This is a genomic window from Mesoplasma photuris ATCC 49581 (assembly GCF_000702725.1).
Classification (GTDB): domain Bacteria; phylum Bacillota_I; class Bacilli_A; order Mycoplasmatales; family Mycoplasmataceae; genus Tullyiplasma; species Tullyiplasma photuris.
In genome coordinates this window covers 1-57,671 of record NZ_JNJI01000004.1, presented here as the reverse complement: position 1 = coordinate 57,671, position 57,671 = coordinate 1, and the positions used below count along the sequence as shown (strand labels likewise).

44 protein-coding genes, 1 tRNA gene and 1 riboswitch (1 of these 46 running past the window's edge) are annotated in these 57,671 nt (G+C 27.1%); of the genes, 44 read left to right on the top strand and 1 reads right to left on the bottom strand.

Annotated elements, in window-relative coordinates; translation table 4 throughout:
* The 29 genes from T347_RS0102490 to T347_RS0102350 all read left to right on the top strand — a co-directional run.
* Nucleotides 1-518: the 3' portion of a DNA-processing protein DprA gene (locus T347_RS0102490; RefSeq protein ID WP_031542961.1), read on the top strand. It extends 235 nt beyond the left edge of the window; only the last 518 of its 753 coding nucleotides appear in the window; the start codon falls outside the window, past its left edge; it ends in the stop codon at nt 516-518.
* 75 nt (nt 519-593) lie between these two features.
* Nucleotides 594-2,453: an ABC transporter ATP-binding protein gene (locus tag T347_RS0102485; RefSeq protein ID WP_031542960.1), complete on the top strand. Its 1,860-nt coding sequence runs from the start codon at nt 594-596 to the stop codon at nt 2,451-2,453.
* A 17-nt stretch (nt 2,454-2,470) separates the two neighbouring features.
* Entirely contained in the window at nt 2,471-4,318 is a 1,848-nt protein-coding gene (locus tag T347_RS0102480) for an ABC transporter ATP-binding protein (protein ID WP_031542959.1), read from the top strand.
* 8 nt (nt 4,319-4,326) lie between these two features.
* Nucleotides 4,327-5,640 (top strand): methylenetetrahydrofolate--tRNA-(uracil(54)-C(5))-methyltransferase (FADH(2)-oxidizing) TrmFO, encoded by a 1,314-nt coding sequence (trmFO, locus tag T347_RS0102475; protein ID WP_031542958.1) that lies wholly within the window; start codon nt 4,327-4,329, stop codon nt 5,638-5,640.
* An 8-nt stretch (nt 5,641-5,648) separates the two neighbouring features.
* Nucleotides 5,649-7,244, top strand: a complete 1,596-nt coding sequence (locus tag T347_RS0102470) for a hypothetical protein (protein WP_031542957.1) — start codon at nt 5,649-5,651, stop codon at nt 7,242-7,244.
* 67 nt (nt 7,245-7,311) lie between these two features.
* Nucleotides 7,312-7,388 (top strand) — tRNA-Arg (locus T347_RS0102465).
* Between the two features lie 53 nt (nt 7,389-7,441).
* Entirely contained in the window at nt 7,442-8,188 is a 747-nt protein-coding gene (locus T347_RS0102460; protein ID WP_031542956.1) for a DUF3196 family protein, read from the top strand.
* Nucleotides 8,188-8,493 (top strand): hypothetical protein, encoded by a 306-nt coding sequence (locus tag T347_RS0102455; protein WP_031542955.1) that lies wholly within the window; start codon nt 8,188-8,190, stop codon nt 8,491-8,493. Before T347_RS0102460 ends, T347_RS0102455 begins: the two co-directional genes overlap by 1 nt.
* 1 nt (nt 8,494) lies before the next feature.
* A complete protein-coding gene (locus T347_RS0102450; RefSeq protein WP_031542954.1) occupies nt 8,495-10,009 on the top strand; it encodes an APC family permease in 1,515 nt (504 codons plus the stop codon).
* Between the two features lie 2 nt (nt 10,010-10,011).
* Complete coding sequence (obgE, locus tag T347_RS0102445; protein ID WP_031542953.1) at nt 10,012-11,310, top strand: GTPase ObgE; 1,299 nt, start codon at nt 10,012-10,014, stop codon at nt 11,308-11,310.
* A gap of 1 nt (nt 11,311) precedes the next feature.
* The gene (gene nadE / locus T347_RS0102440) at nt 11,312-12,037 is read left to right on the top strand and encodes an NAD(+) synthase (protein ID WP_031542952.1); all 726 of its coding nucleotides are present in this window, start codon (nt 11,312-11,314) and stop codon (nt 12,035-12,037) included.
* Between the two features lie 71 nt (nt 12,038-12,108).
* Nucleotides 12,109-12,411: a TIGR04561 family membrane protein gene (locus T347_RS0102435; protein WP_169734482.1), complete on the top strand. Its 303-nt coding sequence runs from the start codon at nt 12,109-12,111 to the stop codon at nt 12,409-12,411.
* On the top strand, nt 12,401-13,264 hold the full coding sequence (locus tag T347_RS0102430; RefSeq protein WP_051636037.1) for an MSC_0882 family membrane protein: 864 nt from the start codon (nt 12,401-12,403) through the stop codon (nt 13,262-13,264). The genes T347_RS0102435 and T347_RS0102430 overlap by 11 nt, the downstream gene beginning before the upstream one ends.
* A 119-nt stretch (nt 13,265-13,383) precedes the next feature.
* Nucleotides 13,384-14,412 carry a heat-inducible transcriptional repressor HrcA gene (gene hrcA, locus T347_RS0102425; protein WP_031542949.1) on the top strand — a complete coding sequence of 343 codons (1,029 nt, stop codon included), beginning with the start codon at nt 13,384-13,386 and terminating at the stop codon, nt 14,410-14,412.
* Complete coding sequence (locus T347_RS0102420) at nt 14,405-14,935, top strand: nucleotide exchange factor GrpE (protein ID WP_031542948.1); 531 nt, start codon at nt 14,405-14,407, stop codon at nt 14,933-14,935. Before hrcA ends, T347_RS0102420 begins: the two co-directional genes overlap by 8 nt.
* Before the next feature lie 19 nt (nt 14,936-14,954).
* Nucleotides 14,955-16,718 carry a molecular chaperone DnaK gene (gene dnaK, locus T347_RS0102415; RefSeq protein WP_031542947.1) on the top strand — a complete coding sequence of 588 codons (1,764 nt, stop codon included), beginning with the start codon at nt 14,955-14,957 and terminating at the stop codon, nt 16,716-16,718.
* A 47-nt stretch (nt 16,719-16,765) separates the two neighbouring features.
* Entirely contained in the window at nt 16,766-17,884 is a 1,119-nt protein-coding gene (gene dnaJ, locus T347_RS0102410) for a molecular chaperone DnaJ (RefSeq protein WP_031542946.1), read from the top strand.
* A gap of 19 nt (nt 17,885-17,903) precedes the next feature.
* Nucleotides 17,904-17,999, top strand: a riboswitch (purine riboswitch).
* Nucleotides 18,000-18,068: 69 nt separating this feature from the next.
* Complete coding sequence (locus tag T347_RS0102405; RefSeq protein WP_051636036.1) at nt 18,069-19,622, top strand: NCS2 family permease; 1,554 nt, start codon at nt 18,069-18,071, stop codon at nt 19,620-19,622.
* A gap of 158 nt (nt 19,623-19,780) precedes the next feature.
* The gene (locus tag T347_RS0102400) at nt 19,781-20,194 is read left to right on the top strand and encodes a hypothetical protein (protein ID WP_031542942.1); all 414 of its coding nucleotides are present in this window, start codon (nt 19,781-19,783) and stop codon (nt 20,192-20,194) included.
* A 154-nt stretch (nt 20,195-20,348) separates the two neighbouring features.
* Nucleotides 20,349-21,500 (top strand): tRNA 2-thiouridine(34) synthase MnmA, encoded by a 1,152-nt coding sequence (gene mnmA, locus T347_RS0102395; protein ID WP_342665915.1) that lies wholly within the window; start codon nt 20,349-20,351, stop codon nt 21,498-21,500.
* A gap of 55 nt (nt 21,501-21,555) precedes the next feature.
* Entirely contained in the window at nt 21,556-22,173 is a 618-nt protein-coding gene (locus T347_RS0102390; protein ID WP_031542937.1) for a hypothetical protein, read from the top strand.
* A 93-nt stretch (nt 22,174-22,266) separates the two neighbouring features.
* On the top strand, nt 22,267-24,381 hold the full coding sequence (locus T347_RS0102385) for a DUF2779 domain-containing protein (RefSeq protein WP_051636035.1): 2,115 nt from the start codon (nt 22,267-22,269) through the stop codon (nt 24,379-24,381).
* Nucleotides 24,374-25,336, top strand: a complete 963-nt coding sequence (gene fmt, locus T347_RS0102380; RefSeq protein WP_031542933.1) for a methionyl-tRNA formyltransferase — start codon at nt 24,374-24,376, stop codon at nt 25,334-25,336. The genes T347_RS0102385 and fmt overlap by 8 nt, the downstream gene beginning before the upstream one ends.
* Nucleotides 25,336-25,842 (top strand): ECF transporter S component family protein, encoded by a 507-nt coding sequence (locus T347_RS0102375; RefSeq protein WP_031542931.1) that lies wholly within the window; start codon nt 25,336-25,338, stop codon nt 25,840-25,842. The genes fmt and T347_RS0102375 overlap by 1 nt, the downstream gene beginning before the upstream one ends.
* A gap of 58 nt (nt 25,843-25,900) precedes the next feature.
* Entirely contained in the window at nt 25,901-26,458 is a 558-nt protein-coding gene (gene efp / locus T347_RS0102370) for an elongation factor P (protein WP_031542929.1), read from the top strand.
* Nucleotides 26,459-26,481: 23 nt separating this feature from the next.
* Nucleotides 26,482-26,775 (top strand): MMB_0454 family protein, encoded by a 294-nt coding sequence (locus tag T347_RS0102365; protein ID WP_031542927.1) that lies wholly within the window; start codon nt 26,482-26,484, stop codon nt 26,773-26,775.
* Nucleotides 26,776-26,797: 22 nt separating this feature from the next.
* Nucleotides 26,798-28,081 carry a trigger factor gene (gene tig, locus T347_RS0102360; protein WP_031542925.1) on the top strand — a complete coding sequence of 428 codons (1,284 nt, stop codon included), beginning with the start codon at nt 26,798-26,800 and terminating at the stop codon, nt 28,079-28,081.
* Nucleotides 28,082-28,182: 101 nt separating this feature from the next.
* The gene (gene lon, locus T347_RS0102355) at nt 28,183-30,507 is read left to right on the top strand and encodes an endopeptidase La (RefSeq protein ID WP_031542923.1); all 2,325 of its coding nucleotides are present in this window, start codon (nt 28,183-28,185) and stop codon (nt 30,505-30,507) included.
* Between the two features lie 48 nt (nt 30,508-30,555).
* Nucleotides 30,556-31,794, top strand: coding sequence for a replication-associated recombination protein A (locus T347_RS0102350; RefSeq protein WP_031542920.1), 1,239 nt, complete (start codon nt 30,556-30,558; stop codon nt 31,792-31,794).
* A gap of 13 nt (nt 31,795-31,807) precedes the next feature.
* Here the strand turns inward: T347_RS0102350 and T347_RS0102345 are convergent, their stop codons facing one another.
* Nucleotides 31,808-34,081 carry an MOLPALP family lipoprotein gene (locus tag T347_RS0102345; RefSeq protein ID WP_031542918.1) on the bottom strand — a complete coding sequence of 758 codons (2,274 nt, stop codon included), beginning with the start codon at nt 34,079-34,081 and terminating at the stop codon, nt 31,808-31,810.
* Between the two features lie 148 nt (nt 34,082-34,229).
* Between T347_RS0102345 and T347_RS0102340 the strand changes: the two genes are divergently transcribed.
* From T347_RS0102340 to T347_RS0102270, 15 genes are all read left to right on the top strand, one after another.
* Complete coding sequence (locus T347_RS0102340) at nt 34,230-39,395, top strand: ABC transporter permease (protein WP_031542917.1); 5,166 nt, start codon at nt 34,230-34,232, stop codon at nt 39,393-39,395.
* A gap of 52 nt (nt 39,396-39,447) precedes the next feature.
* Nucleotides 39,448-39,999 (top strand): DJ-1 family glyoxalase III, encoded by a 552-nt coding sequence (locus T347_RS0102335; protein ID WP_051636034.1) that lies wholly within the window; start codon nt 39,448-39,450, stop codon nt 39,997-39,999.
* 16 nt (nt 40,000-40,015) lie between these two features.
* Complete coding sequence (locus T347_RS0102330; RefSeq protein WP_031542913.1) at nt 40,016-41,161, top strand: cysteine peptidase family C39 domain-containing protein; 1,146 nt, start codon at nt 40,016-40,018, stop codon at nt 41,159-41,161.
* Between the two features lie 2 nt (nt 41,162-41,163).
* A complete protein-coding gene (gene ybeY, locus T347_RS0102325; protein WP_031542911.1) occupies nt 41,164-41,664 on the top strand; it encodes an rRNA maturation RNase YbeY in 501 nt (166 codons plus the stop codon).
* Nucleotide 41,665: 1 nt separating this feature from the next.
* Nucleotides 41,666-42,571: a GTPase Era gene (gene era / locus T347_RS0102320; protein ID WP_031542908.1), complete on the top strand. Its 906-nt coding sequence runs from the start codon at nt 41,666-41,668 to the stop codon at nt 42,569-42,571.
* 1 nt (nt 42,572) lies between these two features.
* Nucleotides 42,573-43,379 (top strand): DNA repair protein RecO, encoded by an 807-nt coding sequence (recO, locus tag T347_RS0102315; RefSeq protein ID WP_169734480.1) that lies wholly within the window; start codon nt 42,573-42,575, stop codon nt 43,377-43,379.
* Between the two features lie 74 nt (nt 43,380-43,453).
* Complete coding sequence (locus T347_RS0102310) at nt 43,454-44,824, top strand: glycine--tRNA ligase (RefSeq protein WP_031542905.1); 1,371 nt, start codon at nt 43,454-43,456, stop codon at nt 44,822-44,824.
* A 23-nt stretch (nt 44,825-44,847) separates the two neighbouring features.
* Entirely contained in the window at nt 44,848-46,590 is a 1,743-nt protein-coding gene (gene dnaG / locus T347_RS0102305; RefSeq protein WP_031542903.1) for a DNA primase, read from the top strand.
* A complete protein-coding gene (locus T347_RS0102300; RefSeq protein ID WP_084323939.1) occupies nt 46,583-48,544 on the top strand; it encodes a sigma-70 family RNA polymerase sigma factor in 1,962 nt (653 codons plus the stop codon). Before dnaG ends, T347_RS0102300 begins: the two co-directional genes overlap by 8 nt.
* A gap of 1 nt (nt 48,545) precedes the next feature.
* Entirely contained in the window at nt 48,546-49,214 is a 669-nt protein-coding gene (locus T347_RS0102295) for a tRNA (adenine(22)-N(1))-methyltransferase (RefSeq protein WP_031542899.1), read from the top strand.
* Complete coding sequence (locus T347_RS0102290) at nt 49,201-49,995, top strand: Nif3-like dinuclear metal center hexameric protein (protein WP_031542897.1); 795 nt, start codon at nt 49,201-49,203, stop codon at nt 49,993-49,995. Before T347_RS0102295 ends, T347_RS0102290 begins: the two co-directional genes overlap by 14 nt.
* Nucleotide 49,996: 1 nt before the next feature.
* The gene (locus T347_RS0102285) at nt 49,997-51,373 is read left to right on the top strand and encodes a DEAD/DEAH box helicase (protein WP_031542895.1); all 1,377 of its coding nucleotides are present in this window, start codon (nt 49,997-49,999) and stop codon (nt 51,371-51,373) included.
* Between the two features lie 60 nt (nt 51,374-51,433).
* Nucleotides 51,434-52,972, top strand: coding sequence for a YitT family ABC transporter (locus T347_RS0102280; protein WP_031542892.1), 1,539 nt, complete (start codon nt 51,434-51,436; stop codon nt 52,970-52,972).
* Nucleotides 52,973-53,058: 86 nt separating this feature from the next.
* Nucleotides 53,059-56,949: a protein translocase SecDF, variant type gene (locus tag T347_RS0102275; RefSeq protein ID WP_031542890.1), complete on the top strand. Its 3,891-nt coding sequence runs from the start codon at nt 53,059-53,061 to the stop codon at nt 56,947-56,949.
* Nucleotides 56,950-56,957: 8 nt separating this feature from the next.
* Nucleotides 56,958-57,470, top strand: a complete 513-nt coding sequence (locus tag T347_RS0102270; protein ID WP_031542888.1) for an adenine phosphoribosyltransferase — start codon at nt 56,958-56,960, stop codon at nt 57,468-57,470.
* Nucleotides 57,471-57,671: the final 201 nt, after the last annotated feature.

Genomic DNA, 57,671 nt, shown 5'->3' with positions numbered 1-57,671 from the left:
AAAGAATTGTTGGATTATTTACAAGTGGAGATTTATCTCCGAATGGTGAAAGAAACTTCAATATTTCTGTTAAAGGACTAACTGAAGAAAGAAAAATAATTGCAATCAAAGAAGATGATCTAAATACTTATAAAACAAACACACTTGTCAAAGAAAATGCGCAAGTAGTTGTAATATTAAAAAATACACTAAAAAATTTTCAAAATAACAAAAATGAAATATATAGAGAATTACAAAAAATAGATTTTTTATTAATTACCGAATTTGGTAATGAAATTGAAAAAGATAATACACAATATCAAAATCGATTAATCTCTGGATTAATCACTGTAGCCCTTTTCGTACAATTATCATCATTATCTAAAACTAAAGAATTAATTGATTTTGTTTTGAATGATGGAAAAGAACTTCTCGCCTTTCCTTATGATAATTTCGATAAATCAAACAAAACAAATAAACTAATCAAGCAAGGCGCTAAATTAGTGGAAAATATAGATGATATAATTAACAATTTATAGATAATACAATAGGCTTATGCCTATTTTTTATTTGTTTTAATATGATAAAATATAATGAACGGATAAGGAGGAAATATGACAAAAGAAAATACAAAACCAAAAGCAGACCATGAAATTGAAAAACAACTTTCAAAAGCAGGGAAAAGTTCATTTTTTAAATTAGTAGCTCACTATATGTTAAAAAATAAATGATGAACAATTTCTGTTATTTTAAGTGTTGTTACTTTAGCAATTTCTACTGCTTTAGTTCCAAAAATAACAGAACAGTTAATGTTATCTATTAAAGATATAGATGGAAACTGAGGATTAGCTAGCTCAAATTTACAAGATAAATGATGAGGTGTTAGCTGACAAGGAAATGTTGGTATTCAAATTGGATTGCTAGTTATTATGGGTATATCTACTTATACATCACAATGATTGGCAGGGCAACTTGGTAAAAAAATCGAAGTAGATTTGAGAAATGATATTGTTAAAAAACTTATTGAGTTAGATATGTCATATTACTCAGATAAAAAAATCGGAGATATTTTAACTAAAGTTGTTTCTGATACTAAAATTATTGGAGAGCAAACAGGAATTATTCCGATTTCTTTCCTACAAGCAACATTAACTTTAATCGCATCAATTATTGTTTTAGCAACAATTGATTATAAATTGACAGGAATTGCAATTTTAATGTTTGTAATTTTACTAATTTTATTTGGTTTAGCTTATTTACCTATTAAAAAATTATTGTATGTTTTAAGAGCTAGAATTACAAGAATCAATGGAGATGTAATTGATAGAATTAACACTGTTAAATTAATTAAAGCTACAGGAACTGAAAAATATGAATCAGCTAGATTTGTTGATCTACATAAAGGTTATTATGATCAATACAAAAAAATGAACCTTTCACAAGCTACAATGTTGGCAATTCTATTCTTAGGAGTTAACTCTATTCAAGCTGTGATGGTTGTTGTGGCAGTTTCAATTTATGATGACGCTGCTTTATTAGTAGCAATCCTTCCTTCAATCATTACATCTGTTGGAATGATGATAGGACCAATTATGGCATTTATGAGAATGATTATGGGTTTAATGCAAGCAGCTACTGCTTCTCAAAGAATTCAAGAAATTTTAGATGAGAAAAAAGTTATTGATAATCACTTCGAAACAAAAGAAGGTATTCACATTCACAAAATTACAGGTGATATTCACTTCAAAAATATAAATTTTGCTTATCCTGAAAAACCAGGAAAAGTAATATTACCAAACTTTGATTTCACTTTAGAAGAAGGTAAATCATATGCCTTTGTTGGTGAAACTGGTGCTGGTAAATCTACTATTTCAAAATTGTTATTAAGATTCTACGATCCTACTGAAGGTCAAGTTTTAATTAATGACACAATTAATTTAAAAGACGTTTACTTATCAAGTTATTTAAACCATGTTGGTTATGTTGAACAAGAACCATCAATCTTATTAGGTGATATTTTTGATAACGTTCGTTATGGAAGATTTGATGCATCTGATTGAGATGTTGTTGAAGCATGTAAAAAAGCTGAATTACATGACTTGATCATGACTTGACCAGAAGGTTATAAAACAATTCTTGGAGAACGTGGATTTATGTTATCTGGTGGTCAAAAACAACGTTTAGTAATCGCTAGAATGTTCTTAAAAGATCCACAAATTTTAATTCTTGATGAAGCAACGTCTGCTTTAGATAATTTAGTGGAAAAAGAAATTCAAATTAAATTAGATGAATTGATGAAAGGTAGAACAACTATCTCAATCGCTCATAGATTATCAACAATTAAAAATGTTGATCAAATCATAGTTCTTGGTCCTGGAAAAGGAATTGTTCAAACCGGAACATTTGATGAACTTAAAGAAACACCTGGTCATTTCAAAAAATTATATGATGCAGGTAAAAGTAATAAAGAATAATATAGGAGGTTCTTATTATGAAAAAAAATAAAACAAAATATGAACAACCTAGTGTTTTTAAAAAAGGTTTTGATTCTGAATATGCATTTTCATTAAAGAAAATGGGTCATTTCATGAAAATCATTATTGAAACAGCTAAGGATAATATTTTATTATTTGCAACATTAATTATTGTGACAATACTTGATGCGATTGTAATTGTATTATTACCACTAGTTTCTAATCAAATGGTTAAGACAATTACAGAACCAGAAATTATGACATATTTATTTGGTTTACAAATGACATGAGAAACATGATTATATACATTAGTAGGAATGTTATTTGCAATATTTGTTTTAGAGTGATTTACAAACTTCACAACAGGAATGTTTTCTGCAAAAATCGAAGTAATGCAAAGAAATAAAATATTAATTTCATTAGTTAACCAAGATGTGGATTTCTTCTTTGATAATGTTTCGGGTAATATTTTCACAAGACTTGTTGCAGATACACAAGGTTTATCAATGGGAATTCAACAATTCTTATTAAATATAATTTGGTGTGGATCAGCTGTTGTATCATCAATAGTTGTGATGTTTGCTAATCATCAATTTTTAATTGGTGGAATTTTATTGGCATATCTAGTTGTAGTAATTTTAATTGCTATGATTATTTTTGTATTTTTCAGAAGAACATTAATTTTAGCTTATGATATGAAGCGTGAAATTGATGCTGATATGACAGATAGAATTAATAATATTTCTTTAATTAAAGCATCTGGTTTAGAAGAATATGAAATTAATCGTTTATTTGAAAAAAATGATAAATATGCACATTCAATAGATAGAACTATTAAATGAAACTCTACATTAAACTTATGAATTAATATCACGACATCATTCTTTTCAACTTTAGTAATTATTATTTCTGCAATTATGTATGCAAACAATAAACCTGCAGTTTATCAAGACCTACCATTAATTCTTTTAATTGTAGCTCAAGCTGTGGTTGCAATCATTATATTAGTTCCGACTTTAAGAGCTGCTACAATGGCTTCAAATGCGTCAAACAGAATTGCCCAATTAACTGAGCCTGTACCTTTTATTGTTAAAAGTGAAAATCCTAAAACTATTGAAGGAATTGACAGTGTTGAATTCCGCGATATTTCATTTGCATATCCTAAAAAAATTGACAAAGTTATTCTTCCGAATTTAAATATTACATTTGAAAAAGGTAAATCATATGCTTTCGTTGGTGAAACAGGATCTGGTAAATCAACTATTGCAAGATTACTATTAAGATTCTATGATCCAATAAAAGGACAAGTAATAATTAATGATAAATTTGATTTGATTGATTTAGATTTACCAAATTATTTATCTAATGTTGGTTATGTTGAACAAGAACCACAAATTTTCTTCGGAGATTTTATAGAAAATATTAAATATGTTAAATTTGATGCAACTGATGAAGAAGTGATTGAGGCATGTAAAAAAGCCAAATTACATGATTTCATTTTAACTTTACCAGAAGGTTACCAAACTATATTAGGTCAACGTGGTTTCTTACTATCAGGTGGTCAAAAACAACGTTTAGTTATTGCTAGAGTATTTTTAAAAAATCCTGATTTAATTATTCTTGATGAAGCTACATCAGCTCTTGACAATATTGTTGAAAAAGAAATTCAAGCTCAATTAGATGAACTTATTAGAGGGAAAACATCAATCACTATTGCACACCGTCTTTCAACAATTAAAAATGTTGATGAAATTATTGTTTTAGGTGGAAACGGTGGAGGAATTGTTCAAAGAGGAAGTTTCGAAGAACTTAAATCTACACCAGGACATTTCAAAAAACTATATGAAGCTGGATTAATGAAATAGGAGTGAATATGAAAATTAACATCATCGGTGCTGGTCTTGCTGGAAGCGAAGCTGCATATCAACTTTCTAAAAGAGGACATGAAGTAAATATTTATGAAGTTAAAAGACTTAAAAGAAATCCAGTTCAAGTTACTAATAATTTTGGAGAATTGGTTTGCTCTAATTCTTTAAGAAGTGATGATTTATTGAATGCTGTTGGTACATTAAAAGAAGAAATGCGTATGTTAGATTCTTTAATTATTAAAGCTGCTGAATTTGCAAGAGTTCCAGCAGGTGGATCATTAGCTGTTGATAGAGAAATATTTTCAAATTATATTACTAAAGTTTTAGAAGAAAATGAATTAATCAATATTTTCGATCAAGAAATTGATGAAATTGAAAAAGACGCTATTACTTTAATTGCGTCAGGACCATTAACAACAGAATCATTGCAAAATAAAATCAATTCACTTTTAGGAAGTGATGATTTTTACTTTTTTGATGCTGTGGCACCAATTATTAAAAAAGAATCTATTAATATGGAGATTGCTTTTAGAAAAAATCGTTATGAAAAAGGCGAAACAGAAGACTATATAAATTGTCCGATGAATAAAGAGCAATATGATTTATTTTATAATGAGTTAATTAATGCTGAAACATCGATTGCTCACTTAGAAGATGATCAAACGTTAAAATATTTTGAAGGATGTATGCCTGTTGAAGGTATGGCTAAACGTGGTGAAAAAACACTATTATTTGGTCCAATGAAACCACAAGGTTTAAGAAACTTAGATGGAACAAATAATTATGCTGTTGTACAATTACGTCAAGATGATGCTATTGATTCTTTATATAATATTGTTGGTTTTCAAACCAACCTAAAATGACCTGAACAAAAGAGAGTTTTTTCTTTAATTCCAGGTCTAGAAAATGCTGAGTTTGTTAGATATGGTGTAATGCATAAAAATAATTTTATCAATTCACCTAGAGTATTGAATGAGTTTATGCAGTTAGAAAAAAACGAAAACATTTTCTTTGCAGGACAAATAACTGGAGTTGAAGGTTATGTTGAGTCAACAGCTTCTGGTATTTTAGCAGCAATAAATATAGATAAAAAAATTAAAAATAAAGAAATGATTTCGCCTCCACCTTCAACGGTGTTGGGATCTTTAATTCACTATATAAATAATGCTTCTGCAACCAATTTTCAACCAATGAAAGCTAATTGAGGAATTGTTTCGGAAATATCAGGAATTGATAAGAAAAACGGTAAAAACGCTAAAAAAGAGGCTTATTCTAATCGTGCGTTAGAAGACATGAAAAAATTTATTACTAAACTTTAGGAGGAAATATGTTAAATAGACATGAATCGGTTTTTTGAACAAACTATAACGAATATAGCAAAACAACACAAAATCCAATTTTTAAAAAAATTTCTTCTGATTTAAAAACAAAGATAAATGAAATTTTTCATGTTTCTTATTATGGTATTTTTCAATATCAATTATCAAAAGGAATTTCATTAAGTTCAATCGCGCCTGCTAAAATTTTAGAAATCACAGAATATATTTCTAAAAATTATTCATTATTATTTCAATTTGCATATCAAAGTAAAGAAGTTAAATCAAAATTTTTAGATATGACTCAAGATGATAAACAATTTATTTTTGAAGCAATTGATAAAATTGTGATTCCATATATTGCAGAAAATGATTTTAAAAATGTCTATAATTTTCTTAAAAAAAATTCTGCGCCATATACATTGTTAATGAATTTAGCTTTCAAACATGAATTTGATGTAAATTATATTAATGAAAATGATTCAAATAGAATTTATCATGGAATTGCATATCCTGTTTTAGTGACTATGCTAATGATTGATGTAACAGAGCCATCTAAAATGATGGAAAAAATAACTAAAATATATAGCATTGAAAATATTTCTAAAGCACTAAAAAGTGGTAGATCATTATCGAAAGAAGAAATTGAATATATTAAATCTGACATCGATACCTTAAATTGCGAAGAAGACTTTCACTCATTAATTTTGAATTTTAGTTATGAAAAATGAAATGAAACAGATTTAAATACGCGTTATCGATTAGTATTTCAATTATCTAAATATACAGCACTATTTTTAAAAGATAATATGAAAAAAATTTCTGTCTTGAGAGATGGTGAAGAAATTTTTGAACTGATCCATAATTATTTACCCATTTTAATGTTAAAAGTATATGATTTAAATTTAGATAACACAGTTAATGAATTTGAAACAGAAGAAGGAATTTCTGATTTTTTAATGACATATAATTGTCGTGATTTTGATGTTGAAAAAACATTAAACCATATAAAATCTATGAAAAATTCAAACAAAATCACCATTACTGAAGATAAACTAAAAACCTTTGTTAGATTATCTAAATACTCTACTTCGTATTTAGAATTAGTTCATAAATTAAAAAGAGGTAATGGTATTTTAGGTAATTATTTAATTGAAAATAAGAAAATCGGAATCGTTAACACACTTAAATTTTATGTTGAAGATGAAGATAAGAAGTATGTTTTAAATTATAAAAATGTTCGTTTTAACTTTATCAAATTAGATTCCAAGGATTTAGAAAGATTAGAAACACCTGCTAATAAATTCGTTGAATTAGCTAATGATAAATCTGAAATAAATATTATGTTAAGAATAATTTCTTTAATTTTAACAATTGAACCCAAGTCAGCTAAAATGTTCGGTTATTCATGAGAAAATATGGTCAAATATTATTTAGTAGCATTTGGTCCATATAAAAAATCAAAACATGTTTATGATCGTTCTGATTTAAAACTAATCGAAAATAAAGTCAATAAATTGTTAACACAATACAAGACACTTAAGCAAAAAGAAAAAGTGATAGATTCACTGTATTTAATTTCTAAATTATCTTCATTTAAAAATTAAAAAAAATATTAAAAATACTATGAATTACATATAAAAAATATTATAATTTACTATGTAATTTATATTTGCCCATGTAGCTCAGTTGGATAGAGCACGCGCCTTCTAAGCGTGAGGTCGGAAGTTCGAGCCTTCTCGTGGGCACCACTTAAAAATGACAATCATGCTAAGCATGATTTTTTTATATAAAAGGAGTAAAAATGAACTATTATGATGAAATTATTTTAGAGATTAAGAACTTAATTGAAACTAAAGATTATCAACAAGCAATGGAAATAATAGATTTGGAACTAAAAATACCTTATGTTCCTGCAGATAGTGAATTAGAACTTCTAAAATTAAAAAGAGAAATATTAGATATTCAAGTCGATACTTATAAAAATAGTGGTGCCAAAGCTTTTTCAATTGAAGAAATTCAAGCTATGTTAAAAAATTTTAAAGATCCAATTGAGCAAATGATTGCAATTCAAAATTTATCAACAATAAATATAAGAAATATAATTTTAGATGTTGAAAAATTTTTAATTGATGAAAATAATTCACCTGAAAGTAAAACTTTTATGTTGATGAATTTGAATGCTCAAGAATTAGATAAAGAATTTAAAGTTATTAAACATAAAGAATTTTTAATTAATCCAATTAATATTGATATGGAAAAAATCGAAAATACTATGCAAGAAGTTAAAAATTTATTAAGTAATACTCTTGGGCAAGACAATCCTTCATTTTTTGAAATGTGTAATGAAGTGTTATTTACTTATTTCTTAATAACTTATCCAGAATTTGAAATTGATAATATAAATAATTTTGCAGCAGCATTAACAAAAATTGTTTATGATGCATCTGGGGTTGATATTTCAGATGATGAACTTAATAAATGATTTTTAATAGATGATGCACAGATTGAAAATATAATTAAAAGAATAAGAGAAAGTGGAGCGATTTAATGAAACAAATAGAAATTGATGAAAAAGACTATGTTGTTTGAAACGATTATAATGACTTAATGGTTCAAGCTTTTGGCATTGGTTGTTCATTATGTGGTTCTAGTGATATCTTTTTTGTTTTAAAAAATCATCCTAAACCTATTGGTAATTTATTAAAAGAATTATCTAATCAACTTTCAGATGAAGAAGTTGAAAAATATATTCAAAAACCTTTAGAAGATTGACAAATTTTTGATGATAAAAATGCAGATCAAGAAAGACCTACTTTTTTGTGCGATGAATGCTTCAATAGCATAGGAGAATAACATGAAGAAGAATCTTAAATTATTTGAATTCTTAACGATATTTACCACAGTTATTGGTGGATTGGTTGGAGTTGGTATTTTTGTAAAAAATGATAATAATCCTGGAAATGTTTTGGGAATTACTGAAAATCCATTTTTAGCAATCATTCTTTGAGTGGTAATGGGTACTATTGTTGTTTCATCGATTATTGTTTTTATTGAAATCGCTAGTTCAACCGCTTCAAAAGGGAACGGAACAGTAACGTATTGGTTAAGAAACTTTACAACAAGACGTATAGGATCAATCGCGTCTGTATTCTACGTATTTATCTATTTACCAGTTAATTATGGTTTTTTTGCCTTATTGGTTGGTAAATATGTAATGCAAGCAGGTGGTGCTGATTTAGAACAATATCAAGAACTATTAATATTTTTAATTTCTGGTGTATTTTTAATTACATTTAACTCAATGATTAACTCATTAACTAGAAGAGCTGGTAAAATGATTCAAATTGTTGGTACTTTTATTAAATTCATCCCATTATTTTTAGTATTAATTGCTTTATTTATTCCTGATAAAACATGAGGAGTTATTTTCAATGGTGAAGGATACATACCACTTGGAAATGGAGAAACTGGTGAAGTAAATTGAAATACCGACTGATCAAGTATTAGTGGTGCTAAAATATTTGCGGGATTCTCACCAATATTTTTCGCTTTTACAACTTTTGTTTATGCAGCAAATATGCAAGCAGAAACAAAAAATAAAAAAGTGGTAATGGTTGCTGTTATTATTGGAGTTGTTTTTACAGCTATTTTCTATATCATAATTTCAATCGCTTTATTTTTTGGTTCAAAAGATGGATCAGTTGTTGGTTTTTTTGAGTACATGTTTTCGGGATTTAAAGATATCGAAACAATGAGTGAAGCAACTAGAAATGCTGCACACTTAACATCTAATATAATGCTAGTATTTGTTTCTTTCCTAGGTCTTAACGCATTTACCTTATTAGGTCCTAATTTTATTGAAACAGATATCAATGAAGGGATTATGTTTTTTAATAATAAAAAAGTTAGTCAAGCTAAAGCAGGTTTATTACAAATGGGAGCAGGGATAATTTTATATGTTCCTTTAGTTACAGCATCAGTATTAACAAATGAAGAAAATCCAACTTACTTATTTGATCAAATGAGTAACGTAATTGCGATGATGGACTTTTTACTTTATTTAGTTTTAATTATTTGTGCGTCTATAAATAGAAAAACTAAAAAAGTCGAGGTTAAACGAATTAATAGTTGGTTATTCTGAATCAGTGCAATTTATTCAATTATTGGTTTAACTGCAGTTTGTGGTTATACTTTTATCAATTCATTTATAGAGAGTCCTACTCTAGCAATCACATTTGGTTTAATTTTAGTATTTATAGCGGTTGGTTGATCAATTAATGAATATCTATTTACAAAAAAACCATTTGTTAAAATAGATAGTAATAACACCAAAAACAAAGTAAAATTAAATAACAAAGAGGAGGGATAGAAATGAAATTTATCGATACAGCTAAATTTACAATTAGAGCCGGTAAAGGTGGAGATGGAGCAGTTAGTTTCCACCACGCCCTTTTCGTTCCTAATGGTGGACCAAATGGTGGTGACGGAGGTAACGGTGGAGATGTTATCTTTGAAGCTGACGGAGGAAAGCACTCATTATTAGATTTAAAATTGCAAAAAATATATGCAGGAGAAGATGGCTATAAAGGTGATATCAAAGATATGCATGGAGCTGCTGGTCAAGAAAAAGTTGTTAGAGTTCCAGTAGGAACATTAATTATTGATATAAAAACCGGAGACATACTTGCAGACCTGGATGAAGATAAGAAAAGAGTGGTTGTTGCAAAAGGTGGTAAAGGTGGTAAAGGTAATGCCAGATTTGCTAATTCAAGAAACAAAGCTCCAACTATTTTTGAAGCTGGTGAATTAGGTCAACAATTCGAAGTTAAAGCTGAATTAAAAGTTTTAGCAGATGTTGGTTTTGTTGGATTACCTAATGCTGGTAAATCAACTTTGTTAAGAGCTATTTCAAATTCAAAACCAGAAGTTGCAGATTATGCATTTACAACTTTGAATCCTCAACTAGGTGTTGCTAAAGCACCTGATGGATCAACTTTTGTTGTTGCTGATTTACCTGGTTTAATTGAAGGAGCATCACTTGGTAAAGGTCTTGGTCATCAATTTTTAAGACATATCGAAAGATGTCGAGTTATTTGTCATGTTATTGACATGAGTGGTAATTATGGTCAAGAAGACGTTATTAAAAACTACGAATTAATTAGAAAAGAACTAAAAGAATATAATTTAAAACTAGATGATAGACCAGAAATTATTGTAATCAATAAAATGGATCTTGATGAAGCTCAATTGAATATGATGGATGAAAGAATTATTAATTACTTTAAAGATAAAAAGGTGATTCAAGTTTCTGGATTACATAAAGACAATACTCAAGAATTGTTGCTAAGAATTGCAAAAGAATTAGAAACAGCTAAATATGTTCCACTATGAGAAATGGATGGAGAAATCGATTTAGATGTAAAATTATATACTTTAGAAGAACCAAAAGAAGATATCCAAATCTTCAACAAAGGAAATGGTTTGTGAGAAGTATCTGGAGATACAGTTTTCAAACTTTACCACAAACTACCGATTTACACTAATGATAACTTATTGCTATTTAATGAGAAAATGAAAAAACTTGGTGTTTATGAAATGTTAAGAGCAAAAGGAATTCAAAAAGGGGATACTGTTAAAGTATTTGACTATGAATTAGAATGAATGGATTAATATGAAATTAGAAAAATATTTAGACTATTTAGTAGAGTTTATTCAAGAATCTGTTAATAATGCGAATGCTAAAGGTGTAATTGTAGGTATTAGTGGTGGAATTGATTCAGCTGTAGTTGCTAATTTAGCTAAAAAAGCTTTTCCAGAGAACTATATGACTGTTTGAATGCCAATCAATTCTAGTAAAGAAGATTTTGATTGTGCTATGGAATTAGTTGAAACTAATCAATTGAACACAATGACAATAGATTTGGTTGATACTTTTGAAACAATTAAAAAACAATTTAATCAAATTGAACCATCAAATCTAGCTTTAGCTAATACTAAAGCTAGATTGAGAATGACTTCATTATATACAATTGCTCAAACAATGGGTTATTTAGTTTTAGGTACAGATAATTTAGATGAATGACATATTGGTTATTTTACAAAATTTGGCGATGGTGGAGTCGATTTGGTCCCAATCATTCATTTACTAAAAGGTGAAGTAAGACAAGCAGCTAAACTTATGGGAGTGCCTGTTTCAATCATAAATAGAGCACCAACAGCCGGTTTATGAGAAGATCAGACAGATGAAAAAGAAATTGGTTTTTCTTATGAAAGAATTGACAATTATTTAATTGGAAAAGATAATGATCCTAAATTAAAAGAAAGAATTGATCAATTACATAAAATAAGTGAGCATAAAAGAAATATTGCAACTGCTCCAAAACCATTTAAAAGATAAAAGAATCTTTAAAAGATTCTTTTTTTATAAAAATGTTAAAATATAATTAATAAAAGTAGGTGTTTAAAATGATGTTATCTTGATTTTGAGATCCCGCAAGTGGAATTGAAATATTTTCAAAGCAAATTCCTTTTGCGATAATATTTTATTTCTTTATTGCATTAGGTGGATTAGCTTTATTAAGTTATTTATTAAATATTATTTTTAGAAAAAATGTTTTTAAAAAGATAAATGCAGAAGAAGATTTAGAATTATTCAAAATGACTGAAATTGAACAAGCAAAATCAGAAATTGATAAAGAAATTGAAATGTTGGTAACTGTTAAAAAACAAGCTACATTAGATCAAAGAAAGGAAAAGCGCAATGGAAAATAACTATGAATTAAATCCAACTCATGATCAAACTGAATTGAATTCTGCTCAAGTTGGTTTTGCTAAAAATCAAAGATTAGCAAAACCTAATTTTGATAAAAAAGAGTTAGACAGTGTTAAAATTCCTCGTGAAATTGCTAAAGAAATTAAATTAGAAAAATTTAGAATTTTTGGAATATCTTTAGTTGCCTTTATTTGTTTGTCAGTTTCTTTATTTTTTGTAATTCTTTCTTATACTGCAAAAGATGGTAAAAACTTTTTAAATATCGATCCTAAATATGTACCATCACCAATCGGAATGTTTTTCTTAATGGGATTTGGAATTGTAATTTTGGCGTTAGCGATGATTGATTTTTCCCATATTGTTAAAGATGTTAAAAAATATAAATCTGATTTAATCATGGGAGTTGAAACAATTCCTTATTTCATTAGAAGAAACTATAAATCATTAATTACAAGACCAATTTATACAAATTGGACAGCATTCTTCATTTATATTTTTGGTGGAGCATCAATCGGGATCACATATGCAATAAATACATTAAACATCAATGATACTAATGTTTTGTTTGGAAAACTAAATACTGAAATAATCATCATGATTGCTATTGAAATAATTACTTTAATAATGCATGTGGGAAGTTTGATTTTGGTTAGATACAGAAAAGGTAATATTAATACTTATTATGGTTATGAACCAATTGAAATTGAAGAAGCAAAAGATTTAAGAAAAAGAGCAAGCAGAACATGCATAATTTTATTCTTTGGATTTTTAGCAATTGTATTATTTTTTATTATAATTCCTTATATGATAGTGAGAAAGAAAAAAGGGAAATCAATCATTCCTTTCATTTAAGCCTAAGGGCTTTTTTTTATTTTAGCACTCACCTATTGACTTTGCTAAAACTGGGGTTATAATAATAAAGAATCACATGATTCAAACTATAAGATATTAATTCAAGCGAGGTGAAATTTGTGTTAACAGAAAGACAAGCCAAAATCTTGAAAGCGATTGTTCAAGAATATATCAATTCAAAACAACCTGTTGGTTCTAAAAAAATTATGGAATTACTTGATATTAAGGCCTCATCAGCCACTATCCGTAATGAATCAGTTGTATTGGAGGAGAAGGGTTTTTTAGAAAAACAACATACCTCATCTGGGAGAATACCATCAACAATTGGTTATCGATTTTATGTAGATAATTTGATGGAACTTCACGAGGAAAAAGAACTTAAAAAATACTTAAAAAATTTATTATTAAATCGTGGTTATACTGTTGATAATATTATTGAAAAAGCAAGTGAAATCATTTCTGAAATGACAAATATGACAGCAATTGTTGCACGAAAAGACAACACAACTGATATTAAATTAGTAAAAATTGATTTAGTACCAATTTCAGATTCTATGGCTTCAGTTATATTTGTTTTATCAAATGCAACAGTTCATCAAAAAGTATTTAATTTAAGCAATGTTTCATTAAATGATCTGGGTATTTCAATCAAATTATTTTCAGATAACTTGATTAATACTAATATTCAAGAAATTAAAAATGTTACAAACAAAATTAAACCAGAATTAAAAAATAAAGTAATAAAATATGAATTTGTATTAGAGAGTTTTATTGAAACTATTTTGCAAGGAAATGATTCTAAAAAAGATATTGTAGGAATGCAATATATGTTAGAAAACCCTGAATTTAATGATACAAATAAAATTAAAAATATTATTCATTTATTACAATCTGTTTCTCCATTTGATTGATATGAAGCTTCATATTCAAACCAAAAAAATTTAAATATGATCAATACCAAAATTGGAAATGAAATTTCAAAAGATATTGATGATATAGCGATTGTTGGAACAGAATTTAAAACAACTGATGGTAAAGTTACTAGTTTAACACTTGTTGGTCCCAAAAGAGTGGATTATTTACAAGCGAATCAATTGGTTAATATCTTAATAGAAATAATTAATAGAGAGGGAGAAAAAGATGAATAAAGAAATCAAAAAAATCTTAGATAAAAATATCGAAGATAAAGATACAAATAAAAAAGTGGCTGATTATATTAAAGAATTAGAAAAAACAGCTACCGAACTATCTGAATCATTAGAAGAAGCTAAATTAATGAAAATTGCAGAAGTTCAAAACTTGACTCGTCGTTATAATGATGAGAGAAGAAGTTTAAAACAATATGGAGCAAAAGGCTTGGCAGAAGGAATTATCACTCCACTCGATTTATTAAAAAAAGTTGTTGCAATGCCCAATGAAAGTCCAGAAGTTAAAAACTATTTAATGGGATTTGAAATGATCATTAAACAACTAGAACATGTATTAGAAGAAAATGGAATATCTGAAATATCAGTTAAAGTCGGAGATGAATTTAATGCAGATATTCATAATGCAAATGAAGCTATTGAAGGAACTGATTTTAAAGAAAATCAAATCGTAGAAGTTATTTCAAACGGTTATAAACTTTATGATCAAGTATTAGTACACGCAATTGTAAAAGTAGCAAAATAGAAAAAAGGAGAACAAAAATATGGCAAAAGAAAAAATTATAGGTATCGATTTAGGAACAACTAACTCTGTTGTTTCAGTTATTGAAGGTGGTGTACCAATCATCTTAGAAAACCCAGAAGGACAAAGAACTACAGCATCAGTTGTAGCATTTAAAAATGAAGATATTATTGTTGGGGGAGCAGCTAAAAGACAAGCTGTTACAAACCCAAACGTAGTAATTTCAGTTAAATCAAAAATGGGAACAAACGAAAAATTAAATTTAAATGGTAAACAATATACACCAGAACAAATTTCAGCAGAAATTTTAAGATATATGAAAAAATATGCAGAAGATAAATTAGGAGAAAAAATTACAAAAGCTGTAATTACAGTTCCTGCTTACTTCAATGATGCACAAAGAAAAGCTACAAAAGATGCTGGTAAAATTGCTGGTTTAGAAGTAGAAAGAATTATTAATGAACCAACAGCTGCAGCTTTAGCATATGGTTTAGATAAACAAGATAAAGAGCAAAAAGTTTTAGTTTACGATTTAGGTGGAGGAACTTTTGACGTTTCTATTCTTGAATTAGCTGATGGTACTTATGAAGTTCTATCAACATCTGGAGATAATAAACTTGGTGGAGATGACTTTGATAAAAAAGTTATCGATTGATTGGTTTCTAAAATTAAATCAGAATCAGGTGTGGATTTAGCAAATGATAAAATGGCTTTACAAAGATTAAAAGATGAAGCTGAAAAAGCAAAAATTAACTTATCATCTCAACTTGAAGTTGAAATTAATTTACCATTCATCGCTATGAATGCAAGTGGTCCAGTATCATTCGCAACAACTTTAACACGTGCTGAATTTGATAAAATGACAAAAGATTTAGTCGAAAGAACTTCAAAACCAGTTAAAGATGCTTTAGCAGCAGCTAAACTTTCAGCAAGCGACATTGATGAAATCTTATTAGTTGGAGGATCAACAAGAATTCCTGCAGTTCAAGAAATGGTAAAATCAATTTTAACAAAAGAACCTAATAGAACAATTAACCCAGATGAAGTGGTAGCTATGGGAGCTGCAATTCAAGGGGGAGTATTGGCTGGTGATGTAACAGATGTTTTATTACTAGACGTAACTCCACTATCATTAGGAATTGAAACAATGGGTGGTATATTTACTAAATTAATTGATAGAAATACAACAATTCCAACTGAAAAATCTCAAGTTTTTTCAACTGCAGTTGATAATCAACCTGCTGTAGATATCAATATTTTACAAGGAGAAAGACCCATGGCTAAAGATAATAAATCTTTAGGACAATTCCAGTTAACAGGTATTAAACCAGCTCCAAAAGGTCAACCTCAAATCGAAGTTACATTTAAAATCGATGTTAATGGTATTGTAAGTGTTTCTGCAAAAGATAAACAAACAAATGAAGAAAAATCAATTACAATTTCTAATTCAGGGGCATTAAGTGATGCAGAAATTGAAAAAATGATTAAAGAAGCAGAAGAAAATGCTGCAGCTGACGAAATTAAACGTAAAAATATTGAATTAAAAAACAAAGCAGAAAGTTATATCAATATTTTAGAATCATCTATGGCAGAAGCTGGTGAATCAATGACACCAGAGCAAAAAGAGCAATCAGAAAAAATGATTTCTGAAATTAAAGAGTTAATTCAAAAAGAAGATTACCAAGCATTGGAATCTAAAATGACTGAACTTGAACAAGCAATGCAAGCAGCAGCTGAATTTGCACAAAATAAAGATCAACAAAATCAAGGTGAAAATAATCAGTAATAAATAAATACTAACGCAAGTTAGTTTTATTTATTTAGAAAGGCGATATGAGCAATAAGAGAGACTATTATGAAGTTTTAGGAGTTTCTAAAACTGCAACAGAACAAGAAATTAAAAAAGCATACCGCAGCTTAGCAAAAAAGTATCACCCTGATGTAAATAAAGCAGCTGATGCAGAAACAAAATTTAAAGAAATAAATGAAGCTGCAAGTATTTTAATGGATGCTGACAAACGCTCTAGATATGATCAATTTGGTCATGCAGGAATGGAAGGTTCTGGTCAAGGAGCTGGTGGATTTGGTGGCTTTGAAGATTTCTTTTCAAACATGGGTGGACAACAAGGAAATTCATTCTTTGGTGATATGTTTGGTGATATGTTTGGTGGAAATCGTGGTAGACAAAGAAATATCAATGGTGAAGATGTTGTTATTGAAATGACATTAAGTTTTAAAGAACTTATTTATGGTGTTGATCGTGAAATTAAGCTAAATTTATTATCTAAATGTGATACTTGTGATGGAATTGGAGCGAAAAATCCTAACGATGTAAAAACTTGTTCACAATGTGGAGGACATGGTTTTGTTAATGTTACTCAACAAATGGGTCCATTAAGTTTTCAATCACAACAACAATGTTCTAAATGTAGAGGTTTAGGTAAAGAAATTTTAAATAAATGTATTACATGTAATGGACGCGGAACACACATCAAATCAAAAACAATCGATGTACCAATTCCTCATGGATTAAGACCAAATCAACAACTTGTTTTACAAGGTTATGGTCATGCATCAACTCTTGGTGGTAACCCAGGTAATGTTTATGTAAATATTAAATTAGCTCAATCAAAAGTATTCTCACTTTCTGGATCTTCAGATTTGTTAATGAAATATAATATTTCTTATTTAGATGCTATTTTAGGAAATGATATTTTAATCGAAACTTTTGAAGGATTGGTAAAAATGAAAGTTCCTAAAGGTATAAATTCGGGAGAAAAAATCAGAATACCAAATAAAGGTTTATACAAAGACAGTAGATCTTCTAGACGTGGGGATTTAATTGTTGAAATAAACATTTCAGTACCAACATCTATTTCTAAAAAAGAGAGAAAATTGTTAGAAGAAATTGAATTAGAAACAGATTTTAAAATTAAAAATAGTTTAGAATAATTTTCCTATATAATGAAAATATAAATTAAATAGGAAAACTTATATAATCCTGCATAATGGGCAGGAGTCTCTACAGTGCACCATATGTACTATTATGAGTTATAAATAGAGCTTGCTCTTGTGTTTTCAGTCGCACGAGTAAGCTCTTTTCTGTTTTTTTATTAATTTATAAGAAAGGTTATAAATGGAAAAAGAACAAAATACTTCTATTGAAGAAAATTTATTGTTTGAAGAATTTGGTAACGAGACGCCTCAAATGACTGCTGAAAGAAATGCAAAGAACTTTGTATTCAGCAATAACAAAGCTATCGCTGCCATGGAGAGATACTTCAAATTTGACACACTTGGTGCAATTTGAAAAAAAGAAATTTTAGGTGGTTTAGCAACATTCCTAGCTTTGATTTACATTTTATCTGTAAACCCAGCAATTTTAAGTAGTGCAGAATCTGTTACTGATCCTACAAATCCAGCTGCTAATATGGATTCATTCGGTGTATTCTTAGCAACAGCAATTGCATCAGCAATCGCATCAATTGTGATGGGATTATTTGCAAATATTCCTGTTGCTGTATCAACAAGTATGGGTATGAATGCTATGATGGTATTCAACTTAGCTAATGTTGGTGGTTTGGGATATGAAGGAGCGTTAATCGCTACTATGCTATCATCAATATTGTTTGTAATAGTTTCTATTACACCACTAAGAAGAATGGTTATTAAGGCTATTCCAAAACAAATAGTAATTGCCTTTGGAATTGGAATTGGATTTTTTATTGCAACTGTTGGATTAACTGACATGGGATGATTAATGAAATCTGATTCAGGAGTTCCGATTGCTGCAATTTCTAAATTACAAGAAAATTACCCGTTAATTTTAATTGGTATGGGAACATTAGGTTTAATTTTATTCTTACACTTTAAAAAAGTTCCTGGGTCTGCAGCTATTGGTATTTTAGCCGGATTTATTGTTGCTGTAATTGTGGCAAACACTGTAAGCGAAGATAGTAGTTTATTACAAGCAGGTGGAGCTTTATCTAATACTAATTTCCGTGATCCAAACTGAGGATGAGACTATCAATTAGATGGTTTCACAGGAAATATTGAAAATACATGAAAACAATTTACTAATGTAGAAATTTGAAATAAACCAGTAATGTATATTTCGATTTTTGTATTCATGTTTATGAATTTCTTTGATGCAACAGGTACTTTAGCATCATTTAATCATCAATTAAATAAACGTACAAACCAACATCATGAAATCTCACATAAAGCATTAGTTATTGATTCAGGTGCAACAGTTGTTGGTGCGGCCTTAGGAACATCTCCAATGGGAGTTTATGTTGAATCGGCTGCTGGTATTGAACAAGGAGCAAGAACAGGAGTTGCTGCAATTGTAAATGGATTATTATTCGTAGTTGCTATTGCTCTATATCCGATATTTAAAGCTATTCCTGCATGTGTTACATCTGCAGCATGTATTTATATCGGAATGATGATGGTTGCTGAATTAAAACTTATTGATTGAAAAAAACCAGAAATTGCAATTTCAGCTTTCTTAGTAATCTTATTCATGGTTACTACATATAATATTGCTAATGGTATTGCTTTTGGAATTATTGGTTATACATTCATTAAAACAGTAACAGGTAAAATAAAAGAGGTTGGAATAGTAATGTGAGTATTATCACTATTGTTCGTCGGCTACTTTATTTCACTCGCCTTCATAGTCGGTTAATTGAAATTTGTAAAAAACTAAAGTTAAATATTAAACTTTAAGTGAAAGAATTTTCTTTCGCTTTTTTTTAAAAGTTAAGTTAATTCAGATAGCATCAAAAACTTCACAAAAGGTCATCACATAAAAAGAGTATAATATTTAAAAGGTATACTAATTTTATGGATATAAACAAAGATAAAAATATAAGAAATTGAAGTTTTTGAATAACAATAGGATATGGAATTATTTCAATTGTACTTCTAGCTTTTCCGTTTGGATGATGATTTTTAATCGAAAAAGATGAAGGAGTAGATATTGAAAATATTAAAACCCTTGGAGATTTTTTATTATCGATATTTTTTGTATGACATTTCTTTTTTGCAAGTTTATGAATTTCTATTATTTCATTGATTATATTTATTTTTGCTAAAAAAGAAGTTAAAGAAACTACTAAAAAAGAATATAAAATAAATATAATTCTATTATGTGTTTTATCAGTTGGATTTCTAGGATTTATAATTGCAATTCCGATCATACCTTTATGGTATTTATTATTCAAAAAAGTAAAAAAACAAAATAATATTTTAAAATAAAATAAAGGTTTTGATAATAAATAAGCACAAATATAAACATGTCTTTATTGAATTTTATTACTTAAATTTACAATTTTATAAAACTACATAGGTTATGTGTTAATTGAAAACAAACTATTAAAATGTTAAAATTAAATTGCTTTACATAAAAGCAATTTTTTTATTTTTAAAAAGGAAGATGAACATGAAAAAGAAAGTAATAGTAGGGATGAGTGGTGGAGTTGATTCATCAGTTGCAGCATTATTATTAATTCAACAAGGATATGAAGTTGAAGGATTATTTATGCGTAATTGAGATTCGGCCGCTAATGGAGATATATTAGGTAATAATGAATCTCAAGATGAAATTTGTACTCAAGAACAAGATTATTTTGATGCATTAGCCGTTTCTAATAAATTAGGTATCAAATTACACAGAGTAGATTTTATAAAAGAATATTGAGATTATGTGTTTGAATATTTTATTAAAGAATATCAAAAAGGAAGAACACCGAATCCGGATATTTTATGTAACAAATATATTAAATTTAATAAATTCATGGATCATGCCATAGAAAACTTAGGTGCTGATTATATTGCGATGGGACATTATGCTGGTGTAAGATTTAATGAAAAAACTCAACAATATGAAATGATCAGAGCCGTTGATCAAAATAAGGATCAAACATATTTCTTGTGTCAATTAACACAAGAAATGTTATCAAAAACATTATTTCCATTACAAGCATTAGAAAAACCACAAATTAGAAAAATAGCAGAAGACAATAATTTGATCACTGCCAACAAAAAAGATTCGACAGGAATTTGTTTTATTGGTGAAAGAGAATTCACTAAATTTTTACAAAACTATATTTCTAATCAACCAGGAGATATAGTTGATGTAAAAACTAATCAAGTAGTTGGAAAACATATCGGTGCTATGTACTATACAATTGGTCAAAGAAAAGGTTTGAACTTAGGTGGTATGAAAGAACCATATTACGTTTCAGGAAAAGACATAGATAAAAAAATAATATATGTTTGTCCAGCAAGTGATGAAAGTTATTTATTATCATCTAGTGCTATTGTCAATGAAATCAATTGAACTTTAAATTTAAGTCATTATATTAAAGATATTAATGAATTTAAATGTACAGCCAAATTTAGATATCGCCAACCAGATGTTGATGTGATCATGAAAAGAATTGATAACACTACTTATAAAGTTAAATATAGTGATGTAAAAGCAATAACTCCTGGTCAAGAAGCGGTATTTTACTTAGGTGAAATATGTCTTGGTGGTGGAGTTATTGATATTGTTAACTAAAAAAACTAAAAATTTTAATTAATTAATTTATAATAAAAAAGAAAGAGGTACGCTTATGGACATGATGTCAATAATTTTAATAATTTTATTAGTTGTAGTTATTGTTTTTGTTATTGTTACAACAATTACAGGACGTAAAGCTTCTAAAAAAGAAAAAGCAAAAAGATATAAAGAAGTTAGAGATAGAATTAAACACCATATCTTAAAAACAGAAAATAAAAAAAACTTAAGAATTGAATTTGAAAAAGTTTATTCAAGAAAAGGTGCTGAATATAAATACCGTGACGTATTCGATGTTATTGTAGAAATAATTGATCCTAAAACAAATCAGATCTTAGAAGTTAGAGCTTATGAAATTGAAGGTATTACAACTAAAGTTGATAAAAAAAATTACAAAACAGATTGAATTGTAAATGGAATTATTGATCTGGATGATGCTAAAAAACGTATTTCAATTGCTGAAAAAGAAATTAAGTTAACAAAAGAAGAAAAATCTCTTCTTAAAAAACAAGAAAGACAAACAGAAAAAGATTTAGCAGAAAAAGAAAAAGCTGAAATGAAGCTTGCAAAACAAGCTTCAAAATCAACTTCTAAAGTAGAAAAAGCTAAAGAAGCTGATAAAATTGCAAAACAAAATACTGAAAAATTCGTTCCTGTAAGAAAGAAAAATTAGTATTTAAAATACACTAAATATAATAAGGAATAGTTTTTGATGACTATTTTTTTTATACTCAAAAAAGATATAATTTATATGAATGAGGTATTTATGAAATTAAAAACACCCGTAAAAAAAGAGATTTTTAAATTAGCACTCGTTGATTGTGCTAAAGCTGCCTGAATTTTTAATACAAAAGAAAATTTTGCAAAAAGTGTTCAATGAAAAGCAGAGCATAAATTTGAATATTTTTTAGATGCTGAATTAAATTCTAATGATGAGTATTCATCAGATGCATCTTCAATTGATGTATATGAAACATATATGAATTTAAATAAGGATTCTGAAGATTATGAGAAGCTTGCCAAAGAATGAGAAGAATTATGAGAAGATCCAATGGGATTTGAAATTTCTAAATTTTCTGGAGAAACTATAGCTGATGGAAATGAAGTTGGAGAAAAAGCTCGCAAATATTTTGATGAAAAATTGCAATATGAAAATAATCTTAAAAATATAGATTGAGAATCTATTAATTTAGTAAGGCATAAAAATTCGAATGAAGCTGTAGTTAAAACTAAAGAAGCACTTACTAACCAAAAAATTAAATATTTATATGAACCAGCTTTTCAATATGAGGATTTTAAACTACTTACTCGTTGTGATATTTTAGAAATTAAAAAAGATAACCATGTTGCTTTGTATGAAGTTAAAGCAACTTCTAAAGTTAAAATTGAACATTTTTATGATGTTATGTATCAAGTTTATATTTTAGAAAAAAATGGATACATAGTAGATGATATTTTTATTTGTAGAATTGATAGTTCTTATTATAAAGGAGAAGGTAATCTTCCTAATAACTTCTCTAAAATTTCAAAATTAGGAACAGCTAATTATGAAACATATGGAAAAATTGATTTTGAAGAAGCATATGATATTGTAAAAACTTTATCAGTACCTGGTAAAGTTTTAAAAAATAAAGATATTGAATTAGAAAAGTATTTCTTTTTAGATGCATTTTCTCATGGTGATGATCAAAATAGAATGACCTTAATAGAAGAATATAGAAGATTTCAATCAACTTTTGATATGGACTGAATATTTGAAAATCTTTCAAATATTCTAAGTTTAAACGATTTAGAAATCGAAAAATACATGAATAAATTTTTATGTGAAACACCAATAGTTAGAAAAAGTATTAAAGCTGGCTGAATATATAAAACTGCAAATGAAAGTAAAACACCATATTGTTCTCATGTTTTACCATGATTTGATAAACAAGAAGATACTATATTTGATTTTTCTAAGTTTGATAAAGTTTTTAAAGCAGAAATTTATAGGGAATTAGGGATTGTTTATTTAGACGATTTAAATAGTTTAGAAGATCCAAATTTACCTAGAAAAAAAGATGGCAAAAGCCGTTTCACTTATAGACATCAAAGAATTTTTTATGGTGTTAAAAACAAAGAACTTATTAATAAAGATATTTCAAAATGCATAGATAGTAACAACATCGATGTATTGGAAAGAGTTTTAAGTGATTATCAAAAATATCCAGTTTACATGTATGATTTTGAAACAATCAAACATGCAGTACCGAGATTTGAAAAATCTACACCATATCAACAAATTCCATTTCAATATTCAATTGATGTTATTTTAAATAATGAATATGATTATAATAATGAATCAACGATGAATCATTATCAATTTATTGGAGAAGATATAGAAGATCCTCGCCCACAATTTTTAATCAACTTTTTAAAAGATATGTTTAGAGATGGAAAAGGAGTTTATGTTGCTTACAATGAATCATTTGAAAAAACGGTTTTAAAATGTCTAGCAGTTGTTTATCCTCAATTTGAAAAACCAATTTTTTATATCATTCAAAACACAATAGATTTAATGGATTTTTTTGCAGGAAGTTCTAAAAAAGAAACAACTGATTTTTTAATTTATCACCCACACTTCAAAGGTAGTTATTCAATCAAAAAAACTCAACCAGCTTTAGAGCCAAATTTCTCATATAATGATTTAGTTATTAATAAAGGTGACAAGGCTTCACAAACATTTAGAGAGTATGTTGATGGAAATATTCCTGAAGCAGCTTTTAAAAACAGAATTTTACCAGACATGATCAAATATTGTAATAGAGATACAATGGCTATGGTTGTAATTCTTAAGAAAGTAGAAGAAATATACAAAAAATATAAGGAGGCATATGAATAAAATAAAAGTAATTTTTTGTGGAACACCAAAGATTGGCGCTGGCATTTTGTCAACATTAATTGAAATGAAAAATGTTGATGTTATCGCTGTTATTTCACAACCTGATAAAATGGTTGGTAGAAATAAAGTGTTAACACCAACTCCTGTTAAAAAAGTAGCTCAAGAAAATAACATCAGGATTTTTCAACCATCAAAAATTTCAGAAATTTTTGATGAATTATCATTACTAGATTATGATTTCTTAGTTACATGTGCCTATGGTCAATTTGTTCCAACTAAAATATTAAATCTTGCTAAAATTGATTCTATCAATGTACATGGAAGTTTATTACCAAAATACAGAGGTGGTGCTCCAATTCAATACGCAATTAAAAATGGTGATTCAAAAACTGGAATATCAATAATGAAAATGGTTAAAGAAATGGATGCTGGTGGTTATTATATTCAAGAAGAAATTGATATTGAAGATAAAGATGATGCTGGTTCACTTTTTGAAAAGATGACATTATTGGGTTCAAAAATGATCAAGGAAAATTTAGAAAAAATTTATGTTGGTGAATTAAAATTAGTTGATCAAGATGAATCTAAAGTGACTTTTTCTAAAAATATTTCAACAGAAGAAGAAAAAATTGATTGATCAAAATCAGCTAGAGATATTTTCAATCATATTAGATCACTTTCACCAAATCCAATCGCTCACACTTTTATAAATGATCAAAGATACAAAATTAAATCTAGTCGTGTTTTGAACAATGATGAACTTGTTATTTCAACAATGAATATAAAAAAAGTTGGAGAAATCATTAATTTTGATAATGAGGGAATAATTGTACATACTTCTAATGGTTTAATAAAAATTTTAGAAATTCAAAGACCTGGTAAACAAATGATTGATGCTGGTTTATATAAAAAAAACAATTTGAATGATTTAAAAATTGGAGATATTTTTAAATAATGAAAAAGTATTTCAACACTAAATATATCACATTAACAGCAATGATAACCGCAGTATTGGTTGTTGTATCTTTAGTAACGATTTTTATTAAAATTGGAGATTCAACTTTTCAATTATCAACAGGATTGTACATTGCTCTATGTGGTTTAATTCCTGGACCAAGTATGTTAATTACCGGAATTGTTTACGGAGCAATTATTGATATGATCAATGGTGGTTTTATCTATATACCTTTAACAATAATTATCAATATACTAATATTTCTTGTGATCACAGCATCTAAAAAAAGTAAATTAATTTATTTAATAATGATATTAGCTTCAAGTCTTGTGTTTTTATACATACCATATTCATATTTAATTAATAATTTTGAAATGAGTGCATTAATCAAAGAAGTGATTGTTGATTCAGTTCAATTTGCTGTATCTTGTGTGGCCGCCATTGGACTATATTGTGTCTTGAATAAAAATCGATTCAAAAAATTAATTTTTACCGATACATTTTAATAAATAACTATAAATGGTATAATTACATAGAATTATTCTAAAAATAAGGAGAAAATAAATGCAAGTAAATGACTTACGTCCTGGAACAACTTTCTTATACGAAGGTAATATATTCATTGTTATCGATCAATCATTTTCTAAAACTGGTAGACAACAAGGAAAAGTAACTGTTAAAGTTAAAAATTTAAGAACTGGTGCTAGAGTTGAAATAACATTCACAGGTGGAGACAAAGTAAATAAAGCAATGATCGAAAAAAAAGATATGCAATATTTATATAATGATGGAAATGATGCATATTTAATGGATACTGATACTTATGAACAAGTTCAAATTCCAATGTCAAGCCTAGAATGAGAAGCTAAATTCTTAACAGATGGATTAATGATTAAAATGACTGAATATGAAGGAGAAATTTTAGGAATTTCTTTACCAGATAAAGTTGAATTAGTAGTAACTGAAGCTGAAGCTGCAGTTAAAGGTGATACAACATCTGGAGCTCAAAAAAAAGCTGTTGTCGAAACAGGTTTAGAAATTATGGTTCCTTTATTTATTAATGAAGGTACAAAAGTTATCATCTCTACATTAGATGGTAAATACACTGGTAGAGCACAATAATACAATAAACGGAGGTATTTAATATGTATATTTCAATTGAAAGAAATTCGCGTGGAGCTTTAGATATTGAGCAATACGCACTAAACAAATTGATCCAATCTGCTGCTTTTAACGCAATTGGTAACAATGCTGTAAATATTGAAGTTATCACAGATATTTATCATGATAACTTATTATATGTTTTGGTAAAAGTTGTATTAGATACTAAAAAAGAATTCGTATTTGAAGAAGCGAAAATTATGAAAAATATTGAGCAAGTGATCACACAAACTTTAAATATTAAACCAAGAAATATTGCTGTAGCTTATAGCAGATAATAAAATTAAAAGGAGAATATAAATGAAATTCACAGAAAGTAAAATAATTGAAAATGGCCAAGGAAAATGAACAGTAACAATTGAAGGTAAAGAATGAACTGATATTTTAGCAAAAGCTAAAAATAGAGTAAAAGCCAACATTGAAATTCCTGGTTTTAGAAAAGGTAAAGCACCAGAAGGTGAAATCGCTAAATATTTAACACCATCAAAAATTTATAATGAAGCATTCAGAATGATGATTGAACCAGCATTTGATTTTGCTAGAAATTCAGATGTTAAAATCGAACCAATGAACTCACCAACACCAGTTCCATTCAAAGTTTCAGAAACAGAATTAATTTTAGATTTCGTATTCGATTTACGTCCTGAAATTGAAATCGGAACTTATACAGGAATTAAAACAATTGAAAAAACAACACCAGAAGTAACTCAAGCTGAAATTGATGAAGTTGTTAATCAATATCAACAACAATTTGCAATGGAAAAAGTAAAAGAAGCTGATGCAAAAATCGTTGATGGAGATGTTGTAACATTTGACTTTAAAGGATTTATTGATGGAGTAGCATTTAAAGGTGGAGAAGCAAAAGGTCATACTTTAGTAATTGGTTCTAACCAATTTATTCCTGGTTTTGAAACTTCAATGATTGGACTAGGATTAGGAAAAGCAAGTATTGATGTTAAATTCCCTGAAGATTACACACCAGAATTAGCCGGAAAAGATTCAGTATTTGAATTAAATATTACAGAAGTAAAAGAAAGAATCTTACCTAACAAAGATGATGAATTAGCTAAAGACTTAAACATGAAAGATGTTAATACTTTTGCTGATTTAGAAAATAAAATCAAAGCAGAATTATTAGAACGTAAAGTAATTGGATTTAAAAACCAATTTGTGAACCAAATTATGGACGAAATCATTAAAGGATCAAAAATTGAATTACCTAAAACTGCAATCGATAATCAAATTGCTGATTTAAAACGTGAATTTGAACAAGAAGTTATTCGTCAAGGTTTAACTTTAAAAGCATATAAAAAAGCAACAGGATTAACAGATAAAGATATTGAAGCTGAAATGTTAGTTGATGCACGTAAAAAATTAGAAACATACTTAGTATCATCAGAAATTCAAAATAAAGAAAAATTTGAAGTTACTGATGCACAAGTTGAAACTAAATATGCTGATCTTGCTGGACAATTTGGTGTTGAGTTAGATTATGTTAAACAAGCAATTCAACCACAAGCTGTTAAACAAGAAATCGCAAATGATTTATTTGTAAACTTCTTATACGAAAATAACGGAAAATAATTTAACAAAGCTCAGGCTTTGTTTTTTATAATTTAGCACTTAACACTTTTAAGTGCTAAAATAATATGCTAAAATATTTATGTACCAAATAAGGGGGCAATATGAATAAAATAATAAAATATCCTATTTTTATTACGAGAGGTGTTTTTGTATATCCTGGTCAATCAGAAACTGTTGAGGTGGGTAGAAAACAAACTCAAGAAGCAATTAAATTTGCTATCGAAAAACACGATGGTAACATGATTGTGTTATCTCAAAAAAAGGTTATGGATAATGATCCAAGTACAGATGAAATTTTTGAAAACGGTACTTCCTCTAGAGTTAATTTAACAAAAGAGTGAAAAGATGGTACTTTAACTGTAGAAATTTTAAGTCAAACAAGAGTTAAAGTTAAACAAATAACAGAAGAAAATGGAATTTATTTTGCTGAAGTTGAAGCGATTATTTTTGATAAAACTAAATTAGAAGATCAAAAACTAAGTATTATTTCAGTTTTACAAGAATTAGCAAACACAACTCCAGGTGTTAAATCAGAAATTGAGCAATTTTTAGAAATGGATGATGCAGAGTTTAGCATTAATATTGAACACGTCATTGATTCAATCGCTAAGTCATTGCCGTTTCTATCAATTGAAAACAGAAATGCTATTTTAGGAGAAGCTGATTTATTAAAGCGTGTAAATTTATTGGTTACTAACTCAGCAAAAAAAGATGTTTCTAAAGAAGTCGAAGCAGACATTAATAAAAAATTAAAAGAAAAAATGGATGCTCAACAAAAAGAATACTACTTACGCGAGAGAATGCGTATTATTAAAGAAGAACTTGAAGATGAAGATTCTGAAAAGTCAGTAATGGAAAAATATAAAGAACGTTTAGAAAACGAACCATTCCCTAAGGTTGTTAAGGAAAGAATCTTAACAGCAATTAGTAGATTTGAAAATATGCAATCTGCTTCAGCTGAAGCTAATGTTGAAAGAAATTATATTGACTGAATGATGTCAATTCCATGATGACAAGAAACAGAAGATATTCAAGATTTAAAATTTGCAAAAAGTGTTTTAGATAAACATCATTATGGTTTGGATAAAGTAAAAGATAGAATTGTTGAATTTTTAGCAGTAAAACAAAAAACTAAAACCTTAAAAGGTCAAATAATTACATTAGTTGGTCCTCCAGGGGTTGGTAAAACTTCTTTAGCTAAATCAATAGCAGAAGCTTTAGGTAAAGAATTTGTAAAAATTTCTTTAGGTGGAGTTAAAGATGAAGCTGAAGTTCGTGGTCATAGAAAAACTTATGTTGGAGCTATGCCTGGTCGTATTATGCAGACAATGAAACGTGCTAAAGTTAAGAATCCATTATTCTTATTAGATGAAATTGATAAAATGGCATCTGATCAACGTGGAGATCCCGCTGCAGCAATGCTAGAGGTATTAGATCCAGAACAAAACTATGAATTCTCAGATCACTATATTGAAGAACCATATGATTTAAGTAAAGTTATGTTTATTGCAACAGCAAACTATCCAGAAAACATTCCTGAAGCATTATATGATCGTATGGAAATTATTAATTTATCAAGTTATACAGAAATTGAAAAAATGAAAATTGCTAAGGATTATTTAGTTGCTAAAGTTTTAGAAGAACATGCATTAACTAATGAAGAAATTTCATTTAAAGATGAAGCTTTTGATGAATTAATTAAATACTATACTCGTGAAGCAGGTGTTCGTCAATTAGAAAGATTAATTTCAACAATTTCTAGAAAATTTATTGTAAAACAATTAAATGAAGAATTAAAAACTTTAGTTGTTGATGCAAAAGTGGTTAATGAATTACTTGGTAAACGTATTTTTGATCACACTGAAAAACAAGGTCAATCAAATGTTGGAGTAGTTACTGGATTGGCATACACTCAATTTGGTGGGGATATTTTACCAATTGAAGTAAATACTTTCCCAGGAAAAGGTAACTTAATTTTAACAGGTAAGCTTGGTGAAGTTATGAAAGAATCAGCTTCAATCGCTTTAGGTTTTGTTAAGTCAAATTATAAAGAATTTGGAATTGATCCTGAAATTTTTGAGAAATGTGATATTCATTTACATGTTCCAGAAGGTGCTGTTCCTAAAGATGGACCAAGTGCTGGATCAGCAATTACAACAGCGTTTATTTCAGCATTTACAAATAAAGAAGTATCTAGAGATATTGGTATGACAGGTGAAATTACTTTAAGAGGTCATGTTTTACCGATTGGTGGATTAAGAGAGAAATCAATTTCTGCAGCTAGATCTGGTTTGAAAAAAATCTTAGTACCGTTTAAAAATGAAAAAGATTTAGATGAAGTACCTGATGAAGTAAAAGCAGTGTTAGAAATAGTTACTGTAAAAGATTACAAAGAAGTATTCGCACAAGTTTTTACTAATAAATAGAGTAAAATAATAACTAGTAAGATAGTTATTATTTTTTTTGGAGGAATTATGAAAGAACCATTAGCATTTTTATTGAGACCTACAACTACTAAAAATATTATTGGTCAAACTCACGTTTTAAGTCAAGGAAGTTTAATTCAAAGAATGGTCGAAAATAAATTTGCAACTTCATTAATTTTTTATGGACCAAGTGGAATTGGCAAAACAACATTTGCAATTGCTTTAGCAAATGACCTTGGTATTGGTTATGAAATTTTTAATGCCACAACTGACAAAAAGCAAAAGTTGGAAAAGATAATTTCTTCAATTGAAGCTGATAAAAAATTTATTTTAATTATTGATGAAATTCATCGTATGAACAAAGATAAACAAGATATTTTATTAGAGTATATGGAAACAGGTAAAGTTTATTTATTTGCGACCACTACAGAAAATCCATTTTTTACAATTAATCCAGCGATTAGATCACGCGCTAATATAATAGAACTTAAAAGATTGAATACAAACGAAATGTTTAATTATACAAAAGAAATGATTGCCAATCAAAAAATAGTAATAGACATTAATGACGAAGCTTTAAAGTACTTAGCAGATTTATCAGCAGGAGATGTAAGAAGTTTTATTAACAACTTAGAATTATTTATCGAATTATATAATGATAAAAAAATTGATTTGCAATTAGTTCTTAAAGTATTACCATATGCTAAAAATCCTTCTGGAGCATATGGAGATGATTTTCATGATTTGAAATCAGCATTACAAAAATCTATTAGAGGAAGTGATGTTGATGCTGCATTATATTACTTTGCTCGATTAATTGAAATTGGTGATTATGAGGTTCTTATGCGAAGAATGGTGATTATGGCTTATGAAGACATTGGTTTAGCTAATCCAGCGATTCCGGCAAGAGTATTCACAGCTTGTAATGCATTTAGAAATATTGGTATGCCCGAAGGAATTATTCCGTTAGGATTAGCTATTTGTGAAATGGCTTTGAGTGAAAAATCTAATTCAGCTTACGAAGCTACATCTCAAGCGCTCAGTGATGTTAGATCAGGAAAAATTTATGATGTTCCCGATCACTTGAGAGATGCACACTATAAAAGTGCTAAAAAGTTGGGTCGAGGAATAGGTTATAAAAATCCTCATAATTATAAAAATGATTGAGTTGATCAACAATATATTTCTGATGAATTAGTGGGAATGCAATATTATAAAAATAAAACCTCTTCATCATATGAGAAAAAAGTTTATGAACTATATTTAAAAATGAAAAAACCAAGTTAATTTAATAACTTGGTTATTTTTTTTCAACATCATAAACAATTCATTTTTTTGAAGATGAAACATCATTTCCATTAACGGGAACTTGTTTTAAAGTAACCACGTAATCTTCATTTCGCTTAAGATCATCATTTTTATAGTTAATTTTATACATAACAACAGCATCATTTTTAATTTCACCGAAATTTTCATAAGAAATTAATGAAGTTGTTCAATTTTTAGATTCTAAGTATGGAGTAATTTTTTCTTCAACATATTTGTTCATTGAATTAATATCAAGTCAGTTAATTAAAGAAGAAATTAATCCCGTCATTGAACTCATTGTTTTTTGTTGCATACGTTTGTTTGCTAAAACTTTAAAGTAATCGTTATCTAATGATTCATCATCATCACCTTTAACATTTCCATATAAAGCTGAAAGCGCATATAATAATGTACCTGTGTAAAATACATTATTTTCTAGATCAAGACCAATCGCTTTTTTAAACTCGTTCATAAAAGTTTCTTCAGATTCTTTGTTATCCGATAATAATAAAACAGCAAGATTATGCAAACTTCCTAAAATTCCTTTTAAAAATGGCTGTAAAGTAATTAGGTTAAAAATCAATTCTGGTTGAGATGGACTTGTTTTTTTAACAACAGTATCTCTAATAAAATTGATTAAATCCACAATAGAATTTTCTTTAAATGCATATAAGAATTTAACATCTTCAAATACTTTTTCATCAACACCAAATGCTTTTAGAGAAGTCGCTAAAGGATTACTTAAAAAGCTATTAATATTTGGTAAATATGTAGCTAAATTTTCATTACCCATAGCTTCAAATACATCTTTAAGAAGATTACCATTATATAAAGATTTCAAAGGATTTTTAAGATTGTCATTTTTAATCAAAGCTTCCAAAATATTTTTTATATTATCAGGAACCAAATTTAAACTAATGGCTAATTTTATCAAAGCGGTTATTGGTTTAAATCCATCACCAGTTTGATTAGCTAAATCATTTAGTAATAAATCTATGATATCTTCTATTTTTTCAAAAATACCTTTAAAACTTTCTAATTTATCTACTAAATCATTAATTGGTTTAAATATTTTTTCAAATATTCCTAAACCTTCAGCACCATTTGAGTTAATTTCGTTTCTTAATTCAATCATTGCGGGATCTTCTTTAAGTCCACCTTTGATAATAAATTTAATAGTTCCAACTATTGGATTGTCAATTTGTGTTCTTGTTGTACTATCAATACCGCTTCCAAGCAATACTGCAATTAATTTTTGAAAATTATAAATATTATTATTTGGATTATTTAAAACTTGCGCAATTATATTTACAAATTTTGCTAAATCAAAATGTAATAAAACATTTGTGAATTCCTCACCGTCAACAGGAGCAGTTAAAATATTATAGATAACTTGATTATTATCAACTTTTTCATCAAAAATTCTTTTAGAATTTGTTATTTCATCATAAGGTACTTCTGAAAATAAATCAGTCATTTTATCAAAATAATAAACTATCGCTTTTATTTTAGAAAATATATTCCCCTTCTCCATATACGTTTTAATAGAAGGCTCTTCAATATTTTCAGGTTCAGTTATTTTGTTGAATAAATCATCAACTTTTTCATCAACTTTTTCAGGAGTTAATGGCTCAAAAATACCTAAAATATTTTTAATTGTTTCATTTCCATTTACCATTTCTGGAAGTTTGTTAACAATATCTTTAACGGCATTTATTCCAAAAACTTGATTAACCATTCCGAACATGCTATCTGAAAAGTTAGAAGAAAAAACTAAACTTACAATCCCAGAAACCATTTGAATTATTTTAAAAGTTTCATCAGTCCCTGTTATAGAACCTTCATCATTATTATGTTGTTTGTTTAATGACTTTAAAAACTCGTTTTCACTTCCGTCAGCTTCTTTTTTCATATCATTAGCATTTAAAGTATATTTTTCATTATCAAAATAGTTTAATAACATGTCAGTCATAAGAACATTTGATGTATTACCATTTTCAATAACAGAAGGATCAACATGCTCACCAATTACTTCAACTGCATTTTGACCACCTAATAATCCATTAATATAACTTTCATTAAATTTTTTCTCATTATTAGAAACGTTAAGAATTGCGCTTTTGATAGGTACTTCTGAAGTTTTGATTAAATCATAAATCGTTGCTTCAATTTCTGATTTAAATTTATCAGCAGTTGTACATGCAACCGTTGCAGTAGTGGAAGCTGAAATTGTTATAACGCCAAGAACTGCTAATAATTTTTTCATAGTACCTCCACATTTTAATATATTAAATTATAACATTTTTATAATTATATTTTGTTTAAAAAAAATAGTTGTTTCTTAGTATAAAAACATGTCTTTTGAATTTTAAAGTTTTATAATATAATCATTCTATATTTGAAAGGAGAAATTTATGAAAAAAATACCATCAAATGTAATTCTCCTTTTCAAACAAGGTCTTAAGGGTGTTTTTAAATTTAAAATTCAATTTATTATTATTTTAATTTTATCTTTTTTAGCAACTTTAATTCTTACAATTACACTTTCTGTCAGTGCTAGATTAACAAATGATTACAATAATATTGTTAAAAAAGTAGATAGATTTAACTATTCATCAACTATGGAAATTTATGAAAATGGTGAGGATGGTGCCAATCGTCAGTATGATGTGCCTTTAATTTATGATTTTATAAATTCTGATCTTAACAGTACAATAGTTGGTGGAAAAACTACAACTAATTATAATATTACCTTTAATGATTATTATTTTTCTGATGCTTATGATGTTGAAAATAAATTTACTTTTGAAGAAACATTTTTAACAAGATTATATAAAGGTGAAACAATTTCAACTAATGAATCTCAAATCCAAGCCGCTAAAGATTTTAAACAAACTTTTTCAACAATGAATAATGATGCTTTGAGTAAAACAAATACTCAAGCATCAATTTTGAATAATGAGATATTGTATTCATTAAAAGAATTTAAAGATTCTAATGCAAAAAATGAAACTTATTTTAAAAATACAACAATGGGTGAGTATATTTTAAAAAATAATTTTGATTTCGAAAAAATTATTAAACACAATAATGGTGAAACACAAGAACTTGATATAAAAAGTCTTGAATTATTACAATATGTTCACTATACCTCAATTTCTGTATTAGCATTTCAATATAATAGTTTTAATGAATTTTTAAAAAATTCAACTAATCCAGAAAACATTGGAGAAACTTTTTATGAATTTTTAACTGGTTATCAGTTTTCAGAAGAAAAAGCTATTAATGATAGTTACATAGTTACTAAAGATAATAATTATGTTAAGCATGCTAACTTAGATACGCTTAATTTTGGAGAAGATCAATTACTTAATATTGCAATTACATCACAAGATGAAAATAATCAAGACAATTTATTAATAAAAGGATTTAGAGGAATTTCATCACCAATTTCAGCAACAAAAACTGATGATAAAATAGTTGGTCTTTCAATTTATAGTAAAAATACAGAACTGTTTTTATACAATGGAAAAGATGACAGCAATCGATTTTTAGAAAATATGTCATCATCTGATGATTATCGATTTACAAGTGGTTCTATTAATAAACTAGGAGTTAATCAGATCGAATCAATTAGTAGGGGTGCTCTATTTCAAAAAAGAATAAGTATTATTGCAGAAGTGAATAATTTTAAAGCTAACTTTAGAAAAGAAATGTTTGCATTCGATTCTATTTCACAAACCAAATACAGAGCGGTTGTTTTAAATGACGAAGATATGAAAAGTTCTAACTTCACAATTATTGAGGGAAGAATGCCTGTTAATGTTAATGAAATTGCAATATCACAACAATATGCAAAAGCTCATAAAATTGATTTAGGTAAAAAAATTAAAGTCGGAAATGCTATTTTCACAATCGTTGCTATTGCAACAGATGCGTATTCATACTTCCCGCAACCAGATAAAGATTTTCCGGTTCCTCAACCAAAAGTAAGTGCAATTCTATATGGTAAAAGAGATACTTTAGAAAATATGAGAACTGGAACTTCTTCATCTGAAGCTGATAGAACAGTTAAATATTCAATCAATTTTTTCTTAACAAGTAAAAGTAGAGATATTAATGTATTAGAAAATCAAATTAATAGATTTAATGCTATGCAATTTTCGATAAAAGATAAATTAATTGAACAGTTTGATATCGTAAATAGAACTTCAACATCAAAATTTGGACAAACATTAAATGTTGTTCCTTTTAAGAGTAGTGAATTTTCAAAAAACTGAACTTTACAACCGATGGTTATGAACATTTATAATATTGTAACTATTATTTCTTCAATAATAATTGGTGTAATCGCAATTGTTGCACTTATAATTTGTATTAAAAAAACTATCGATTTCAATTCAAAACAAATTGGTATATTGAAAGCTTTAGGTATTACACCTCAATCAATAGCAGCATCATATTTAGGACATTCAGTTATAATAACTTTATTTGTGATACCTTTAGGTTGATTGGCTGGTAACTTATTGCAAATACCTTTTGCTAGACTTTTCGGTGATTATTTTTCATCACCATACAACGGTTTACAATTTGATTTTGTATCTTTAGCAATAGCATTTACAGTATTAGGTATATTTTCAATGATAATTTCATTTGTATTTGCTTATTTAACAACAAATACTTCAGTGATGGAAATTCTTAAAAATTCTGTTAAATGATCTAACTCAAAAATTATTAACTCATTAAAAAATACAGCCTTCAAAAATTCTAAATTTACATTAAAGTTCAGTTTGACATTAGCTAGTTCGGGTAAAAAATCTATTATTTTACTTGTAGCGGTTGTTGGTATATCTTCGATATTCATTTCAACGGGATTGGCAATACCGGCTGTTGCAAACAGTGTTAAAACTTCGTTTTATGCAAATACTAAATTTGCAAACTCATATAGCAATATTGAACCAGCTTATAATTCCCCTTTTGCAAAAGGAGCATTAAATTTCTGAAATGGTCATGATGAATTAGATAAGGATTTTAACAAAAATCCAGAGGATATGGTTGAACTTGATGAAAGAGGAAATAAATATGGTTATTATATTGATCCTGAAAATTATTCAGCATCAAGCAATGACGTTTCTCCAATTTCTAAATATGTCTATTTAAATGATGGTCAAACCCAAACAATTGATCATTCTTTAAAAGAAGCTGTAAGTAATCCTGAAGGATTACTAGATTTAATCATGAAAATGTTTGGTAATAACTTTTACTCAGTAAATGGACAAGCATTTTCAATTGGTATGATCGATCAATTATTTGGTATTTTATTAAATTCTTTAAATGATCCACAAGATAGTGGTGAACAATTAACTGACGATGAAAAAATTAGAAATGCTCGTGATTTTTCAACATTCTTAACTCAAGGTATTCCCGAAATTTTAAAAGCTGTTGTTGGATCAACAGGTGGATCAACAGGTTCATCTAATCCAAACGATACATGAAAACAACAAATTATAAGCATTATTTTAACTTTAGTACCACCATTTGTTAGAAGTTATTTAGATGATGGTTCTAGACTAGAACAATTTTCAATCGCTTATAACGTTGAACACTACTCTCCTGAAAATGAATCATTAGCAACAATCATTGATGTTAAATCAAGCGAAAGTAAAAACTTCTCATTAACAGGACTTGATAAAAATCAAAATGCATATTCATTATATTCAATGAAAGATGAAATAAAGAATAATCCATTTTTAGATTATGAAACTTCTAAAAAGGTTGAAAAAGTATTTAATAATACATGAAATAAATCTGAAGATATTTTCTTTAATGGATGAAAAATTTATGATTCAAGTAAAAATCAATTATGAATCCCAACAGTCATTAATGAACAGGCGAAAGCTGGTTACAAATTACCAGTTGGTGGTGGAATAAATGATATTTCAACCGATGCTTCTGGAATTTCTTATGTTGATAATGATGGAAATACCAATCCATTGCCAAATCAAGCTTGAATTTATGATGACATCAATTTCTTAAAGTCTGATTATTATAAAAACAATAGTTCGCAAGGTATGGATGATTTAGTAAAATTCGGAAAAGGTGTTATCGAAAATGAAGATTCACGTTATTTAAATCCATTCGAATTAGACTCTAATAAATTTACAAACGATAGTCTTTACACAAATGTTGGTGATACAACTAAATTGAATAATAAATCAAGTATGTTTAATGACTTTGCAGTGTCTGATAATGAAATTAAAGGTGCCTATGTTAGACCTTACTATAGATATGATGATTTAAAGCTTTTCATTCCAAAAGCTGAAATTTTAAATACATCAGGTCTAAAAGATTTCTTATTCCCTAATGGAGCTTTAATTCCTGAAGACTTAGAAAATATAGATTCTTATACTGATTGATTTGATACTACTTTAAAAGGTAGTGAGGTTCCCAAAAGTGTTAAAACAGGTTATGATTTAAAATATTCTGATAATAATACAGAATGAGTTATGGTAAAACCATTTAACTTAAGTTATTCATTGGGAGATGAGAGAGAAGACGGAATCGGTAACATAGTCAATCATCCAAGTTATTGATTTTACGATGCTTTCAAAAATGAAAAATCAGTAATGCGATTTGGAAAAACTGATAAACAATCATATTTAAATAAAGATTTAAAAATAGGTATCAAAGTTGTTGATAAAATTAAATCATATGACTCAAGTTTATTCTTAGCTGACATGACATTTACTAACTTAATGAAAAACTATTCTTTAAGTAAAAAAATAGGTTTAAATAATTCTATCTTTGAAAAAGATCAAGTTCTTAAAGCTGGTGAAAAAGACAGCAATGGGTATGCTTCTCAGTTTGATAGGTATCCATTAAGAAACTTTAACGATGATATTGTTATGCTTGATAAAGAAGAATGATCAACAATTACATTTGAAGAGAACAACGCATTAGAAAACGCACCAATGATGTGACATAATGCCAAACTTTCAAATTTTGAAGAACCAGTTGGTTTAACTTCTGGAATTTCATTTGTTCCTTCTGAAAATCATGGTCAGTTTAGTATTGGTTTAGGGTCTGCTATATCAGTGTCACCCGTGTTATCGATGATTGATTCACAAACATTGTTAAGTACTCAAAAAGCCTTAATGGATCAAATTACTTTATTAGCGATTTCAATTGGTATGCTTTTAATTGTAGCTGTTGTTATAACTGCAGCATTATTAATTATGCTGGTTGGAGATATTTATATTTCTCAATATCAAAGGTTTATGATTTTAATGAAAGCCCTTGGTTACTCTAACTGAAAAGTTCAAAAATATGCTTTTGGAACAGTAACTATCTTTTCATTAATAGTTTGAGCTTTGGCAACTGTACTTGCATGAGGAACAATTGCCATTGGAATATACATAGTTTATCAAACAGGGTTCGCAATTCCGTATGGATTTACATGGTGACCACCGTTAATAAGCTTTATAGTAACAGCAGTTTCTTTCATTGGATCATTATTAATTTCTTCTGGAAAAGCAAGAAATGGTAATCCAGCATCACTAATGACAGGAAGTTCTGAATAAAAACGCTTCGGCGTTTTTTGTTATATAATTTAAATATAAAGAGGTATTTATTATGGAAAAAAGAGTAGCAATATTTTTAGGTACTGCATTTGAAGAGTTAGAAGCAGTTACCATTATAGATGTTCTAAGAAGAGGTGGTATCAAAGTTGATATGATTTCTATTGAAAACACGCCAACTGTAACTAGTGCTAGAAACATCACGATGCATACAGATATTTTGATCAATGATATTAAATTAGAAGATTATGAAATGTTTATTTTACCAGGTGGATCAGGAGTAAATAGAATTTTAGAAAATGAGCAAGTTGTAGAAATTTTTACTAAAGCTGACCAAATGGATAAGTTAGTAGGTGCTATTTGCGCAGGACCACAAGTATTGGCAAAAGCTATTGAAAGAGAATTCAATGTAACACATTTTCCTGGATGCGATCAATTTATGGAAAATAAAAAAGAGAATATGACAGTTCCTTTTATAACAGATAAAAACATTACTACGGGAAGAAGTGCCGGACATTCTTTAGATTTTTCATTAGAGGTTTTAAAAATTTTAAAAGGTGAAGAAACTGCCAAGAATGTTAGAGAACAATTTAAAATTTTAAACTAATCCTTTTAGGGGTTTAATGAATATAATAAAACAAACTAAAATTAATAATTGTGGAGCAGCATGCTTAACCACGGTTGTTAATTTTTTTAATAAAACAAATTTTACAATAATCGAAATGGAAAAATCTTTTAATATTAAAGATGATGAGGACATGAATCTAGAAGTTTTATCCTTAGAATTATCAAGATTCAAAATAAATAACATTCCTGCTAAAGAAATTGATTTAGAAAAAGATTTAAAAAACGGCAAATATATAATTTGTATAATTCTAAATAGCGAAAAGCAGCAACACTATGTAATTGTTAAAAAGAAAGAAAATATATTGATTGTTTTTGATTCGAGCAAAGATAAAAAATATAAAATTAGCATTTCAGAGTTCAACAATTATTTTTTAAATATCGGTATTTTTATTGAGAAAGAAAAATTTGAAAAACAACAATTTAATATCAGAATATATTTAGACTATAAAACCATTTTTTCTTTTTTAATTTTACAAATTTTTCTAATGCTTGTTTTAATTTTGAAACAGTTACTTTTAAGAAATATCATCAAAGAGATTGTTGAAGAGCAGTATTTTTTATGATCACTATTATTTATATTATTAATATCGATACTTGAAATAATTCTTATTAAATTAGTTAAAAATTTCATTAATAAAATTTATGAATTTAATTACGCAAATTCTATAAAAAAGGAAAGTGAACAAAATATTACAATTTTAATTAATGCTAATTTAATAGAAGAATATAAAAAACTATCATGTTTAAATATAGATTTTAAAATTTTATTTTTCATTGAAATTTGCCAAAATTTTTTAGTTTGTATTTTTTCAATTTTTATATTCAAAGAGTTATCAATTATTTTAATTTGTTTAACATGTTTTAATATCTATTTCAAATTTTTTGCAAACGAATATATTAGAGGTAAGGAGTTTTATATCAGAAAATTTATAGGAATCATAAACATAATGATTTTATTGTTTATGATTTTTAAAAGTTTTGATTTTAATATAATTTGTATATTTTTATATTTTTTAAATTACTTTTCAATTAGCAATATTACTAATTTAAATGTTACATACTCAAACTATTTCAAAACAAAGAATAAGATGTATAATTATGTCTTAAATGATTATATAAAGTATAATAATAAAAAGAGGTAATGATGTTCGAAATTGAATTCTATAATAAAACTAAATTGAATACTTTAAATTGAGAAAAATTTGCAAACAATATTTTAGAATCTGCTAAAAATTATTTAAAAATTCCTGAAGATTTATTATTAAGTATTTCATTTGTTGATAGTGATGAAGCTCAACAAATAAACATTCAATATCGTAATCATTCATATATTGCTGATGTAACGTCATTTCCAACTGAAATGTCAGATGAAGAAGTTAAAATTATGGGTTTTAGAGAGCTTGGAGATTTATTTATTTGTATTGAAGAAGCCGAAAGAAAAGCTGTTAAATATAAACACTCAATTGAAGAAGAGATGGGCTTTTTATTTGTGCATGGTTTTTTACACTTACTTGGTTATGATCACGAAACCAATCTAGAAGATGAAATGGAAATGTTTGCTTTACAAGATAAAATTTTGAAACTAAATAATATAAATTATGAAATTAAATTTTTAGAAGAAGATTATAATGACGAGGGAGAATAAAATGGAACAATTTAAATCTGGATTTGTAACTATTGTTGGAAGACCAAATGTTGGTAAATCCACTTTAATAAACAAAATGATTGGACACAAAGTTTCTATCGTAACAAATAAAGCACAAACAACAAGAAATAATATCAGAGGTATTTTAACTGAAAAAGATAAATATCAAATTGTTTTTGTTGATACACCTGGTATCCACACACCAAAACAAGATTTAGATCGTATTATGAATGCTTCAGCATTAAGAAGTATTAAGGATGTTGATTTAGCTCTATTTTTAGTACCTGCAGATGAAATTATTGGTAAAAATGATAGATTCATACTAAATGAACTTGAAAGACAAGACATCGACAAAATATTGGTAATTACTAAAGCTGATTCTGTTAAAAAAGATGAATTATTTAAAAAGGTTTTAGAATGAAAAGAATTAACAAATTCTTTTATAGATGTCGTAATTACATCATCAGTTGATGATGTAAATATTGATACTTTAAAAGAACTGATCGTTAAGCATTTACCAGAAAATGATTATCAATTTTATGATGATGATGTAATTACAGATCAACCAAACAGATTTGCAATAAGAGAAATTATTAGAGAAAATATTTTACTAAAAGCTGGTCAAGAAATTCCTCACGGAGTAGCAATTATGGTTGATGAATTAGAAGAAACTGATCAAGGAATGAATATTGTTGCTACAGTTATTGTCGAGCGTGATTCTCAAAAAGGAATTATAATTGGAAGACAAGGTTCAAAAATAAAAGATATTAGATATAAGTCACGAAAACAAATTAGAGAATTATTTAAAAAAGAAGTTAATCTTGAATTATTTGTAAAAGTTCAAAAAAACTGAAGAAACTCACCATCACTAATTAAAAAATTAGGATATGACAAAAACAAATATTAATATGCCGGAAAAAAAGATGGAAGGAATTGTCATTAATAGTCATAATTATGAAGAAAATGACAAAATTGTAACTATTTTTAGTGATAAATACGGAAAGTTGTCCGTTATTGCTAAAGGAGTTAATAAACCAGTATCAAAAAACAAATATTCAATTCAAACTTTTAATATTTCAGAATTTGAAATATTTAAATCTAGTTTTAAAGATAAAATCTCAAAATTGAAAACCGGAGTTTTAATTAAAAATAATATTGGGATATCAGATAATTATGATAAATATTTATTCGCAAATTTAATCACATCAGTTATTAATGATGGTTTTGAAAATGGTCATAAAAATTATGAAATTTATAAGCTTTTGAAGTTTTGTTTAAATAATATTAATGAAGACATTGATCCATTTACAATGGTTGTTATATTTTTATTTAAAACTACAAAACATCTTGGTGCTGAAATTCAATTCAAAAAGTGCATTAGATGCAATTTAAAAAAAGCAATATATAGACGTTTCGATTTTAAAGAATTTGGCTTAGTATGTTTTAATTGTATTAAAGATGAAGAAAAGCATAATGAAAGTTTCATAGATTTTTTACAGTATTTAGATAATACCAATTGAAATAAAATGAATTTTAATAATTTTGATTCGAGTTATCAAATTATATTTTTAAAAGTGTTAATTAATTATTATGAAAATATTATCGGAATTAAAACACCTGCTTTTTATGAACTATTAAAAAAACCGATTTTCGAAGAAAGCACGTTTACAGAATACACTCATAGTGTGTTGACAAAACTTGTAAAAAATAGATAATTTATATATAATTAATGTATAAAATAAAGTCAGCTTTTTGCTGACTTTTGTAATTATATAATAGGAGGTTAATAATGCCAAAAACAATGGAAGAGATGATAGCTCATTTAAAATCACAAGGATTTGTATTTCAAGGTTCAGAAATTTATGGTGGTTTAGCTAACAGTTGAGATTATGGTCCTCTTGGTGCTGAAGTAAAAAATAAATTGAAGGCACAATGATGAAATTATTTTGTTAAAAAAAATGCTTTAAATGTTGGTTTAGATTCATCAATCATTTTAAATCCTAAAGTTTGAAAAGCATCAGGACATATTGATGGATTTAACGATCCATTAATTGATTGTAAAAAATGTAACTCTAGATGAAGAGCTGATAAAATTATTGAAGAATTTAATCAAGAAATTAATGCTGGAACAATGTCTAATCAAGAAATGGAAGATTTTATTAAAATCAACAATATTTCTTGTGCTAAATGTGGCGCATGCGATTATACAGCAATTCGTCAATTTGCATTAATGTTTAAAACAAATCAAGGTGTGCTTGAAGATGAATCTTCAACTGTTTACTTAAGACCAGAAACAGCTCAAGGAATTTTTATTAATTTTAAAAATGCTCAAAGATCATTAAGAAAAAAACTTCCGTTTGGTATTGGTCAAATTGGTAAATCTTTCAGAAATGAAATTACACCAGGTAATTTCATTTTCAGAACAAGAGAATTTGAACAAATGGAATTAGAATTCTTTTTTAATCCCAGTGATGAAACAGACTGATTTAATTATTGATTGACTAATGTTGAAAATTTCTTAAATAATGTAATCGAAATTAAGTCAGAAAATTATCGAGTAAGAAATCATGATAAAGAAGAATTAGCTCACTATTCTAGTCAAACAAGTGATATAGAATTTAAATTTCCTTTTGGTTGAGGTGAATTATGAGGAGTTGCTCATCGTGGTGATTTTGATTTAAATGCACACCAAACTGCTTCTGGTCAAGATATGACTTATTTAGATCCAGAAACAAATAGCAAAATTTTACCAAATGTAATTGAACCTTCAGTTGGTGTTGAAAGAATGATGCTTGCTATTTTTTGACAAGCATTTGAAGAAGAAAAAATTGATGAAAATAATTCAAGAATAGTTATGAGATTACCTAAAAATTTAGTTCCTTATCAAGTTGCTGTAATGCCATTACAAAAACAATTATCTGAGCAAGCAAAAGAATTATTCAATAATTTATTAGAAGATTTTGATGCAACTTATGACGAAACAGGAAATGTTGGTAAAAGATATAGAAGACAAGACGCAATTGGTACACCGTTTGTAATAACTTATGACTTTGATTCATTAGAAGATAAATCAGTTACAATTCGTGATAGAGACACAATGGCTCAAGAAAGAATTAAATTAAACGAAGTTAAACAATATTTATTTGATAAATATAATTAATTAAAATGATAGGAGTGATGTCTATGAGTAGAATTTCAGAAAACACAATTGAAATGATACGTAATAATGCAGACATCGTTTCTGTCGTTTCTTCGTTTATACCATTATCTAAAAAAGGAGTTAATTATTGAGGTGTTTGTCCTTTCCACAATGATAGTTCACCTTCAATGTCTGTTAATAATGAAAAGAAAATTTTTAAATGTTTTTCTTGCAATGTAAGTGGAAATGTTTTTGATTTTGTTTCCAAATATAAAAATGTTGATTTTATTAATGCATTAAAAATTGTTGCAGAAATAGCAAATATAAAAATTGAAGAACTAGAAAATTTTAAACCAGTTGAAAAATATAGCCAATCTGAAAAACGTATTTTCGAAATAAATGAACATGCAATGATTTTTTATAAAGCCATATTAAGTACTGAATTAGGTTTAGAAGCTAAAGAATATTTGAAATCTAGAGAAATAGATAAAGCAACTAGTGAAACTTTTAATATTGGTTTTGCTTCATCAAAGATTAGTTTAGTGGATAACTTAATTAAAAAAGGTTTTACAGAAAAAGAGTTGGTTGATTCTGGTTTGGTTTATATAAATAAATCTGAGTTAAAAGAATATTTTATAAATAGATTAATTTTTCCAATTAAAAACATTGATGATAAAATTATTGGTTTTTCTGCAAGAACTTTGAAAGATGCAAAACCAAAATATATAAATTCTAAGGAAAATGAAATTTTTAAAAAATCTGAACTTCTTTATAATTGTGAAAAAATAATTAACATAAATGAAGTTATAGTTTTAGAAGGTTTTATGGATGTGATTGCCTTGAATAAAATCGGAGTTAATAATGCTGTGGCAATTATGGGTACGGCACTTAGTCAATTTCATATTAATTTATTTAATAAAAATAAATGAAAAATTAAATTATTTTTAGATGGTGATGATCCGGGAGTCGAAGCAACAATTAAAGCTTCTAAACTATTATTAAAAAATGGTTTTGAATTTAATGTAATTGAAAATAATACTGATTCTGATCCAGATGAATTAATCAAAAATAAAGGTCCGGAATTTATGTTAAAGATGTTAAATACATTTCAACACCCAATTAATTTTATTGTTGAAAAAAAATGAAATAAAGTGGATACAAATAATCCGGAAAATATTAAACAATTTGTTAAAGATATGAAAGAGATTAGTTTTCTTGTTAAGGATGATACTTATAAACAATTTGTTAAAAATAAAACTAATGAGAAACTATCTAATATTAATAAAGAAATTCTTATTCAAAAAAATGATGTTTTTATTAATTCGTCAAAAAATGATCAGAAAATTGTTGAAGCTTATAAAAAGGCGGAATGAAGTATTTTTATTTCATTATTAAAGTCTGATGAGTTTATTGAAACCATTTCTAAAAATGTAGATTTAATTGATAACAGTACTTTAAGAAGCGCTGTTAGAGGAATTATAGAAGAATATAAAATAGGTAATTATCGTGGTGGAAATACTGAGCAAATATTAAAATTAATTGATGATAGAATTATCCATGACAAGGATTTAATAAATATTATTATTTCATCGGAAATTTCAAAAGTAAAAATTGGTCAAAAGACAATTGATGATGCCTTTTACAAGTTGAACGAGTATGATGTAACAAAACAGATAAAAGAACTTCAAATTAAAATCAAAGAAATTGAAAATGTTGAAGAAGAAAAAAATATATTAAAAAGAATAGAGATATTGAGAAATTCAATAAAAAGAGGTAAACATGGCTAAGCTAAAATTTAATAATAAGGCAGATTTAAAGAAAATTAAAAGTATTGAAGAATTTCATGAATACACAAATAAATTTTTAGACGCAAACCAAAATGAAATCGAACAAGAAGTTTTATTAGAAACTTTTGCAACTATTTTTCCAAATGCATCAGATAATGAAGCTGAAAAAATGCTAGAAAAACTCTCAGCAAGAGATGTTGTTTTTACAGACTTAGAAGATTTTGATTTAAGTGAAGATTTTTCTAAAAATGAAGAAGATGATGAAATTGAAGAAAAATCATCAATCAAGTTAGACATTATAAATGATGAAGATGAAGAAGATTTAAAACTTGATGAAGATGATGAAGAAGATGATGATGATGATTTTTCAGAAAATGTTAAAGCAGGACAAGCTGCTGAACAACTAGCTCGTAAAAATTCTAAAAGTTCTTCAAACGAACCTTACAGAATTGGAACAATTAGTAATGAAACTAAAATTCAAGATATTGTTAAAACATATTTTAATAATGTTGGTTCATGAAAAATATTATCTAAAGCAGAAGAAATAGAATATGCAAAAATGCTTCAATCAGAAGATGCTGATGATGTTACAGAAGGAAGAGATAAATTAGTAGAACATAATCTTAAATTGGTTATTAATGTTGCTAAAAAACATTTAAATAGAGGTTTAACTTTTGAGGACTTAATTGAAGAAGGAAATATCGGTTTAATGAAAGCCGTTGATAAATTTGATTACAAATTAGGATTTAAATTTTCAACTTATGCTACATGATGAATTAGACAAGCAATAACTAGAGCGATTGCTGATCAAGCTAGAACAATTAGAATTCCTGTTCACATGGTTGAAACTATAAACAAACTTTCTAGAATTGAAAGACAATTAACTCAAGAATTAGGTAGAGAACCTTCTCCAAATGAAATTGCTGAAAAGCACGGTGTTGGAATGACTGCTGAAAAAGTTATTGAAATTAGAAAATTATCAGTTGAGCCAGTATCTTTAGAAAAACCATTCGGTGATGAAGATGATACACATTTTGGTGACTTCGTAGAAGACAAAGATATGGTATCTCCTGACGAATACGCAGAAAAAGAAGTACTGAAGGAAGTTTTGGATAAAACTTTTGAAGATATGCCTGCTCGTGAAGAAAAAGTAATTAGAATGAGATATGGAATTGTTCCAACTAAATTAAGAACATTAAAACGTTTAGCAAAAGAAACAGGTGATGAATATTCTAGTGATTTAGAATCAGCAATTACTAATTTAGACATTCATGTTGATACTCCAATCGAAATATTTAGATCAAAAGACGAAGTTATCGTTGAAGGTTTAAAACAAAGAGGTGTTTTAGAAGAAATCAACAATATTGTTGATGAATTAATGGATTACAATACTAAGCCAATTACTATTGATGTAAAAGTAAATGTAAATAAGGAAATTGATCAATTAAATAGTGATGTTGATTTAATTAAGTTCAAAGAAAATCCAATTATTGTTAGAGCATTTGAATTGGCCGGTGTTAAAGAAGTAAATTCTGTTTTGTTTAATAATAAAGAAATTTTAAAACAGTTCGATAAATCATTTACAATTTGTTCATTAAATGAAGACAATAAATGTAATAATAAAGGTTTAAGAAAAAGCTTAAAAATAGTTAATGATAAATTTGTTATTACAGATGAAAACTGTTTGCATACAAAAATTGATGAATTGATGAATAAAACTGGACTACCAATTCAATCACTAACTACATTAATTAATATTTCAAAAGATTACAGAATTATCAAAAATCAATTATTGAAATATGATTCTCCAAAAACTTTAGAAGAAGTTGGTAACGAGTTAAAAGTTACTAGAGAACGTATTAGACAAATAGAAAACAAAACAACTAAAAAGTTTAAAAATCCTGCCAATAATAATAAAACCGCTAAAACTTTAAAAGAATTTTATAAAGGTTAATATGCAAAATAAAAGATTAGAAAAAGTAGCCAACTTAATTTCTAATGTAAATGTTTTAGCAGACATTGGAACAGATCATGGATATTTACCAATAGAATTAGTAAAGTCTAAAAAAGTTAATTTTGTTTATGCAGCAGATATCAATGAAAAACCACTTAATTCAGCTAAATCCAACATTAAAAATGCGGGTTTAGATAATTCTAAAATCGAAACAATTTTAAGTAATGGCATCTCTTTTATTAATGAAAGAAAACTGAAAGTTGATATAGTTACTATAACCGGTCTTGGCACTTCAACAATGATAGATATCATCGAAAATGATTCACCTTATATAAGTGAATATATATTTTGTTCAAATACAGAGGTTTCCTCTTTAAGGGAATGAAGTAATAAAAATAATTTTAGTATAAAAAAAGAGGATTTCTTTTTAGATAATAATAAAAAATACTGATTAATATGAATTGATAAAAAGAATAATCATAAAGTGTCTAATACTCTTTTAGGAGATTTTGTAGAATTAAAAAATAATTTAGAATATATAAAATATTTAAATTATGAAATCAAAAAATATGAAAATATTATTTCTAAGATCACTAATGATAATAGCAGAATGATATATTTTGAAAATCTAGTTAATCAAATTAAGGAGTATATTAATGAAATTGGATAGTTTAATAAAGTATCTTGAAAAAAAATTTAAACCTAGTTTAGCGGCTTCTTGAGATTATTCGGGTTTTCAATTATTTAATGGTAAAAAAATTAATATAGAAAAAGAAATTGAAAATGTTTTAATATGTTTAGATTTCACGTTGGAAGTTTTTGAAAAAATTAAAAAAGAAAATTATGATTTAATTATTTCTAGACATCCTTTTATATTTGGAGATTTAAAACAAAATAAAAAAGACCCTTTTAAAAAAGAAGCCATAAAATTTTTAAAACAAAATAACATTGATATTTATTCAATTCACACAAATTATGATGCTTCTAAAAATCAAGAAATGTTCTCAATATTAGAAAACGCGTTACCTGTAAAATCCATATCAAGATGAGGTTTGGATAAAGAAGGTTTCGAGATTAATCTTAAAACAAAATTATCTTTAGAAAATATTAATAAAATTTTATCAAAAGAATTTAAAAGTGATTTTACTTTTATAAATTCAGATGAAAAAGAAATGTTTGATAATTTTAAACTGGTGAGTGGCAGCGGTTTTACTTCAGTTATTGAAACAAGTCAAAAAAATATTTTGTTTGTTACAGGGGAAATGAAATGAAACGAATATATTTATGCCGAATCTAATAATATCTCAGTCATAGTGTTAGGTCATTATATGGAAAACTATTTTATAAAAGATATAGAAAATAAAATTGCAGAAAGATTTGGAAATACAGTAAATGTAAACTCTTTCGATATAAAAAACCAATTTAAGGTTATAGAAAATAAGAAGGTATAATATGAATTTTTCAAATTTTGGATTTAAAAGATATGTAAATGAAACTTTAGATGATATTGGTTTTGTTGAAGCTACATCTATACAAGAAAAAGTAATTCCGTTAATTAAAAAACACCAAAACGTTGTCGCATTAGCACATACAGGAACTGGTAAAACTCATAGTTTCTTACTCCCAATCATCAACAATCTTGATATAAATATTCCTTTTGAAAAAAGAAGAGTACAAGCATTGATTATTGCACCAACAAGAGAACTAGCAAAACAAATTTATGACAATATTAGAGATTTCCAAAAAAGAGAATCAAAAATTACTGCTAGTTTATTTATTGGTGGTGAAGATATTAATAAATCAATTGAAAATTTAGAAAAAACACAACCAATGATTGTTGTTGGAACACCTACAAGAATTAAAGAACTTTATGAACAAAATCACTTGAAACTTACAACAACTGATTATGTTGTGATCGATGAGTGCGATATGATATTTGATTTAGGTTTTATTGAAGATGTTGATTTTATGTTATCTAAAGTTAAGAAAGATGCTGTTATTTCATTATTTTCAGCAACAATTCATGAAACTTTAAGACCATTTATTAAAAGATATCTTAAGCAATCAATTTTTATTGATGATTCAAAAAATGAACCATCTAATAAAAATATTAAACACGTTTTAATTGATACTAAAAATAGAGAATTAGATGAAAACCTTGGAAAAGTTGTAGATTCTATAAATCCATTTTTATGTTTAATATTTGTTAATCATAAAGAAGATGTTTCTAAAATAATTCATATTTTGAGAAATCATGGAATTCAAAATATTGGTGAACTACATGGTGATCTTCAACCAAGAACAAGAATGAACATGCTTAAAAAAATTAAAAACAATGAATTTAAATTCGTTGTTGCAACTGATGTTGCTGCACGTGGTGTGGATATCAAAGGTATAAGTCATGTTATTTCAATAGATCTACCGACAGACTTAAGTTATTACATTCATAGAGCTGGTAGAACTGGTCGTTCTAAATTCCAAGGAATTAGCTACGTTTTATTGAATGTAAAAAATCAATCAAAAATTGAGGATCTAACTAAAAAAGGAATTTCTTTTGAAGCTCAAAGACTTATTGAAGGAAACTTGGTGCAAATTAAAAAAGGAGCAGCAAGAACTCAAAAAAGAAATCAACAAAATTTAGATGTTGAATCACAACAAGTTATTTCTAAATATAAAAAACAATCAGTCAAGCCAGGTTATAAACAAAAACGTAAACGTGAACTTGAAAAAATTCAACAAAAACGTAAAAGAGCTCACATAAAAGAGTCAATCAAGAAGATTAAAAAAGAGAAGTATATGAAAAGAAGAGAAGAGATTTTTGGAGATTAAATTTATTAATCTCTTTTTTATTTTTTTATGATATATTAAATAATATATATAGGAATCAATATGAGAAAAATTAAGATCAGGTCTTCTGATGGTCAAGAAAGTATTTTGATCAGTAGAGAACAATTAGAAGAATTAAAACAAGATCATAAATATGAGAAATCATATGATTTTTATTTTAAAAAGGCTTTTCAAAAAATCGAAAGAACCACTTATTTTAAAAGAGCATTCTGAATTGAATTAATTTGAATCGCCCTAGCTGCACTTGGTACATCAATTGCTTTATCTTATTTAATTGCTGTAACTGGAAAAACGGGTTTATTCCCTGGTGGAATAGGATCTATTGCTAGATTTTTATCAGTTACATTTGTAACTGATGCTGGATTACAAGGAACGTTGTATTTTCCATTTTATTTTGTTTTAAATATTCCTTTTATTATTTTTGGTATTAAGAAAATCGGACTTAAATTTACTTTAACAACTATAATTTGAATTGGTTTTTCAATTGCTTTTGATTTCATACTTAAAGCAATTCCTTATCTTAGACCTGAAGATATGCAGTTTATCATTGATTATCAATTAATTTCATCGCTTTCAAGTGAATGAAACTCAACAATTTGATTATTTATTTTTGCAATTTTTGCTGGAATTGTAAATGGTTGATCATATGGTATTGTTTATCGTGCTGGTTCATCAACTGGTGGTATTGATTTTGTTTCAATGTTCTACTCAAAACATAAAAACAAAGCAATCGGTACTTTGAATATGAAAATTAACTTTTCAATTCTTGCAGTAATGATTATGGTCAATACAATGATGTTAAATTCAAATGATTTACCAGAAACTGTCAGATTAAGTGTACTTAATAGAGAAATTTTTAATGAAGATTTCATTAATCAATTACTAAATGGTGCCGATACTGGTTTTGCTAATACATTTAAAAATTGAGTAATAACTAATGGAGGAGTTACTTGAGAAGAATTTATTCAAGGTATTAGTACAGGAAATCCATTAACTTTAGATAGCGAATATTTTGAATTAATTCAAAAAATGGCATCAGATTCAGGATTTACAGAGTACACATCTTCAATGTTGAATTGAATGAAATTTAAATTTATTTTAGGACCAAGTTTATTCGCTTCGATCGTTATGATTATTATTCAATCAATTATAACTGATGTAACTTATCCAAAAAATAGAATTAGAACAATTATGATTTCAACAACTAAAGAAAAAGAACTACAAGCTTTCCTTTATGATGCTGGTTACAACAATAATATTTTCGTATGAGAAGCTGAAACTACAAAAAAAGGTATGGATGTAGAAAACAAAAAAATGTTGATTATTTCCATGACTGTTTTAAATTGAAGAAAAATTGATAAGGCAATCATGAATGTTGATAATAGAATGAATATTAATATTCTTGGTACAAAAAGAATCAAAGGTACCTTTACTGTTGATTTTAGTGATGAAAAAAGACAAGAAAGTATTAACAAAAAGATTTTAGAAAATCCTAAAATTATGAAAAAGATTGAAAACGATGCTGTTATTAGAACAATGAAAAAGCAAAACAAATCTTTATTCAAAAAAGCAAAACAATAACATAAACAAATATTGTATAATTATTTAGTAATACTAAATAAAAATGTAATATTTTTTTATTTAACTTTTTAGTTAAGGAGGTAATTATGAAAGATAAAAAAAATCCTAAAAAGATTGTCAGAATTCTTGCGCTTTCATTAATTGTTGCCTCTTTAATTGCTGGAATAATATTTTCATCAATCTTTGGATTTAGCGGTATTAAACTTGGATCTAAATATTCGGGTGGATATGAAGCTTTAGTTGGAGTTTATGATGATCAAAATGAAAATACTTCAGATACTCCAAATGGAGATGCTTCTAAAGCTGCAGAAGCTTTAGAAAAGAAACTTTCGCCTTTTTCAGATAATACAATCGATATTATTCAAGAAGGTAAATCAAGATTACAAGTAAGAGCTACAAAAGATGCTTATAACTATAATATTGATGCTTTTAGTAGAGCAATCGAAATGAATGGTGGAATTGTTTTATTAAATAGTAATTACCAAGATATTTTATTTGATAAAGAAATTATGGATAAATTATCTGTTCCTGTTGAAGAAGGAAGCTCAGATGATGGAAAAATTGTTGTTGATTATAATGGTTCAACAACAATTAAAAATAAATTAAAAGTTAGTGATATTTTAGGTGATGTTTCTGTTGAAAGATATAAATCAGGAAATGAAAACAAACCATATTTAAAATTTGATTTATCTGATGAAGAGATTGCTAAAAATGGTTATTTAGAAAAAATCATTGCTCCAGCAGAAGAAGAACAACCAACAAAAGCAACGAACGAATCTCTTACTTTTGTTACATCAATTGAAAATGTTCTAACAAATATTAGAGAGTACTACTCATTAGCTCCAACTGAAGAAGAACAAGAAGATTACATCGAAACATTTTGATTATTTATTCGTAATCCTTTAAATAATATTGCTGACGAAGCAACTAGAAAAATTTTAAAAGATTTTTTCACAGGTTCTATTGTTAACGAAGATGGATCAGTTCAAAAAGTGTCATTACTTTCTTATGGTGGCAATTCTAATACTGATGATTTTAGAGAAGTTACTTCATTTGAAGCATTTGAAGAAGTTCTTGAGCAAGGTTTTAGTTTTAAAGAAAATTCTGAATTAAATAATTCAGTTTCTAGATATGTTTATGATACTAATGCTGTTTCTGACGATTTCAATATTAACAATGATGAAGGTAAAAAAGGTAAATACTCAGAAGATATTAAAAGTGTTATTAATGGTGAAGTTTTGGGTAAAAGTGTTACTATTTTTAACACCTTAACAAACAATTTATTTAAAGAAGTACTATTTAAGGATGCTAATGGTGGATTTAATAGTCAATTAAATTATGATTTTTTCAAAGAAAACTTAATTTTATCTAAAGATGTGATTTCACCAACACCTTCGATCGCTGTTGGAGCATTTTTAGAAAAAGAAAATGAGAAAACTACTGGATTAATGCTTAAAGCTCCAAGTTATACAATTGCTGAAAGAAATACTGCTGTAATTTCTCAGTCAACTCTTGGAATTCACTTCAAGGTTTTAGCTATTAAAGAATTTGATGCAACTATCAAACAATATGCACTGATAATAACAATTATTATATTGTTGATATTAATGTTAGCACTATTTATATACATGCTATATGCGTATAGAATTTTAGGATTATTTACAATAATCATTGCCGTGATTATCGGATCCTTAGTAATTTTTGCAACTTCTTGATTCAATGTTGCTGTTGGTCCTGAGCTATGGTTAATATTGTTATTATTAATCGGTTTAGTCATAGATATAGCATCAATGTATATTGAATCAATCAAAAATAATATCTATAGGGAAAAACACTCAATCGAAGCATCAATGAAAATTTCTGGAAAAGAAACTTTGGGTATGTCACTTGATGCAGCGATTGTTGCTTTAATACCAAATATAGTATTATTCTGAATTGGTTCAGGAGTACTTAAAAACTTTGCAACAATTACTGCCTTTGGAGCGATTGCTGTGATTGTCTTCGGAATTGTATTATTTAGAATAATGACAAGACTATTTTTAAAATCAGAATTATTTAAAAATAAAACATGATTGTTACCAATTGATAACTTTGAAAGAATCGAAGGAAATTATTTCTTAACTATTAAAATTGATCACTACAAAAAAGTTATTAAATATTTAACAGAAAAAGAAAAAACAACGACTAAAGAATTGTTAAGATTAAAATCAACAACTGATAAGTTATTGATTGCTGAAAACAAATCAAAAGAATTAAATGATAAAAGAAAAGCTAAAGCTGATCAGAAATTATTATTAAGATTAGAAAAATCAAATAATAAAATTGCTAAATTAGAGGCAAAACCTAAATCTAAATTAACTTTAATTAATAAAGTTACAGATTTAAGATCTGAAGAAGCTAAATTTATCAATAAAGATATTAATTTGAATATTCAATATTCAAAAAATCCATCAGATAATTCACAAGAACAAATTGAAAATAATCGATTAATTAAACTTGAAAACAAAACTAAATTAACAAGTAAAATTATTTTTATAATTGTGGGTATTTTAGCTATATTAAGTTTAAGTGTTGGTTTAACGGTTGGTCCTAAGGCTAATTCATCATTTGGTAGTGGTAAAACATTTATTATTTATGGTGAACAAAACATCGAATCAAACTATAATACTATGACTCAAGGAGATGGTATTTTTGGAATCATCACTAGTCAAAAAGTTGACGGTGAATCTCTAGATGAAGTTAAAGCCAAAGCATACGCTAACGATGTTAAAAAGATTGTAAGTTCAACACAAAACGATCATGCTCAAGGTGTATCAAAAGGTTATGAATACATAATTTCTAATGATTTATTAAAATGATTCAACCCTAAAATTAAAAATAAAACTTTATATGATGTTCAAATTAAATATGGAAACGATTTCTTAACTCAAAATCCAAATGGAACAGAAGTTGAAAAAAATGCGCCATGAATTTCTATTTCAACTACATCAAAAATGAGATTTAGAGAGTTCAAAGATATTTTAAGAATGTTATCAGGAACTCAAATTACACCAGATGGTAAAAATGGTGTACTTGGTATGCAACAAAATCCTTATACAGCGTCTGGTCAAATTGTTCAGGCTGCAATCATGACTGGTTTTGTACTATTAGCATTATTAATTTATATGATAATTAGATTTAAATGAACATACTATGTTGCTCTAGCATTATCATTAATCTTAATAGTAGGAATTACAGTAGCTTCAGTTATTGTGTTCCAAGTACCAATTGGTTCTGAAGTTATTTCAGCAATTGTAGTGACAATTTCATTTGCAATGATTTCTGCAATTATTGTTTTAGGAAAAGGTAAATCTTTACTATCTGCAAAAGGTGAAAAAACACTTTCATTAAAACTATCTGAAGAAATTGAACTTGCTAAAGAAATTAATGTTAAAAATAGATCAGCAAAAACATCTATTGATGAAATTAATAAAAAATACAACTCTGAATTAAAAGAAATTAAGAGTCAATTGAAAAACCTACTTAAAGATCAAATTGAAGATAAAGAAAAACTTAAAGAAGAAATTAGAATGATTAAGTTTAATAAGAAAACCGAAATTGAATTAGAAAAAAATGCTTTCAAAACTTTCAAAAAAGATACTAAACGTGAAATAAATAATTTCTCAAATAAAAATAACTTCATTAAAGATACTTATTTAAAAATAGTAAAATTTGCTATTATTAGATCAATAGTTCTTGGTTCAATTTATCTAATTATTTCAATAGTTTTAGCTTTCACAATGATTGATGTGATTGGTATGGGTATTACATTAGCAATTGGTATTATAGTAACTGCTGCTGTAATAGTTTCAATTATGATTCCACTTTGAATGTGATTAGAACGAAGAAGAATTAGTGCAAAATTAGGTTATAAAAAATTTATTGGAAATATAGAAGTTTCTAATGAAGAACAAATTGTAGAAGAAATAAATGATTAGGAGCTAGAATGAATTTAAAAAAATATATTATTGACGTTGAAAATTTCCCAAAGGAAGGTATTGTTTTTAAAGATATAACACCTTTATTAAATGATGCAGCAGCGTTTAAATATACTATTGATCAAATGGCTGATTTTGTAAAAAAATCTGGAGCAACAGTTGTTGTTGCTCCAGAAGCTAGAGGTTTCTTATTTGCTTCAGCTGTGGCTTATGCAAGTAATACAAGATTTGTATTGGTAAGAAAACCAGGTAAACTTCCTAGAAAAGTTTTAGATATCGCCTATACTTTAGAATATGGAGAAAATCATCAACAAATGCATGATGGTGATATTAAACCAGGAGATAAAGTTGTTATAGTTGATGATGTTCTAGCAACAGGTGGAACAATCGAAGCAATTATTAAGCTTGTAGAAATGCAAGGTGGAACTGTCGAAGGAATTTCATTCCTAGCTGATTTAACTAACTTACACGAAGATGATCTATTAGCTGAATACAATGTTCAAAAAATATTAAAGTATTAACATAACAAAGGCTTTTGCCTTTGTTTTTTTTACCAATTAAAGGTTTTAATTTAATAAAAGGAGATTAATTATGGCAACAATGCCTTATATTAAAAAAATAGAGTTAGACGTAATAAATTAGAGATTGTTGAAATAAAACAATACTCAGAACTAGAAAATGAATTAAGAAATTATATTTCTAATAAAAAAGAAATTAAAGAT